This window comes from Streptomyces sp. NPDC020801 (assembly GCF_044334385.1).
GTDB lineage: Bacteria > Actinomycetota > Actinomycetes > Streptomycetales > Streptomycetaceae > Streptomyces.
On the sequence record NZ_JBIRST010000001.1, the window covers coordinates 529118 to 584674 of the forward strand.

Below are 55557 nucleotides of genomic sequence, written 5' to 3' on the forward strand. Positions count from 1 at the left end.
CCGAGCCGGTGACCTCCAGATGGTGGCGGATCCGCGCCGCGGTGGCCTCCTCGCTCAGCCGCCCGAGAACCTGCTGCGGGCCGCCCTCGCTCGCCCAGCTCGGCAGCAGGGCGGCCAGGGTGGTGCAGCCGGGCGTGTAGGGGTAGGTGTCGAGGGTGATGTCGGCGCCGGTCGCGAGCGCGTCGTCCAGCAGCGCCAGCAGTTCGGGGGCGCGGCCCTTGTTGGGGCCGAAGTTCATGGTGGCGTGCGCGAGATGCAGCGGACAGCCCGCCGCGCGGGTCAGGGCCACCATCTCCCCGTACGCCTCCAGCGCGCCCGCTCCGTAACTGCGGTGGTGCGGGCAGTAGTAGCCGCCGTGGGCCGCCACCACCCGGCACAGTTCGGTGAGTTCGGCGTCCGTGGCGTACATCCCGGGCGTGTAGGTGAGCCCGGATGACATGCCGACGGCGCCCTGTTCCAGGCCCTCGGCCACCAACTGCCGCATCCGGCCGAGCTCTTCGGCTGTGGCGGCGCGGTCCTCCCAGCCGACCGCGAGTGCCCGCACCGTGCCCTGCGGGATCAGATAGGCCGCGTTGACGGCGATGCCCTCGCCGTCGAAACCGTGGTCGAGCCGGTCCAGGTACTCGCCCACCGTCCGCCAGCTGAAGTCGATGTCCTCGCCGTACCCGTTCCAGCCGGTGATCGCCCGGCGCACCTCGGCGAGCGTACGGTCGTCGACCGGCGCGTACGAGAGCCCGTCCTGCCCGATCACCTCCAGTGTCACGCCCTGCGCGGCCTTGGCGCTGTGCTCGGGGTCGCGCAGCAGGGCCAGGTCGCTGTGGGCGTGCATGTCGATGAAGCCGGGGGAGAGGATGAGGCCCTCCGCGTCCAGCTCGCGCCTGGCCCGGGGGCGCTGGCAGCCGGCCGCCGCGGCCTCCTTGACGATCGAGACGATCCGGCCGCCCTTGACCGCCACGTCCGCGCGGTAGGAAGGGGCGCCGGTGCCGTCGGCCACGTCCGCGTCGCGGATGGCGAGATCGGCGAGATCGGCGAGCTCGACCGGATCCATTGAGGCGCCTCCTCCTGGACGTACGTGCGGATCTGAAAGCCCGTGCGGATCTAGAAGTACGTGCGGATGTAGTCGACGACGGTCCCGTCCGCCTCCGCCACCGGGATCAGCTGCCACTTGTCGAAGGAGGTGCACGGGTGGGAGAGACCGAGACCGACCCAGTCGCCCACCTCCACATCGGCCTCCGGCGTCGTGCGCAGCCAGGCGTGCTGGTCGGACAGGCCGGTGACCGAGACACCCGTCGCCGGGCGCTCGGTGCCGTCCCTGCGTACCACCTGGGCGACGGGCAGGTCGAGGTCGTGGGCCGCGTCACGCTTGCCCGCGTTGGCGAAGGCCTGCTCGGGGGAGGGGCGGGAGACGACCTGCGCCCAGAGCCGGAAGGCGGGCTCCAGGGTGCCCTCCGCGGGGGCGCGGTTGAACGGGGTGATCCTGCGGTAGTGCCCGTCGTCGTGCGAGACGTACGCGCCCGAGCGGAGCAACTTCAGTACGGGCAGGGAGAGTTCGGGGATCCCGGCGAACACGTCGGCCACCGCGTCGAACCAGGCGCTGCCGCCCGCGCTCACCACGATCTCCTCCAGGCCCGCCGCGGAGAAGCGGCCCGCCTTGTCGAAGTCGACGGCGAGCGCGACCAGCCGGCGCAGCCAGGCGTGCACCCGCTCCGGGTCGGCCTGCGGGACCTCGCCCTCGTACCCGGCGACCCCGACCAGCCGCAGGGCCGGCGCGGCGGCCACGGCGTCCGCGACCGCCGCGCACTCGGCCTCCGTGCGCACACCGGTCCTGGCACCCTCCCCGGCGGCCAGCTCGACGACGACGTCCACCGGGCGCGCGGTGCCCGCCAGCGCCGTGTCCATCAGCTCCACCCCGCGCACGGAGTCGACGTAGCAGATGAGCCGGAAGGACGGGTCGGCGGCGAGCTCGGAGGCGGCCCAGCGCAGGGCGGCCGGGTCGGTCAGCTCGTTGGCCAGGAAGATCCGCCGGACGCCGAAGGCCCGCGCCACGCGCACCTGGTGCGGCACGGCGAGCGTGATGCCCCACGCCCCGTACTCGATCTGCCGGTGGAAGAGCTGGGGCGCCATGGAGGTCTTGCCGTGCGGGGCGAAGGCCAGGCCGTGGCGGGCCGCGTACGTCTCCATCAGCTTCAGGTTGTGCTCCAGGCGCTCGGCGGACAGCGCGAGCACGGGCGTGGTGAAACCGCCGGTGAAGAGGTTGCGGCGCTGGGCGGCCAGCTCGCCGACGGTCAGGCCGTCCGCGTCCGGGGGAAGGCCCTTGAAGCGGTGGTCGACGCGTTCCTCGGCCAGCCGGGCGAGCGCTTCCGTGCGCATGGACCCTCCTTCTACGGCGTTGCAATATATGCAACGGTCATTGCGTGTGGCGCTTACTGGTGTCTAGCATCTCGCCGACATCGGGTCAACGGAGCCGTGACCCGAAGATCGACAGGAGTCATCATCCTCGACGCTACTTACGGGCCGGCCGGTTCCTCCGCCGTCGTGGACGTCGTCACGCTCGGCGAGTCCATGGTCACCTTCCTGCCCTCCCGCCCGGGCCGCCTCGCCGACGTCCCCTCCTTCGAGCGGGCCATCGGCGGCGCCGAGTCCAACGTCGCCTGCGTGCTCGCGGCCGCCGGGCACTGCGCGCGCTGGGTCAGCCGGGTCGGCGCGGACGGCTTCGGCGACCATCTGGTGGAGGCGATCGGGGCGTACGGCGTCGACGTGACGGCCGTGGAGCGGGACCCCGAGCGCCCGACCGGCATCTACTTCCGCACCGCCGGCGACCGGGCCACCGACGCGCACGAGGTGGCGTACTACCGGACGGGTTCGGCGGCCTCCGCGATGGCCGTGGACACCGTCGACCTGGCCGCCGTGCGCGCAGGCCGCGTCCTGCACCTGTCCGGGATCACCGCCGCCCTGTCCGGGGACTGCCTGCACCTGATGCGCGAGCTGACGGCGCCCCGTCCCGGCCGCCCGCTGGTCTCCTTCGACGTCAACCACCGGCCCGGGCTGTGGCGCCCGGGCGAGGCGGCGCGGGTGCTGCTGGAGCTGGCACGGGGCGCCGACCTCGTCCTCGTCGGCGAGGACGAGGCCCAGGAGGCGTGGGGCGTCACGGGCGGCCCGGACGCGATCAGGCAGCTGCTGCCGGAGCCGGCCGTACTGGTGGTCAAACAGGGCCCCCTCGGGGCCACCGCGTTCCACCCCGACGGTGCGGCCTTCGTCCCGTCCCCCGGCGTGGACGTCGTGGCACCGGTCGGCGCCGGCGACGCCTTCGCCGCCGGCTTCCTCTCCGCCACCCTGCGCGGGCTGCCCGTGCAGGGCCGCCTCCGGCACGGCCACCTCATGGCCGCCGCCGCCCTCACCGTCCCCGGCGACCTCGCCGCACCGCCCACCCGTCGCCCGGCCACCGCCCCCCACGGAGCGGCTTCGCCGCGCCCCTCCTGGTTCCACCACGCCGACCGCCTGGCCGCCCTCGACGAGCCGGCGTGGGGGAGACTGCGACTCGGCCCCGGCTGGACGCGCACCGCCCGGGGGGCCGAGGAGGAGGAACGTACGCCATGAGCCAGACCGTCGACCGCGCGCTGAGCATCCTGCCGCTGCTCGCCGAGGGCCCCGCCGACCTCGGACAGGTCGCCGACCGCCTGGGCGTCCACAAGTCCACCGCCCTGCGCCTGTTGCGCACCCTGAACGAACACGGCCTGGTCTACCGCCAGTCCGACCAGCGCTACCGCCTGGGCGCCCGGCTCTTCGCGCTCGCCCAGGAGGCGATGGAGAACCTCGACATCCGCGAGATCGCCCACCCCCACCTCGTACGCCTCAACGAGACGTGCGGACACACCGTGCACCTCGCCGTGTACGAGGAGGACGAGGTGCTCTACATCGACAAGGTGGACAGCCGCTACCCGGTGCGCATGTACTCGCGGATCGGCAAGCCGGTCGCCATCACCGTCGCGGCCGTGGCCAAGCTGCTGCTCGCCGACCTGCCCGAGGCCGAGCGGCGGGCCGTCGCCGACAAGCTCGACTACCCCATGTACACACCCCGTTCGACCCCCAACGCCCCGGCATTCCTGCGCGAGTTGGAGAAGGTGCGCGCACAGGGCTGGGCCACCGACCTCGGCGGCCACGAGGAGTCCATCAACTGCGTCGCCGCCCCCGTCCGCGGCGCCGACGGCCGGGTGGCCGCCGCGATGTCGGTCTCCGCGCCGAACGTCGTCGTCACCGCCGACGAACTCCTCACCCTGCTCCCGCTGGTGCGCCGTACCGCGGACGCCATCAGCGGCGAGTACTCCGGCAGGACCCCAGCCAAGGAAGTCACCTCATGACGGAAAAGACCGCCCTCACCCCCGGGACCCACACCACTGCACCCGCGAAGTTCTCGCACGGCGTCAGGAAGGGCAACATCCTCCAGGTCGCCGGTCAGGTCGGCTTCCTCCCGGCCGAGGAGGGCAGGCCCCCGACGCCGGCCGGCCCGACCCTGCGCGAACAGACCCTCCAGACCCTCGCCAACGTCAAGGCGATCCTGGAGGAGGGCGGCGCGAGCTGGGACGACGTGATGATGATCCGCGTCTACCTCACCGACACGGCCCACTGCGCCGAGATGAACGGCATCTACGACACCTACTTCGAGGAGCAGGGCCTCACCCGGCCGCCCGCCGCGCGCACCACGGTCTACGTCGGCCTGCCCGCGGGACTCCTCATCGAGATCGACGCGCTCGCCGTACTCGGCTGAGTTGCTGACGGACTCTCACCTCTCCCACCCCGCACCTCCTCACGGCACGGCGCCCACCACCCCTCGGGCGCCGTGCCGCGATCCCCCCTGCCCGAAAGCCGTATGCACCCACGCAGAGGACCCCCGAATGTCCCTCCCGCTCGCCGCCACCGCCCCGGCCGCGCCACCGCACACCGGAGGCCTGCTCCTCCTCGTCGACGGCACCACCGGCCTGCTCCTGGTGGCCGCCCTGGGTATCGCCCTCCTCCTCTTCCTGATCATCAAGGTGAGACTCCAGCCGTTCGTCGCGCTGCTCGCGGTCTCCATAGCCGTCGGTCTGCTCGCCGGCCTGCCGGTCACCGAACTCTTCGGCACGGTCCAGCGCTCGGACGCCGTCTCCACCATCGAGACCGGCATGGGCGGCATCCTCGGCCATGTCGCGATCATCATCGGCCTGGGCACCATGCTCGGCGCGGTCCTCGAGGTCAGTGGCGGCGCGGAGGTGCTGGCGTCCCGGCTGCTGGGGCTCCTCGGCGAACACCGAGCCCCCCTGGCCATGGGCCTGACCGGCCTGATCTTCGGCATCCCGGTCTTCTTCGACGTCGGCATCTTCGTCCTCGCACCGCTCGTCTACGCGGCCGCCAGGCTCTCCCAGGAACCTCCGGCGAGCTCCGGTTCAGGGGGGACCCCCACCGGCAAGTCGGTCCTGCTCTACTGCCTGCCGCTGCTGGCGGGCCTGTCCATGACCCACGCCTTCCTGCCCCCGCACCCCGGCCCGGTCGCCGCCGCCGGCCTGCTGCACGTACAACTCGGCTGGATCATCCTCATGGGCGTCGTCTGCGGCGTCCCGGCGGTGCTCGCCGCCTGGGTGTACTCCGCGTGGATCGGCAGGCGCATCTTCGTCGAGGTCCCGCAGGACATGGTGGAGGCGGCCGAGGAGGCGAAGCGGGCCGTACTGCAGGAGCAGCGGGCCTCGGGCGTGACACCGCGGGAGCGGCCGGTGCCGCTGGGCACGGTCCTGGGCATCATCGGCACCCCCCTGGTACTGATCCTCGCGGCCACCTTCTCCTCCATCGCCCTGGCCCCCTCCACGGGCCGCTCGGTGATCGAGTTCTTCGGCCACCCGTTCGTGGCCCTCACCATCGCGCTGCTGATGGCGTACTACCTGCTGGGCATCCGCCGAGGCTGGTCCCGCAAGTCCCTGGAGACCGTCTCCACGGCATCCCTCAAGCCGGTCGGCAACATCCTTCTGGTGGTCGGCGCGGGCGGTGTCTTCGGCGCGGTCCTCAAGGCGAGCGGGGTCGCCCAGGCGCTCTCCGACACCTTCAACGGCGTGGGCCTGCCGGTGATCGTCCTCTCCTACCTGATCTCGCTCGTGCTGCGCGTGGCCCAGGGCTCGGCGACGGTGGCGATCGTGACGACGGCGGGCATCGTGGCCCCGCTCCTGTCCGGGGGCCACCACTCCCAGGCCTTCGCAGCCCTGGTCATCACGGCCATCTCCGCCGGCTCCATCTTCGCCTCGCACGTCAACGACGGCGGCTTCTGGATGGTGGCCAAGTACTTCGGCATCAGCGAGCGGGACACCCTGCGCACCTGGACGGTGCTGGAAAGCGTGCTGTCGGTGGGGGGTTTCGCGGTGGCGCTGGCACTGAGCGTGTTCGTGTAGGCCGCTGATCGCGTGTAGGTCTCTGGTAACGATGCAGGGGCTGGCTGTGTACGGCACAGGATCGTCGACCATACTGCCCGCTGTGGAGCAGCGCATAGGATCGAGCAGCCAGCCCCTGAAGAGCGAGCCCGTCAAGGGCGCCGGATTCGACCCGGCCTTCATCCCCGGGCTCACCGCGCCCGCGTCGCCGGATCCGGAGGACGCGGGGCGGGAGGAGCCCGAGGGGACGGCACCGGCGCAGGACGCGGCACCGGAGGCGGCCGAGGAGCCTGCGGCCGAGGAGCCTGCGGCCGAGGAGCCTGCGGCCGAGGAGTCCGCCGCCGACGGTGAGGTGTCCCCCGACGGCCCGGCCTTCGAGGCCGCCGACCGCCGCGCCAGAATCGTCGCCGACCACAAGGGCGTACGCCTCTTCCTCGACGACCAGGAGTGCGAGTTCCGCTGGGACGAGATCGGCGCCGTCGAGACGGAAACCCCCCGTTTCGGCAAGCGTTTCACGATCACCGTCCACACCCCCGACCGCCGCTGGTACCCCATCGAGATCGAGGCCGACTCCAGGACCCGCTTCACCGAGTGGGAGACGGAGCTGGACGCGGTGCTGGACGCGTACTTCGAGGAGGACGCGGAAGAACCGGCCGAGGACGCTTCCTAGCGGCGGGGCTCACTTCGGGCGGCGGGCGGCCCCTACCGGAAGGGGGGGGGACGAACCGCGCGCCGCGCACGCCTACTTCGAGAAGCCGCTGAAGGGCGCGCAGACCAAAGGCCGGTGAACGCAAGCGCCCCACGTCGGAGTTGACCGATGCGGGGCGCTCTGCCGTACGGGTCAGGCCCGGGCGGCGTAGGCGACGAAGTCGTGCCACACGGCGGGGGAGAGGGCGAGCTGCGGGCCGCGTGTGTGCTTTGAGTCCCGGACGCGGACCGCATCCACGCTGCCCGACTCCCCGCAGGCGACGGCTACTTCGACACAGCTGTCACCTTCGGAGCCGCTGTAGCTGCTCTTGAACCAGGCCAGTTCGGACGTGCTCATAGCGCTCCTCGCGTTCGCCTCAGCAGGCTCAAGGAGTCCTCGGGGGTGAGAGCCTGCGAGCGCAGTTTCGCATACCGCTGGTGGAGCACACTGATCTCCTTCCGTCAGTGATGAGCCGACCGTTCTCCTGTCCCTCCGAGTACGCGGCTGCAAGAAGTGCAAAAGTGCATTCCTCGTTGCACACTACTGCGTCACGAGCAAGGTGCGTCAAGGCCTCCATGAGCCCCAATCTGGGTAGAACGCCATTACCTCGCCAGGGCGTTACTCGTTGCCGCAGCTATCTAGAGAACATGCGCATCCAATGTAGAATTTGCGTTTCTTCGGCATTCAGAATGAATATCTCACCTCCCCCCGATTCCAGAACAACACTCGCCATGACGACGGCGCGCTCGCGGTTCTCTTCCAGGAATGAGATCAGTGCCTCCGTTGCCGCTTCAAGCTCGGATCCGGGATTTGTTCGCTTCAGGCGCCGCCTATAAGTGTGCAACAGGCTATCCGGTGAAACCTCCCCCGCCTCCACCCGGGTGACGTTGACCATGCGCTCCAGGATGCTCCTGTCGCACACGCCCGATTCCACGGCTGCCGCCACAAGCCTGGTCAGTTCACCCGCGTCCATGGCCCTCCATTGATACTGACCTCAGCACCCCTCACGGTACCCCGTATCAGGACTTCGCCTTCGTCATAGGGGAACGACACCGCCGGAACCCTCGAATAACCTAGACCGTCACCGTTAGGTATTTTCAGGACGACTCCCGGGCCGTTTCCCCTGAAGCTCTCCTCCAATGCCATTTCTTCATAATACGTGGTCCATGAAGTGAAAATGCTGTCAGTGCGGCCCCCGACATGTAGTTGTGGATCAGAGTGGCCGCCTAGCGGCTCAGCAACGCCACGTTCTGCATCTTCATACATCTTCAGCCACTGCGCTGGGCTACGCTCGTCGGCGTACCCCACACCCCGGTAGAGGTAGGGTTCCTGCTCGGGATCCCAGCTTCCCCCATTCTCGTATGCGTAAGGTGAAAGTCCGAGAGGATCTGTCCAGGCCCACGGATTGTGAACGTAACTGGCTGGATTGGGCGCTGGAGCCAGTCCAAGTGGGTCGGGGGTAAGGTACCGCGCCGTTTCGGTGTCGTAGTGGCGGAAGTAGTTGTAGTGGAGGCCGGTTTCGGGGTCGTAGTACTGGCCTGGGAATCGGAGTGGGGTGTAGGCGGTGCTGTTCGCTGCCCATGCCGTCGTGCCCCACAGGGTGCTGCGGGTGCGCCAGGCTATGTCGCCTGACTCGTCGATGAGTTCGGTGGGGGTGCCGACCAGGTCGGTGACGATGGCGAAGAAGCGGGAGTCGATTTCGTCCTGGGGGGCGTTGGCCGCCGGTGCCGGGGTGATGCGTTCGGTCTGGGTGATGGGGCTCAGGCCCTGGTGGTCCCAGGTGAGGGTGACCGGGTGGGGGAGGTCGGGGGACGTGGTGGTCTGTTCGCACAGGGTGGTGCCGTCCCAGGTGAAGTCCACCCGTTCGACGACGGTCTGACCATCCGGGGCCGGGCGGAGTTTGGCCGTGCGGCGGCCCAGGGGGTCGTAGGTGTAGCGTCAGCGGGTGCCGTCCGGGGTGACCACCGAGGTCAGGCGGTCTTCGGCGTCCCATTCGTAGTGCCAGGTGTCGGGCTTGCGGGACAGGCGGGTCTTCTGGCGCAGGGTGATGCGGCCCAGGGGGTCGTGTTCGTAGCGGACGTTGCCGGCGCGGGTGATGCGGGTGCCGGTGTAGGTGCGTTCGCCGGTCGCCTCGTGGCCGGGGTGGTTCGCCGGCCAGCTCGCGTGGGTCTGGTTGCCGGCCTCGTCGTAGGCGTACCGCTCAGTCCAGTTGGCCGCGTGTACCGCCGTCACCCGGCCCGCCGGGTCCAGGTCGAAGTGGCGGGAGCCCGCGAGTTGGTCCTCGATGCCGATCAGGTTGCCGTCAGCACGGTACGTGTAGGCGCGGTGCTGCACCGTTCGGTCGTTCCGGCCGGTCACGGACTGGGTAGTCAGGCGGCCCAGTGCGTCGAAGGCGTGCCCAAGGGTGATGGTGTCGCCGATGCGGCGGGACAGCTCGCGGCCTGCCGGGTCGTAGGAGAAGTCGATCGTGCGGTCCGAGGCCGTCATCCCCGTGGGCCGGCCGACCGCGTCGTACGACCACGTCGTCGTCGCGCCCGTCGGCGTCGTCCGCCCCGTGCGGCGGCCCAGTTCGTCGTAGGTGTGGGTCAGCTCGCGGCCGTTGATGCTCTCGGCGCGGACGCGGCCATGGCGGTCCCGCAGGATCGTCAGCGTCGTCCCGTCCGGGCCCGTCGCCTGTGCCAGCTCGTCCGTCAGGTCGTAGGCGTACGTCGTGACCAGGCCGGCCGCATCCTTGCGCACCACCTGGCCCAGCTCATTGCGTTCGAACGTCACCGTCTGGCCGAGCGCGTTCGTACGGGACGCCAGGCGGCCCGCCAGGTCCTGGGCGTACGTCAGGATCCGGCCGTCGAAGTCCGTCTCCGCAAGCAGGCGCCCTGCGGGGTCGTACTCATAAGTCCACGTCAGTCCCTGTGGGTTGGTGACATTGGTCAGGCGCAGCTCGGTGTCGTGCTCGAATTCGTACCGCACGCCGTCCGGGCCCGTACGGGCCGTCAACAGGTCGAAATGGGTGTACTCGAAGCGGGAGACCTGGCCCATCGGGTCGGTGTGGCTGGTGCAGTTGCCCTCGCCGTCGTAGGTCCAGGACTCGGTCGTGCCGTCGGGTGCGGTGCGGCGGGTTAGGTGGCCTTCGACCGTCCACTCCAGGCGGGTAACGGCGCCCAGGGGGTTGGTGATCGCGGTCGGGCGGCCGAAGGCGTCCCGTTCGTACGTCGTCGTCGCGCCGAGCGGGTCGGTGACCGAGACCGGCAGTCCGGTGCGGTCGCGGCGGACCGTGGTCGTGTGCCCGAGCGGGTCGGTGACGGAGGTGGGGCGGCCGGCTTCGTCATAGGCGAAGCGGGTGGTCAGGCCCGCGGGGTCGGTGACCGAGGTTCTGTTGCCGCGCTCGTCGTACGTCTGGCGCCAGACCGTGCCGTCCGGGTTCACCACCTTCACCGGAAGGCCGATGTCGTTGTACTCGGCCTTCGCCTCGCGGCCGTCCGGGCGGGTCAGGCCGAGCAGGTTCCCGGCCTCGTCGTAGCGGAACGACGTCGTGTGGCCGAGGGGGTCGGTCTGCGAGAGCAGGCGGTTGTGGCGGTCGCGCCGGTAGTGGGTGACCGCCCCGACGGGGTCGGTCTCGGCGACCACCTGCCAGGCGTCGTTGATCAGGAAGCGGCGGCTGTGGCCCTGCGCGGTCGTCGTGGTGGTGACGCGCAGGCCTGTCTGCGGGTCCGTGCCGTCGTAGGTGATGCGCAGGCTCATGTGGCCCGCCGAGCCACCCTCCGCGACGCAGCGGTCCTGGTCGTCGTACTCGTACGTGTAGCTGCGGTCGTTGGTGTCCGTCCAGGACGTGACGCGGCCGGCCTCGTCGTAGGAGAAACGCAGCGGGAGGCCGGAGGAGTTGACTACTTCGGTGAGGTTGCCGTCCGTGTAGCCGTAGCGTTTGAGCTCCTGGCCCGTCGCCGCCAGGTGGAGGGCGGTGACCCGGCCGGCTTCCGTGCTGATCAGGACGCGTCGGCCGCTGCTGGAGTCGATGGCCAGCGGGGTGCCTTCGGAGTCGTACTCGAAGGTGATCCAGTTGCCGTTGCGGTCGTCGATCTGTTCCAGGACCGCGAGCTCCTCACCGCGGTCGCCGAAGTGCCAGACGTGGCCCGTCTGCCGGTCGGTGATCGTGTAGCCGCCGTCCTCGCGGTCCAGTGGCCGGGGCGGACCGTGGCTGGGGAGGGTGGGCACGCCCGGTGCCGGGTGCGGGTAGGCCAGGAGCAGGCCGTCCGCGGTGACGTGGACGACGCCCTCGGAGTCGATGTGCAGGCGCTGGTCGAGAGTCGAGGACCAGGAGGGGCCGAACCAGCGGCCGAGGCGGTAGCCGGACTCCACCCGCCGCTCGACGACCAGGGGCAGCGCGCCGGGGAGCACCACGTCCGTCTGCGGCAGGAACATCCTGCCGGTGGCCAGGTCGACGGGGTCGGTGTTCTTGCTGACCACCGAGTCCTCGGAGCGGCTGACCTTGTGCGCGTCGCTCTCCACGGTCTCGCGCGCGGCTCTCTTCGCCGCCGACTCCGCCCCGCCCTCCGCTGCTTCCTTCGCCGCGACCCGCACTCCGCCCCCGGCCAGACCCAGCCCCTTGGTGCCGATCAGTTCGGGGAGCAGGCGGCCGACGTCCTCGGCCGGGTCCTTCTTGAAGCCCTCCCAGGCCGACTTGAGCGCCCGGTCGGGATGGGAGGCAGTGGAGACCAGGCCCGACAGCGTCATGCTGATGTTCTGGAAGTACTGGGCCGGGTGGGTGAGGTTGTACGGGTCCACGGGATCCAGGCCGCGGACGAAGTCGAGCAGGCCCGCGGTGCCCTTGACCGCGCCGCCCAGGAGATGGGTGGACTCGGCGCTCAGGACCCCGAGGCCGTCGACAGCGTCGTTCTTCAGCCGGGCCAGGGGCGGTGGTTCGGCGGGGGCGTGGGCGAGGGCGGCACGGACCGAGTCCGCCGCGGTGCGGCCGGCGTCATTGTGCTGGCGGCGGGCCTCGGCGAGGATCTCGTGGGCACGCTTGACGTCGGCGGTGCCGGGGTCCTTGAAGGGTTCGGGACGGGATCCCGGGTCCTTGTTCTCCTTGATGGCCGCGTTGTAGGCGTCGACGCGTTTGTTGTACGCCGTCACGGCTTTGGCGGAGGAGTCCTTGCCCTTCTTGTAGAGCCGTATGGCCTCCTCTGCCTGGCACTGGGCCCACTTGACGGTGTCCGCGTACGTGTCCAGGGCCTTGCCCGCCTTGTCGCAGGCGTCCGCCGCGTGCAGCCACTTGGTGGGGTGCGTGGTGAACTTCCTTCGGAAGGCGTCGGCCGCCTCGCCCTTCCACTCGGAGGAGTCCAGCTTCCGCATCCCCTGGCCGACCTTGTCGAAGGCCTTGTGGAAGTCCGTGAGGTGCTTGGCGCCGGCCCGGATGGCGCTCTCGTTGCCGTGGACGAGTTCGTCGGCCTGGTCGGTCTCGCCGAGCTGCTGCTCGCCGGGGGTGGCGCCGAGCGCGGAGGCGGCGCTGTCGCCGAAGCCCTCCACCTTGTCGGCCCAGTCGTGGGCGCCGATGTGGTCCAGGCCGTCGCCGAGAAGGTCCGTGCCCTTGTCGATGCCCTCGCCGAGGAGCTTCTTGCCCGCGTTCCAGCCGTCCTCGATCTCGCCCAGGCCGGAGTTGAGGTAGTCGCCGATACCCATCAGCGGGTACCGCCACCCTGCTGTCCGGTTTCCGCCCGTTCCCCGGCGGAGGGACCGATGCCGGCGGCGTCGAGCATGGCCTTGTACTGTTCCTCGCTCATGCCGGTGGTGTGCGTCATGTTCAACGGGCTGGGGATGTCGCCGGTGAATGTTTGTGAGGTGAGGACGTCGCGGGTGGCGTCCTTCCAGCCATGCTTGCTGTTGTCCCAGGCCTGCTCGAAGGACTTCTCGCTGTAGTCGGCGTGAGCAAAGGAGTTGTTCTGCCCCAACTCGCTCCAGCTCATCTTCGTGATGTCGTCCTCGGACGCGTACGGGTTGCCCATCAGCGAGTTGGCACCCACCTTGAACATGCCCTGGACGTACTGGTCCGTCTCGTAGTACGTGCCCGCCGAGAGTCCCACGCCCTGCGCGAAGCCGTTGCCCTCCGCGACCAGAGCCCGCACGCCCCATTCCCAGCGCTCGCAGAAGGACTTGAAGGCCGCGGTCAGACCCTCGTGCCCCAACGCAAGCCCGTTCAGGGCGATGTTCTCGAAACCGCGCCCCGTCCCGGCGACGTAGTCGATGCCGATCTCCTTCAGCTCGCCCAGGGTCAGTGTGATCCCCTGCGCGATGAGGTCCAGGCCCTCGGCCCTGATGTCCTTGCCCCCGTCACCGCTCACCGCGGCCGCACCCCCTTCTCCTCCTGCGTGCCCACCGCTGCTCCGTCCGGCACGATCCCCGTCACCGGCGGGAACAGCGCCCCGTCGCCGCCGCTCCCCACGTCCAGCGCCACCCCGCAGGGCACGCCCGCGGCGGGCACGGCGGCGTCGAGCAGCCGCGCGCCGAGTACCCTCCGATACGGCCACTCCCGCGAACCTTCACCCCTCGCGAGCGCGAATCGGGCGAGCGCCGTCTCGTCGGAGAAGGCGTAGATCCAGCGGACACCGCCGTAATCCCCGACCAGGGGTGCCTCGTCCTCGTCGAGCGGCACGAGCACGGCCGTACGACGGAACTCGCCCAGCAGCGCGGCGAATTCACGGCGCCCGCGGGTGACTTCGTCACTTTCCGCGTCCGGGGACGACTCCAGGGCCGAGCGTGGAGTTGATGCCGCCTCAGGGGATGGCAGCGGAGCTGAACCAGCGTCGCGCATAGGACGCTCGTCTCCCCCCGCCGCCCTGGCCAGATCCGCGTAATCGGCGGGCCGGGACCTGCGTGCGGGTTCGCCCGAGTCGCCGCCGCCCCCGTGATCAGCCATGCCCGGAATCATCACATCATCACATTATGGAATGCAACGCGGACAGGCTGATCGGTACTTCACACGGCCGCCCTCAACGGCGGCCAGCGCAGGACGCCGGCCGCCCCCTCCGAGACGCAATCAGTGCGACGCCGCGTGGAAGACGCCGCACCGATGTCGGTTCGGGGAGCTGTCACGGCAAAGCGTGCACGTGCGCCCCCACCGCGTTCGACCAGGCGTTGCCCGACGACGCGTCCCAGTTCGTCGACCAGGTCATCGCGCCGCGCAGGTCCGGGTAGGTCCTGGAGGGCTTGAAGGTGCCGCAGTTGGCGGCCTTGGTCAGGCAGTCCAGGGCGTTGTCGACCACCGTGGGAGAGACGTAGCCGCTGCCCGCGCCGCTCGGGGAGGCCGGGAGGCCGAGGCCGACCTGGGACGGGGCGAGGCCGCCCTCCAGCTGGATGCAGGCCAGGGCCGTCAGGAAGTCCACCGAGCCCTGGCTGTAGACCTTGCCGTCGCAGCCCAGCATGGAACCGCTGTTGTAGTACTGGGTGTTGACGACCGTGAGGATGTCCTTGATGTTCAGGGCCGTCTGGAAGTAGCCGGCCGACGTGGACTGCATGTCGATGGTCTGCGGAGCCATCGTGATGATCAGGGACGAGCCCGCCTTCTGGGACAGGGTGCGCAGGGCCTGGCTCATGTAGGTCGCGTTGAGGCCGTTCTCCAGGTCGATGTCGACGCCGTCGAAGCCGTACGTCTGCATCAGTGAGTAGAGCGAGTTGGCGAAGTTCGCCGCCGAGGCCGAGTCGCTGACCGAGACCGTGCCGTTCTGGCCGCCGACCGAGACGACGACCTTCTTGCCCGCCGCCTGCTTGGCCTTGATGTCCGCCTTGAACTGGTCGGCCGTGTAGCCACCGAGGCCCGCCGAGTCGAGGTTGAAGGTCACCCCTCCCGGGGTGGCCGTGGCGTCCGCGAAGGCCACCGCGATGATGTCGTACGAGGCCGGGACGTCGGAGATCCTCTGCACCGTCGCGCCGTTGTTGAAGTTCTGCCAGTAGCCCGTCACCGCGTGCTTCGGCAGCCCGGTCCCGCCGCCCCCGCCGCCGGTTGCCGCCGTCGTGGCCGTGACCGCGGCCGACTTCGCCGACTCGCCCGCTGCGTTCGTCGCCGTGACCTGGAAGGAGTACGAGGTGGAGGCGGCGAGGCCGGTCACGGTCGCCGACGTGCCCGTCACCGCCGCCACCTTCGTACCGTCGCGGTAGACGTTGTAACCCGTCGCGCCCGGGACCGAGTTCCAGGACAGCGAGACGGAGGAAGACGTCGTCGCCGTCACCGACGGACCCGCCGGTGCCGAAGGGACCGTCGGGGCCGGGTCACCGCCGCCGCCTGCGTCCGGGCCGAAGACCGAGACGTCGTCCGCGAAGTACGCCGCCTGGCCGTACCAGCCGTGCAGGTACACCGTCACCGAGGTCGTCGAGGCGCCGGTGGTGAAGGTCGTCGACAGCTGCTTCCACGCCGCCGTGTCCGGCGTCCACGTGGACACGTCCGTGGTGCCCGTGCCGGTCGCGCCCAGGTAGGTGTATCCGCCCTGCACCCATGCGCTCAGCGTGTACGTCGAGTTGGGCGCGACCTCCACCGTCTGGGTGCACTGGGCGTTGTCCTGCCCGGCCGGCGTGGCCTTCAGCGCGGCCGAGCCGCCGTGCACGGGAGAGGAGACGGTCGTACCGCTGCCCGCCGAGCAGGTCCAGTTGCCCAGGCCCGACTCGAAGCCCGCGTTCCTCGCGTTGTTGACGTCGGCGGCCTGTGCCTGGCCGGCGCCGGCGAAGGAGAGGGCCAAGGAGAGGGTGAGGGTGAGGGCCGCGGTGGCGGCTTTCCAACCGATGCGCGGCGGCCGGGGCCGTCCGGGTCTGGGCATGCCTGGTACGCGGTCCACTGGGGCCTCCGGTGGGGGAGAGGGGAGGGAGAGGGGAGGGAGAGGGGAGGGCATGACTACGGTGGCCACCGTCTGGTCGTACAAGTTGGTCCAGACCATTTGCCTTGTCAAGAGGTCCAGACCAAATATGGTGCCACCGTCAACTTCCTTCTCCCGGCGACCCCTTGACCAGTGATCCCCTTTGTCTCGTACGCCCCTTTGTCTTGTACGCCTCCTGTCTCAAACGGCCCCTGCTGCCGGCCCTTCCCCGTCCCGCCAGCGGTCCAGCAGCATCCCCACCGCGCACCCCGCCAGCAGCACCCCCGTCGACATCCAGAACGCCAGGGACGCCGGCCCCGCCCTGTCCCAGCGCAGCGACAGCGTCAGCAGCTGGGCCGCCGCCGGCACCGCGCACGCCGCCACCGCGTGCCGCACCGGCACTTCCCGCCACGGCTCCGGATGCACCCGGGCCGCCGCCCACGTGGCGAGCACGACGCAGACGAGGTTCGGCAGGTGGACCAGTGCGAGCGCGGCGCCGAAGGAGCCGACACCCCCCGGGCCGGCCAGGGGCCCGTACAGCAGCGTCATCTGGAGGTACTCGGTGACGACGAGGACGACCACCCCCGCCGCCCAGGAACGGACCAGCGGCAGCAGCATCACTTGCCTCCCCATGCCTGAAACAGAAGCACCGCCGTGAAACCCAGCGCTGCCAGCCCGCAGCCCGCCGTCAGGGCCAGGGACTGAAGCACCGGCGCCCAGCTGCCCCGGCCCGCGATCGTCGCCGTGCCCCGCGGGTCATGGGGGTCGTAGGTGACGGTGACCGGCGTGCCCTCCGTCATCGACCAGCCGGCCAGGTCCTCGAACTCCACCCGGCCGCCGTCCGCCGTGCGGAAGGCGAAGCAATAGCGGGTGGCGTCCGACCGGTTGAACGGCTCCGTCACCACCCGGACGCACTCGCCGTCCGTGCGGACCCCCTGCCGCAGTACCCGCGCCAGCACCGTCAGCCGGATGGCGTAACGCACCGCCAGTGCGCCGAAGAGGGCCACCAGCAGGGCGAGTACGACGTAACCGGCACCGGGCACCACCATCGTCAGCCCACCCCCACCCCGGTCACTAGTGGACCTCCACCGAGTCGACGATCTTCTGCAGGTCCGCGGCCGGCAGTGCGCCCCGCGCCGTGTCGATCCGTACCGCGAAGGCCTTGGCGGAGGAGTCCAGGCCGGTCAGGATGACGCCCTTGACCGGGGTGCCCTTGGGCGGGCCACCCCCCTCCCCGGTCGAGGTGAAGGTGAAGTCCACGCGCTTGGCCCGGTCGGTGCCGGCCAGCTCCACGTCCTTCTCGCCCTGCACCTTCGCACCCATCCGGATGCCTGCCTCGGCGGCGATGGCGGCCTGTTCGGCCGAGTCGGCCCGGGTGAAGGCCAGTTGCACGGTGATCATCGAGACCGTACGGCCCGCCTCCTTCCGTACGGCGGCCGCCGCGTTGTACCTGCTGCGCTCGGCCGCGCCCTGCTCGACGTACCCGCCGACCCCCCGGGGGTACGACACGGAGACGCCCTTGGTCCTCAGCGTGCCCCAGCCGCCGGGCACCGAGGCGGAGCCAGCGCCGCCCGTCCCGCAGCCCGAGAGGGCCGCCGCGCCCGCGCCCGCGAGCAGGCCCGCGATCAGCAATCGTGTCCTCATCGGCGTTGCCCTGCCCTCCTGTCGGCGACGACCACTCCGACGACCGTTGCGACGGTTGCTGAGACGACCGCTGCGACGGCTGCTGCGGGGTCCGCAGCGAGTCCGCCGCGAGTCCGTTTGCGAAGTCCGCTGCGGCGATCAACACGGCGGTCACTTCGCACAGTAGCCGTAGGGGACGTAACTGCGGCTGCCGCCTTGCGGAGCGCCCAGGAACTGCGCGTCCGTCAGCGTCTCCGACTTCTTCTCGGTGCTGATCGACAGCCCGAGGCTGAGCCCGAGGTTCAGCTCGAAGCCGTACTCCGCGGCGTTCACCTGGCCGGTGTACGTCATCCTGCTGGACCTGCCCCTGTCGAACATCAACTGGCCGAAGGGATCGTCGTTCCCCGGCCGTCTCGTGGGCGCGTGGTCGTCGAACATGTACTGCAATGGCGTCACCAGCTGCTCGTTGCTGCTGTCCAGCCACTTCTCGGCCACGGCCCGGTCGGCGTCGCCCGCCGGACCCGGGTCGAAACTCAGGGAGTTGCTGACGATCCGGACGCCGGTGGTGTTGTCGGTGCCCTTCTCGCTCACTCCGCCACCGCGTTTGTCGGGGCCCGGCCTGCCGTTGTCACCGCCGATCCTGGCGCCGTCCTTCTGGCCGCCCTGCTCGACCGTGCGGGTCATGTCGATGCGGACCAGTTTGCCGGTGGTCTTGTCGTAGGTGACGGTGATGGTGCCGGTCTGGGTGGTGGAGGCGGAGTGGTCGCCGCTGAGCGGGCCGGCCTCGTAGCCGACCTTGGTGCCGTACTCGATGGACGAGGAGTACGTGTACGACTTGGTGTTCTTGTAGGCGTTGTCGGTCCAGGTGACCTCGGGGGAGTACTTGAAGTTGCCGCCGAGCGCGGCGCTCAGCTTCTTCTCGTCGCCTGCCGAGATCTTCAGGCCGGCTGCCGCGGAAGCCTCCAGGCCCACCTTGCCGTAGGTGATCTTCCGGTTGTCGCCCAATGCCCTCTTCACCCGGTTCTCCGTGTCCTCCTCGTCCTTGAGCGGGCCGGTGCCGAACAGGTAGAGGATGCTGTCGCCGACGCTCGCGTCCGCGCCGCCCGGCGACTCGCGCCGCATCTGGTACATCTGCAGCCTCTCGATGTCGGCGCGGAACCTCTGCGCCTCCTGAGGGCTCTCGAAGACCCAGGTGTCACCGCTGGTCACCTTGATCCCGGCCCCCAGCTCCACCTTGTCCGTGCCGAACCTCCCCACCTTCATCCCGGGCTTGAAGTCCTTCTTCGCGGCGATCGAGGCCGCGTCGGTGAAGGTGAGGTAGACGAGTTCGTCCTTGTCGTCGACCTTGCCGTCATGGTTTACGTCCGTGTGCGCCTTGAGGTGCTGCTCCTGGAAGCCGTACTCCTTGCCGACCTCCCAGAACAGGATCTTCGCCTTGGAGCCCGCCTTGTCGGTGACGGTCGAGACCTGGCACAGCGCCGGCTCGAAGTCGGCGTCGGTCAGCGGCCTGCCGCCCGCCCGGCCGTTCCCGGTGCCGCAGTCGCCGCCACCGGTGACCCGGCAGATCTCCGCGGAGATCTTCTCGTAGACCGTGTGGCCGATGCCGGTGGCGGAGATGCCGAGGACGAGGGCGACGGTGACCACGACCATGCCGAGGTACTCGGTGCCGGTCGCGCCCGAATCGTCGTACCCGTGCGTCCTGCGGGACGCGCTGCCGTGCGGACCGCGGTGCGGTACGCCGTACGTCCTGCCGGACGTTCTGCCGGACGTTCTGACGTGCGGTCCGACGTGCGGTCCGCCGGACGTTCCGGCGTAGGTTCCGGCGTACGGTCCTCCGGACGTTCCAGCGAATGGTGCGCAGGACGTTCTGTCGGACGCCCTGCGGTACCTCCTGCGGTACCTCCTGCGGTACTTCCTGCCGTCCGTTCCCTTGTGCGTCGATCTCCGGTGCGCCGTGTCGTGCGCTCTCCCACGGGCTCTGCCGTACGTCCGTATGCCGCCCCCGTCCGTCATACGGCACCCCTCCCAGCCCACCGGCAACACCTCTTCGTGGAGGCCGAGAGTAGGAACGGGCCCTCGGGAGGGCGTGGGCCCGCGGGCCCAAACGCGGGCCCAGAGTCAACGAGTTGTACCGGGCCCATGCTTTTGGGTCCGGGCAGGATGCTCGGCCTGCCCCGTTTTGACGTGACTTGTACAACGACAGTTGCCACCCAGCTACAGAATCGCTGTTCTCCGGTCACAGAGGCGTGGATACAGTGCTGAGGTAGTCACGCAGTGAAGTCAACTCGGTGTGCCGGAGGAACGACGGCAGGCCGCGAGGCGTGAAACGGGGAGCTGCGCGTGTCAACTGCCATTGCTGTGACCAGCGCCGACATGGCGCTGCCCGCGCAGGACGAGCGGACCGTGCCGGCCGTCGTCCTGCGTGACCTGGACCGACAGCCGCTCGAGCAGTCGCTGGACGCGGTCCAGGGGCTGATCGAGTACCACGGGCACGTGATCGTCGTGTGCTCGCACGCCGTGCCCAACGGGGTGGAGCGGCGGCTGCACACCGTCCGTTCCCTGCTGGAGAGCGACCGCATCGCCCTGTTCCGGCCCGGTCTGCCGCCGCTCGGACTCGCCGTCCTCGCCCGCCAGTTACGGCAGCTCGCCTCCTGTGACCTCAGCCCCGGCGTGCTCGCCTCGGCCGGCCGGCTGCTCACCCACTACATCCACTCCGGCGCCGTCCTCAACTCCGTCACCCGCCTCGACCGCGTCCCCGTCGGTCTCAAGGCGCACGCCAAGTCCTGGGTCCCGGGCAGTCAGTTCGGCGTCATCGCCCATCCCGAGCCCCAGCTGGTCCGGATCGGCCCCGAAGCCACGCTGGCGGGACCGGAGTTCGGTACCTGGATGCTGGTGGCCAAGGGCCAGCTCCAGTCCGACTGGGTCGGTGCGAGCCTCGCCCCCGCGTGGAACGTGCTCGGCCTGCGCGAGGCAGCGCTGCCGGCCGAGTCCGCGAGCTGGTGGGGGACCGGAAAGCTGGTCGAGTTCTGCACCTACCTGCCCGACCTGTCGGTCCTCTACCAACTGGTCACCTCGGTGCGTCAGGGCGTCTGCCACTGGTGCGGCGTCGACGTCATCGGCGACCGCTGTGTCTTCTGCTCCGCCACTCCGCCCGTTCACGAGAGTCATACCCCGACCGGGTAGCCCCCGGCCCCGGGTACGGGCCCCGGGTACGGGCCCCGGGTACGGGTCCGGGATCCGGGTACGGATCCGGGATCCGGGGCCGAGTCCCGGTTCCCGTACCACCGTTCAGACTGTTCGATCCGCACGGCCCCGCACGGCCCCGCACGGCCCCGCCCGACCCCGCACGATTCCCTTTGACTCCGCTCGACCGATATCCCCAACGAGGTTGTACGGTTCATGAACTCCCGTCAGCGCCGCGGCGTGATACTCCTGATTCTGTCCGTCATCTGCGCCCTCGGCGCGTTCGCGGGCGTGCTCTCCGTCATCAGCGACGTGAAGTCCAAGGTCGGCCCCGAGGTCACGGCCTATCGGCTGAGGACCGACGTGAAGCCCTACACGACGCTGAACACGAGTCAGTTCGAGAAGATCAAGATGCCCAGGCGGTGGCTGTCGTCCAACGCCGTCACCGACCTCGCCCAGATCCAGGGCAAGATCGCGGTCACCACCCTGCGCACCGGCTCCCTGCTGCAGAGCGACATGATCGTGAACCAGCCCGCCCTGCAGCCGGGGCAGCAGGAGGTCGCCATCATGATCGATGCGGCGACCGGCGTTGCCGGCAAGATCACGCCGGGCTCCACGGTCAACGTGTACGCCACCTTCGCCGGACAGCGGGAGGGTGATCCCGCCCAGTCCAAGATCATTGTAACCAATGCCAAGGTGCTCGACGTCGGCCGGATCACCGCGCTGGAGCCCGACGCCGGCAACAAGAACCAGCAACCCACGGACGCCGTCCCCATCACCTTCGCGCTGTCGACCATCGACGCCCAGCGCATCACCTACGCCGAGTCCTTCGCCCAGCGGGTCCGCCTCGCGCTGGTCGCACCCGGCAGCGACACCAGCGTCCCCGCCAAGGACCGGACCTACGAACTCGCGAACGACAAGTGAGAGGCCGCGCCCATGCCCACCAGGATCCTCCCGGCAGTCGGCGACGCGGACGCGGTCCGGTCCATCACCACCCTGCTCAGTCAGCTGCCCGACGCGGAGCCGGTGACCCCCGTCGCCGACTCGACCCAGCTGATCGACACCCTCGCGCGCCTGGCCGCCGAGTCCGTCGACGAGCTGCCCGAGGTCGTGGTGGTGCATGAGCGGATCGGCCCGGTCCCGGCCCTCGAGCTGATCCGTGAGGTGGCACTGCGCTTCCCGGCGGTCGGCGTCATCCTCATCACCTCCGACGCCGGCCCCGCCCTGTTCTCGGCCGCGATGGACTCCGGCGCGCGGGGCCTCGTCGCCCTGCCCCTGAGCTACGAGGAACTGGTCAGCCGTGTGCAGGCGGTGGCCCAGTGGTCGGTGGGCGTAAGACGTCATCTCGGCCACGGTGGGGACGTGTTCACCGGGGTCGGCGGGCGTGTGGTGACGGTGAGCGGGGCCAAGGGGGGAGTCGGCGCGACACTGACCGCCGTCCAGCTCGCCCTCGCCGCCCAGGCCTCGGGCCACAGCACGGCCCTGGTCGACATGGACCTCCAGACCGGTGACATCGCCTCCTACCTGGACGTCCAGTTCCGCCGCTCGGTCGTCGACCTCGCCGCCATCACCGACATCTCCCCGCGCGTCCTGGCCGACGCCGTCTTCCGCCACGACACCGGCATCGCGCTGCTGCTCGCCCCCGGCGAGGGCGAACGCGGCGAGGAGGTCACCGACCGCGCCGCCCGCCAGATCGTCAGCGCCCTGCGCTCCCGCTACGAGGTCGTCGTCCTGGACTGCGGCGCCCAGATGAGCGGGGCCGGCGCGGCAGCCGTGGAGATGGCCGACACGGCCCTGCTGCTCACCACCCCCGACGTGGTCGCGGTGCGCGCCGCCAAGCGGACCGTAAGGATGTGGGACCGGCTGCAGATCCGCAAGGCAGAGGAGACCACGATCGTCGTCAACCGCCACAGCCGCGGTACGGAGATCCAGCCGCCCCTCATCCAGAAGATCACCGGCACGGCGGTGGCGGGCACGGCGATCCCCGCCAACTTCAAGGAGCTCCAGGGTGCGGTGGACGCCGGCCGGATCCACGAGCTGGACAACAGGAGCATGGTCAAGCAGTCCCTGTGGGCGCTCGCGGGCGAACTGGGCATCGTCAAGGTGCCGGGGGGCGCGGCCCCGAGGGGTGGCGGCCGACTGCGGGGCGGCGACCGGGGATCGGTGAGTTTCCGGCGGCGCAGAGAGGCAGGGGGAGGGTGATGACGGTGATGAATGTGCGGGTGATCGCCTTCAGGCGACGGTCACGGCTCCGCTCGGACAGCGGGCAGGTCGCCATCGAGTTCCTCGGCATGGCACCGACGATCATCATCACGCTGGTACTGCTGTGGCAGTGCGTGCTGCTGGGATACACGTACACGCTCGCGGGGAATGCTGCGGACGAGGCGGTACGGGCGGGGACGGCGGCGGGGGACCAGCAGGGGGCGTGCGTGCAGGCGGGGCTGAAGGATCTGCCGAGCGCATGGCAGGGCGGCGCCGAGATCAGATGTCATGGGGGAGCCCCCGGCTACATCAAAGCCAGCGTCAGGCTGGAGGTGCCCGTCCTCTTCCCCGGCCTGATCGGCTTTCCGATCCCGGTGACGGGCCATGCGGGCGCCGTGGAGGAGGTGAAGGGCCGAGATGCCGTACGAGCGCAGCACCGGACGTGACCGCGGCCAAGTCGCCATCGAGTACCTGGGGTTCATTCCGATCCTGATGCTGGTCGCCATGGCGGCCATCCAGCTCGGGCTCGTCGCCTACACCGCCCAGCAGGCGGGCACGGCGGCCCGGGCCGGGGCGCGCGCGGCCTCGCTCGGGATGAGCGCCCAGCAGGGCTGCCAGGAGGCGGTCGCCGACTCGCTGACCCGCCGCACGATTTGCGGCGAGGCCCGGGGCGGCGACACGGTCACCGTCACCGCCACCATCAGCATCCCGTCCATCATCCCCATGTGGGACCCGATCGGTAGTGCCCGCAAGAGGGCCACCATGCCGCTCGACCACTGAACGAAGAACGGACCGAGGAGCCCAGGAGCCATGAGCCTCCGCGCACGCATCAACTCCCCCGAGGAGCAGGGCAGCCGGGGCGAGGACGGCCACCTCGTCGCCTCCTACCGGGCGAAGCTGCTGGAGGAGATCGATCTCGCGGAGATGAGTTCGCTGGCCGCCGCCGAGCGCAGGGCGCGGCTGGAGCGGGTGCTCGGGCACATCATCAGCCGGGAGGGCCCGGTCCTGTCGACCGTGGAGCGCTCGCAGCTGATCCGCCGGGTGGTCGACGAGGCCCTCGGCCTCGGCATCCTCGAACCGCTGCTCGAGGACGCCTCGATCACCGAAATCATGGTGAACGGCCCGGACGCGATCTTCGTCGAGCGCGGCGGCCGGGTCGAGCAGCTCCCGCTCCGTTTCGCCTCCAACGACCAGCTGATGCAGACCATCGAGCGGATCGTCTCGACCGTCAACCGCCGCGTGGACGAGTCGAACCCGATGGTCGACGCCCGCCTGCCCTCCGGCGAACGCGTCAACGTGATCATCCCGCCGCTGTCGCTCACCGGCCCGACCCTCACCATCCGCCGCTTCCCGCGCTCCTTCACGCTCCAGGAGCTGATCGGCTTCGGCTCGCTGGACGAGCACATGCTGTACCTGCTGGCCGGTCTGGTGCAGGCGAAGTTCAACGTCATCGTCTCGGGCGCCACCGGCACCGGAAAGACGACCCTGCTCAACGCCCTGTCCGGCCTGATCCCCGAGGGCGAGCGCATCATCACCATCGAGGACTCCGCCGAGCTCCAGCTCCAGCAGCCGCACGTGATCCGGCTGGAGGCCCGGCCGCCGAACGTGGAGGGCCGTGGCCAGGTCACCATCCGCGACCTGGTACGCAACTCACTGCGTATGCGCCCCGACCGCATCGTCGTCGGTGAGGTCCGCGGCGGTGAGTCGCTGGACATGCTCCAGGCGATGTCGACCGGTCACGACGGCTCGCTCGCCACCGTGCACGCCAACAGCGCCGAGGACGCGCTGATGCGCATGCAGACCCTCGCCTCCATGTCCGACGTCGAGATCCCGTTCGTGGCCCTGCACGACCAGATCAACAGCGCCGTCGACGTGATCGTCCAGCTCACCCGCTTCGCCGACGGCGCCCGCCGGGTCACCGAGATCGCGGTGCTCGACAGCCACGGCAGCGAGCCGTACCGGCTGGCGACGGTGGCCCGCTTCGCCGCCCGGCCGATGGCGGCCGACGGCAGGATCTACGGCGGCTTCGAGTACTACCCGCTGCCCCGCCGCACCGCGGAGCGCCTCTACATGGCGAACCAGCCCGTCCCGCAGGCGTTCGGCGTCGCCCAGTCCGCAGACCAGCTAGCCACCCGAGAAGCCAGGTAGGCAGGTAGGAACCGTCCCCATGGATCTGAGCACCCTCGTCACCTTCACCACCGGCGTCACCCTGCTGACCTGCGTCCTGGCCGTCATGGGCCTGCACGCCTACGCCATGGGCAAGGCCCAGCGGGCGGCGCTCGTCGACCGGCTCTCGCAGACCGGGCAGATCCCGGTCGGCCGCCGGCGCCGCTTCCGCAACCTCGACCGCCGTCTGCGCCGCACCCAGCCGGGCCGCAAGCTGGAGCTGAAGCTGGCCGCGACCGGACTGGACATCACCCCGGGCGAGTTCTTCGTCTACATGCTGGCCACGGTGGCCGCCCTGTGGCTCATCGGACAGGCGTCCCTGGCCCCCTTCTTCGGCCCGCTGGCCGGACTGCTCGGCATCTGGGCGGCGATGCAGTTCCTCAGCTGGCAGCGGCAGAAGCGCATCGAGAAGTTCATCAACCAGCTCCCCGAACTGGCCCGCATCCTGGCCAACGCCACCCAGGCCGGCCTCGCCCTGCGCACCGCGATCGGCATGGCGGCGGAGGAGCTCGAAGCACCCGCGGGAGAGGAACTGGGCAAGGTGGCCCACCAGTTGGCGCTCGGCGCCTCGATGGACGATGCGCTGGGCGAACTGACCGACCGGCTCCCGTCGCGCGAACTGGTGGTCCTGGTCACCACTCTGGTCCTCTCCAACCGGGCGGGCGGCCAGGTGGTGAGCGCCCTGCGCAACCTCACCGAGACCCTGGAGGAACGCAAGGAGACCCGCCGCGAGGTCCGCACCCAGCTGTCCCAGGTCAACATGACGTCGTACGCGGTCCCGGTGCTGGGCGTCGGCGCGCTGTTCCTGATGAACGGTGTGAAGGCGGGCGCACTGGACCGTATGACGGGCTCCCCGGTCGGCCAGGGCGCGGTGATCATCGCCTTCGCGCTGTACGCGGTCGGCTTCATCCTCATCCGCCGCCTGTCCCGCATCGACGTCTGAACGTCCGCGGAACGACCCACTCACGGAAGGAGGAAGACGGGATGGCACTGCTGCTCGCGCTCGTGATGGGCCTCGGCGTCTGGGGCGTCTTCGCCGGCATCCGCATGTACCGGGCGGACGCCCGGCTGCCCAGCGACCTCGTGCTGGCCCTGGAGGTGGGCTCGACGCGCACCGGCGCCGTGGACTCGGTCATCGACCGCCTCGGCATGCGCTACGCCCCCGCCGTGCTGCGTCTGATGGGCCCCAAGCTGGTCGCCAAGTACCGCCGCAAGATCGACCTGGCGGGCAACCCGGGCGGCCTGACCATCGACCGCTACGCGGCCAGGCGGGCGGTGTACGGCTTCCTGGGCGGCGTCGGCGGCCTGGTGTTCCTGCTACGCGGCCAGTACCTCGTGGCACTGCTGCTGCTTGCCTTCGGCGCCTTCTGGACCGAGGTCGGCATCTGGGCGGCGATCCGCAACCGCAAGGACGTGATCGAACGCACCCTGCCGGACTTCCTGGACGTGCTCGCGGTCGTGGTGAGCGCGGGGCTCGGCTTCCGCCAGGCCCTCGACCGCGTCGCCTCGAAGTACGAGGGCCCCTGGGCGGACGAACTGCGCATCACCCTGCGCCAGATGGACCTCGGCATGAGCCGCCGCCAGGCCTTCGCGGAGCTCAGGCGGCGCAATGACTCCGAGCAGGTGGCGATGTTCGTGACGGCCCTGCAGCAGGGCGAGGAACTGGGCGCGCCCATCGTCGACACCCTGGTCTCCCTGGCCAAGGACATGCGCCGTACCGACGCCCAGAACGCCCGCCGCAAGGCCGCCCGCGCGGTCCCCAAGGCCACCATGATGATCACCACCTTCATGGTCCCGGCCACGATGATCCTCCTCGGCGCGGGCCTGCTGCTGGGCTCCGGCGTGGACTTCAGCTCCGTCACGGGCAAGTAGGAGGGGGCGAGCCGGACATGGCGACGACGGGCAGAGCGACGACGGGCAAGTCGACGAGAGGCACGACGACAGGCAGGTCGACGACGGACAGGTCGACGACGGACAGGTCGACGACGGACAGGTCGACGACGGACAGGTCGACGACGGACAGGTCGACGACGGACAGGTCGACGACGGGCAGGACGACCACGGGCAGGACGACGACGGGCAGGACGACCGCGGACAGGTCGACGACGGGCAGGACCACTACAGGCGGGTCGACGACGGGCAGGACGACGACGGAGGAGCGCACGGGGCTGCTGCGCCGCCGCCCGAAGGCACCCGAGATCACGACACCCCCCGCGGGTACGGTGCTCCCGGCCCACGTACGCACGGGGGCGCCGGACATCCCGGTGACCTCGGTGACGCCGGCGCTGCCGCCGGGGTGGGAACCGGCTCGCACGCCCTCGGAGGAGGGTGTGCGCCTGCCGGGGTTACCCCAGCAGGCGCACGGAGCGACGCCCGCCGACGGCGAACGAACCCCACAGGGACCACCCGCACCCGGACACGAAGGCCGCAGCCGCACGCGTGACGCGGCGGGAGGGAACGAACACCCGGCCGAGGACCGGGTGCCAGCAGCGCCACCTGCGCCCGAGCGACTGCAGATCAGCGCCCTGCAGGCCATGTGCCGCTACGTCTTCGTCTTCCGCCTGGCGATGATCGCCCTCTCCGCCCCCGCCGCCCTCCTCAACGCCGCCCCCGGCCTGGCCACCCGCCTGGTCAGTGCCGCCGTCGTCGTCACCTTCATGGGGTCCTACGTCCTCTTCAGGGACTGGGAACGCTTCGGCCCCCTCCTTCTGCGCCACCCCACCCTCCTGGCCCTGGACACCCTCTTCGGCGCCCTCCTGCTGATCGCGGCGGGCCCGGACAGCACGCTGGCCTACGTCTGCGTCTGCACGCCCCTCCTCGCAGGCCTCGTCTACGGCTGGCGCGGCGCAGGGATCTTCGCCTCCCTCCAGTCGCTGATCCTCTTCGTCGTCTACGCCGCCTCCAAGGAGCTCTCGGCGAACCTGGCCCAGTCCGCCCTGTTCCCCGGCCTGTGCGTCATCGCGGGGGCGGCCGGCGTGACCCTGCGCAACCTGCTCCTCCGCTTCGGCGACGCGACCCAGGCCCTGACGACGGTCCAGGCCCGCCTCGCGGTCACGGAGGCGGTGGGTGCCGAGCGCGCGCGCCTGGCAAGGGAGATGCACGACTCGGTGGCGAAGACCCTGCACGGCGTGGCGCTGGCGGCCGATGGCCTGGCAGGCTCGGCGGGGGCGGACCGCATGGACCCGGGCCTGGTCAAACAACAGGCGGAACTGGTCGCCCGCTCGGCCCGCAGAGCCGCCGCCGAGGCGCGGGAACTCCTGGCGGACCTGCGCCGCGAGAACGACCCGGCCCACGGCACGGACGTACTCGTGGAACTGGCCGCCCGCACCCGGGACTTCAGCACCCGCACGGGCCTGCCGGCCGCCTACCGCCCGACCGGCGAGCCCGGCGTCCCGCCGGTCCCACCCGCGGTGGCCCGCCAGCTCCTGACGATCGCCTCGGAAGCGATGGAGAACGCCCACCGTCACGCGGGGCCGACCAGGGTCGACGTACGAGCGGGCGTCCACGGCGACCTGCTGCGCATCAGCGTGTACGACGACGGCCGCGGCCTGCCCCCCGGCACGACGCTGGAACAGCTCCGCCGAGCGGGCCACTTCGGCCTGGTGGGCATGGTCGAGCGCGCAGCCTCGGTCGGCGCCCGCATCCGCATCGGCCGCGGCTCCCACCCGAAGGGCACGGAGGTCCGCCTGGAACTCCCGCTGGGGGCGCTGCCGACACCGACAGCATGACGTTCGTTCTCCTGATCCCACCCCACGACCCGAGAGGAGGCCGCCGATGCCGGACCAGCCGACCTCGTACCCCGGCCCCCAGCAGCCCCCACCCCCGAACCCCTTCGGGAGCTTCCCGCAACCGGCCCCGCCCGCGCCCCTGCGCGTGGTCGTGGCGGACGACAACCCGGTGGTCCGCGCCGGCCTGACGGCCCTGCTCTCCGGCCGCGCGGACATCACGGTGGTCGCGGAGGCGGCGGACGGCCGCGCGGCCTGGGAGGCGGCCCAGCAGCACCGCCCGGACGTCGTACTGCTCGACGTCCGCATGCCCGGCGTGGACGGCATCTCGGCACTGCCGTACCTGGTACAGATCGCCCCGGTCGTGATGCTCACCTACAGCCGCGAGTCCGAGATCGTCCAGGAGGCCCTGCGCCGGGGCGCGGGCGGCTACCTGGTGCACGGTGAGTTCACGGCGGATCAGCTGGTCGCGGCGATAAGGGACATCAGGGCGGGGCGGCCCCACTTCACTCCCACGGCGGCGGGCGCGTTGCTGGCACAGTTGCGGCAGGACCGGCAGACTGCGCCGGGCGGGCCACTGCCGGAGGGGCTGGGGGATGCGACTGCACATGGCGGGAGCCTCCCAACGGCCCCTCCAACGGTTGTTTCTGCGGAAAACCTTTCGCAACTGCAACCGAATGTGGGACAGTCGTCGTCTGGATGGACAGGTGGCCGCCCGGCCGCCGTCGACAGGTCGAGGTTCCAACTCAGCGCAAGGGAGGCGGAGATCATGGACCTCATCGCGTCCGGCATGACCAACCAGCAGATCGCCGCCACCTGCTTCATCAGCGAGAAGACCGTCAAGAACCACATCAACCGCATCTTCGCCAAGCTCCACAGCACCAGCCGCTCCGAGGCCGCCGCGAAGTGGCTGGGTACGGCCCCGGACTCGTCACGAGGGCTGAGGTGACCTGGGATGACGACGGTGCGGAGGAGCAACGGCCGGGTCTTTCTTTGGGCCCGGGATTGGGTCCTGGGACCCTCTGGCCGACGGGGTGTTCCGGCCTACCTTTCCGGTGTCGCAAGCGGCACCAAGACTCGACCCGGAGGGGAACACCATGAGCGACCTGATGTTGAAGACCGCGGTAGCGACCAAGGTCCGCGTGAACGGCTGGAAGAACACCACGGTGGAGGCGATGCAGCGCCGCGCCGGCGACAGGGGGCAGACCGCGGTCGAGTACCTGGGGATCATCGCGGTGGTCGTGGCGATCGTGCTGGCGATTACGGGTACGAGCATTGGCTCGACGATTCTGAACAAGATTACGGCGCTCGTCGGCAAGGTCGGGAATTGACACGACCGCGACGCTACGGCGACGCAGGGCAGGCCTTCCCCATCTACATCACTGTGGTGGGGGGCCTGCTCTTTCTTGCGCTCGCGTACTTCGCGGTCGGCCAGGCCGCGGTGAATCGAAACGGTGCCCAGACGGCAGCTGACGCGGCGGCACTCGCGGCGGCCCAGGACACCAGGGACCAGCTTGCGGGCGAGTGGACGAAGAACGTGCTCGACCCGACCAAGTGGCAGGACATCCTCGAGGGCAACGGTCAGGCGCTCCAGCCCTCGTGCCGGCGGGCGTATGAGCTTGCCAACCAGAACGATGCCCACATCCTGGGCTCCGATGGTTGCATACCGAACCTCCTGGGCTACACGGTCCGAGTCGAGACCAACAAGCCCATGGGGGATTCCGTCGTTCCTATCACGAGCACGAAGCACTCCAAGGCTTCCGCCACTGCCGTGATCCAGCCGCTCTGCAAGTTCAAGCCGCTGGCTGCAAATGCCGGGACTGATGTGCTGCCCCGCCTGAAGTGCAAGAACAGGTACTGGGACCTGGACCCGAAGCATCTCACCGATCTCCCGAAGCCACAGGACCTTTTCGACGTCCACCTGGCCGACCGATAAGCGAACGACGAGTGATGAAGGAAGCAGAGTGATGAGCATTCGGTTCACTGCCAAGGCCCATAGGAGGGTGATCGCGTTGACCGTTGCGGCGGGTCTGGCCCTCGGCGTGGCCGGCTGCGGCGGCGGTGGCGGCGACGACAAGAAACCGGATGCCTCAGCGTCCGCGTCGAAGGACAGTGGATCCAAACCGAGTGCTCAGGAGGGGAAGTCGCAGACGCCGCTGGCCGAACTCAAGGGCGCGAACGGACTTCTGCTGCAGATCAGCTCCGCCCAGCGGGATTCGGGTGGGTTCGTTACCGTGAACGGGCAGTTCAAGAACGACGGGTCTCAGTCGCAGGTCATCCCGGCCGAACTGCGTGGTGACGAAACCGAGATTCTCAAGCACGGTACGTCCCTCGGTGGTGCCACCCTCGTGGACTCGCAGGCCAAGAAGCGCTACTACGTGCTGCGTGACACCGACGGGCGGCCACTGACGACAACCGGGCTCACGACGATCGAGGCGGGTCAAACCATTCCGGTCTTCATGCAGTTCCCCTCCCCGCCGTCGAGCACCACCGACGTCACCCTCCAACTCCCCACCTTCTCCAGCGGCAACATCAAGATCTCCGGGTGAGGCGGCCCACCATGACCCACACCCGAACCCACCCCCGCCTCGCCCTCACCCTCGCCGCCGCCACCGTCATGGTCGCCGCGAACCTCTACGGCGCCGTGGCGGCCCACGCCGACGGCGGTCCCAGCGAACCGCCCGGCACAGAGCCCTCCGCCTCCGCGCCGGTGAAGATCGACCCGAACGACCCCGATCTCAAGCTCCCCGAGGGCGCCACCCTTGCCGCGCCCAAGGTGCTGGACATCAAGTCGGTGGTCGAGGACCAGGGCGGTGAGGAGCGCCGTGAGGACACCAACACGGACGTGACCTTCGCCCTCCAGGCCGAGGTACTGTTCGCCAAGGACAGCGCGAAGCTGAGCGACCAGGCGAAGTCACGTATCGACGCGATCGCGCAGGAGATCAAGAAGCAGAAGGCGGCCCAGGTCCGCGTATTCGGCTTCACCGACAACCTGGGCACGCACGAACACGGCGTGGTCCTGTCCAAGCAGCGGGCGAACGCCGTCCAGGACGTCCTCTCCCAGGAGCTCAACGACCCGAACATCACCTTCGACGTACGCGGCTACGCCGAGCAGTACCCCATCGCGGACAACTCCACGGAGGACGGCCGCAAGAAGAACCGCCGGGTCGAGGTCACGTTCCCGCGCACACAGAGCTGACCCCTACAGCAGGTGATCGGCCCTCCCCGCCTTGATCTCCCGGATGAGGTTGCGGAGGGCCTCACGGTTGTCGGTCAGGGGGTGGTCCTCCTGACCGGCGACGGCAATGTAGGCGTTGCCTTCGGCGTCGGTGCCTATGCGGAAGCAGTTGGCGCCTTCCCCACAAAAGGGGTCTTCCCAGGTGATGGCAGGCATGTCGATGGCTCCTACAGTTCGGTGGCAAGGGTGCGGATGAAGTCGCGTGACGCAGTGCGAGCGAGTGCCACGGATTCCGCTGCGGCCAGTACGGCCCGGTACTTGCTGAGCTGAGCCTCCGAGTCGATGAACTCCGGCCCGTGGGTGCTGTCGAGTTCCACGGTGTCGAGTTGGGGCACGGGCGCCTCGACGTACACGACCGACTGACCGGCTCCGGGAAAGCCACCCGCTTTGAAAGGGATGACCCGTAGCGTCACGGCGTCGCGCTCGGACATCCGCAGCAGGTGCTCCAGTTGGCGCCGGGCCACCTTGGAGCCGCCGAACTCCATACGGAGGGCGGCTTCGTGAATGATGACATCGAGCTCGGGCGGCGCAGGCCGGTCAAGTACCTGCTGCCGGTCCATTCGCTGTGAGACGCGGACCTCGACCTCTTCTGGTGGCAGCGCGGGGATCACGGCCTCGAAGACCGCGCGCGCGTGTTCCTTGGTCTGCAGGAGGCCGGGCAGATGTACGCTCACCGCGATCCGTACTCGTTCTGCGTGCCACTCCATCTCGGCGATGTCCAGCAATGCCTCGGGCAGTTGGCCGCGGTACGACTCCCACCAACCCTTGTCGCGATCAGCGGCCATGGCTGCCAGCGCGTGGACGAGGTCCTGGTCAGCACAGCCGTAGTTGTCCGCCAGGGTGCGTACACGCTCCGGGCTGATGCCTGATCGGCCGGACTCCATGTTGGGCACGTTCGTGCGTGGAACACCCAGCAGTCCGGCGGCGTACTCCGTCGTCATCCCGGCGGCGACACGCATCTTGCGCAGTTCGAGGCCCAGGCGCCGCTGGCGCGCCGTCGGTGCGCTTCTGGGCGCCATGCTCCCCTCCTACCCAATTGCCTGACGGCGGTCAGTCTGCCCTCGCGGTCGATGACTGGTCCACTCGATGGAGTCGAATTCGGGAAGTTGGTAGTACGTGTACTCCGCGATGCTCTACTTTCTGTGACAGGTCGACTACGACCCTCCGCCCCGGACGGGAAGTGCATCACCCATGCCAAGCCAGGCTCGGGTGACAAGCCACCGTGCGCGCAGGCAGAGACAACCACCCCACTGGCCGACGGAGTTGCCATGCCCACCCCCACGACCTCGACCTGCCTGCCCTCCAGCCCGAACACCACCGACCTCCTGCCACCCGCACCACCCACCCCCGAATCCCTCGCCTACAGCCTCACCCTCCCCGCCGGCCCGCGGACCCCGGCGATCGTCCGCGCGACCATCCGCACCGTCCTTCTAGCCCACGATCTCGGTGACATGGCCGACCCCGCGGTCCAGGTGGCGAGTGAACTCTCCGCCTGCGCCTGCCGTTTCACCCCTGCACCGGAGGTGTACGTCTGCCTCCGCTACCGCGAGGAGGCCCTGCGGGTGGTCCTCTACGACGCGCACCCTCGCCACACGAACCCCCGTCTGGCCGCCGCCTGCGACGCCCGCCGCCGCTCGGCCCTGCGCCTGCCCGCCTGTGTGGTCCGGGCCTGTGGCGGCGACTGGGGCTTCGGGGACGCCCGCCAGCCGGGCGGGGGCACGAGGACGTGGGCGGTACTGCCGAGGGAGGGCACCCGGGCGTACCTGGCCGCCGGATGCGCGGATGGGTGACGGCAGCGCAGACGGCGCCGGGTGAGCGTCGGGGGATGACCGCCGACGAGGTCGGCCGGGGCCATCGAAGTGGGCGGGACGCGGCGGGGTTTGGGTGCCGGTTTGGGTCCACGGGCCCATCCTGGACAGGCGTTCGCTTCCTAACCTCCCCTTAGTTGTGCACCAACGTGGGGGGAGCGGGCATGGCCTCGGTCGGGGGAGTGCCGGAGTTCGAGGGGGCGTGGCCGTCCGGGCGCGGGGGGCGGCGGGAGTTGCCACGGTCGCTGTCGGCGGCGTTGGTGCTCGTGCACGCGCTGTTCGTCGCCACGGTGCTCGGCGGGGTCGGGCTGTTGCTGACCGCCTCGTCGTACGACGCCCTCGACGGTGGTGTGATCGCGCTGGTCGCCTACTCGGCCGCGCCCGGCGTCCTCGGGTGGTGGCTGGCCCGCCGGACGTGGGAGGGCGGGGTCTGGGTCCGGCGCGCGCTGATCGGCGTGCAGGTGTGGCTGATCCTCGGCGGGCTCGCCAACCTCACCGCGGGGTCCGCCCGCGGTGGCGTCCAGCTCTTCCTGCCGATCCTCATCGTCTACTTCCTGCTCCAGTCCGAGAGCCGTGAGTGGTACGAACTCCCGGAGCTGGACCGGGCCGAGCGCCGTCCGTTCTCGTTCGCCCGGATGATCCGGTGGCGGCGGGGGGACGAGGGGCAGACCGCGGTCGAGTACGCGGGCCTGGTCGCCATCGTCGTCGCCATCGTGACCGCGCTGGTGGTCAGCGGTCTCGGTACGCAGATATTCGGCGGTATAGAGGCCCAGGTCTGCAAGGTCGTCGGCATGGGCTGCCCGGCCCCGTCGGGCGGCACCGGCAACGGCGGCACCGACACCAATGCCACCGGCACCGGCACCGACGCCGGCAAGAACACCGGTCCCGGCAACGGCAACACGACCACCGACAGCGGCAGGAACGGCAACGGCAGCAACAAGGGCGGCAAGAACGGCAACGAGAACAGCAACGGCGACGGCAACGGCGGCAAGAAGGACGACAACGGGGGCGGCAAGAAGAAGGACGACGGCTGCTTCTCCGGCGTAGGCGCCTTCTTCGGCTGTGCGGGCAACCAGGTCAAGCAGGTCGGCGAGGGTCTCTTCGTCGACGGTGTCTGGGGTGACGTCACCGGCATCTACGGCATGGTCCGCCACCCCCTCGACACCATCAAGGGCATCGGGGACTACGGCAAGCAGCTCGGGCAGGACTGGTGGGACAACTCCAAGGGCGCCCGCGACAAGTGGTCCAAGGGCGACTACTTCGGGGCCGTCTGGGACTGGGGCGGTGCCTCGCTGAAGACGGGCGGAACGGTCCTCTACGACCTGTTCATCGGTGACGACGTCGCCAATGACTGGAAGAAGGGCGACAAGACCCGCGCCGTCACCCACGTCATATGGAACGTCGGCTCCCTCTTCATCCCGGGCTACGACGGCGCCAAGGTCGTGGAGAAGGTCGGCGAGCTGGGCAAACTCGGCAAGCTCGCGAAACTGGGCAAGCTCGCGGAGAAGGCGGGCAAGGCGGCCGAGGACGCCAGGAAGGCGGCCAAGGCGGGGGACGTCGAGGGCGCCGAGAAGGCCGCCAAACAGGCCGACGCGGCGGCCGACGAGGCCGAGAAGAAGGCCCGGCAGTCCGGCTGCACCATCTCCGCCCCGGCGCGCAGGGTCCCGTACGGCGGCGGCCCGAGCGGCGGCACCACCCCCGGCCCCCTCACCGGCTCCGCCGGCACCGGCACCACCGTCCTGGCCGCCGGTGCCTCCTCCCCCTACGTCGTCCTCGCCGAAGACGGCTGCGACGAGAAGGCCAAGAAGGAGGCCGAGGAGGCCCGCAAGCAGGCGGACGAGGCGGACCACGCGGCCGCCGGTGCGGATGTCCAGCAGGCTGCGGACGAGGCCAAGAAGACCATCGCGGAAGCCAAGGACAAGCAGAAGACGCCCAAGGGCGACAGGTTCCAGCTCGACGAGAAGAAGATCGACGACCTGGTGGCCAAAGCCAAGGACCACCCGGACCTGAGCAAGGGTGAGATCGGCAAGGAAGAACTCGCTCAGTCCCTCAAGGACCTTACGGACATGCTCAAGAACAAGGGCATCGACAGTCAGAGCCGTGGCGCGCTGGGCGGTCCCGTGCTCAGGGCCGGTGACCGGTATCAGCTGGCCGAGGCCATGGCGGAGGTCAGGGCGGCGAGGCGAGCCGTGGACGAAGCCGCCGAGGGCACCAAGGTCTATGCCGGGGTCGGCGCGAAGAAGGGCCGCAAGACAGTGGACCTGGGCGACGGAACCACCGCCGATCTCAGCGCCATCGATGACGCCGATGTCGTCTACAAGGGGAAGGACGGCAACATTCACGTCGTGGAGGTCAAGAACACCGGGCAGGCCGCCACGCAGGCTTCCATGCGTGCCCAGGCCCAGCGGCTGGCCGAATGGCAGAAGGCGAACCCCGGCCGGAGGGCGCGCTACGAGATCGAGACGCAGCAGGGCTGGGACAAGGTCTTCGACGGCTTCCAGAAGGACAAGAAGACCGGCGAGTTTCCTCCCGGCACGCCTGCGGAGACCCTGGCCGACAACGGCCTCGATCTCCGCGTCGCCGGACAGGACATCTCGCCACGGCAGCTCAAGGCGATGAATGACGCGTGGAGCAGGAAGACCGAGGCCGAGAAGCAGGCGGCCCGGAACTCGGGCAAGATGAAGGATCCGAAGACCGCCATGGAGTACCTGGGTGTTTCCTGACGCGGAGAGGGCGAGCGCACGACGACGGGAAGGGAGCGGCCGGCCTGTGACCCCGCACCGTCTGCTGCCCGCGGGCATGAGCCAACTTCCCCTGCCCTGGTCCGACCTGACCCGGGAACGGTCGCAGAGACTCGGGGCGCTGGAGCACACGGAAGCGAACGAGCGGGCCGCCGTCGACGCGCTTGATGCCGCCCTGTCCGCCCCGCACACGCCGGCGAAGGGCCTCTGGAACGACGAGTCCTGGGAACTCTTCGACCGGGTCCGCCGGGACACCGCGCATCGGCTCGCTCGGACCATGCCGACATTCGGCGAGTTCACTCGCGAGGGTGTCGCAGCCGTGATCGAGGAGTGGGCGCGGACGGCGGAGCCGGCGGTTCCGGGCTGGTGGGTCCAGGAGCAGATGGATCCGATCGCAGGGACCCTGGCCCGCTGCGCGCTCTCCGACTGGGCCGATGACGTACTGCGGTGGCTGCGTCAGGAGCCATATGACACGGCAGGTGTCGCGGCCGTGGCCGAGCGTTGCATCGACAGCGGGCTCGCACCTCGCGAGGCGGTGGATCTGCTGCACGCCCTCGGCGCACCCGACGGTGAGCGGGCGCTGCTCAGGGCCGTACGCAGCACCAGGGTGAGTGAGTACAACCGCTCCTGGGCGCGGGAGGCGCTCGTGGGGCTGCGCCGCCCCGGCTACGAGGCCCGGGCGCAGCAACCGGCACGGGGAGAGGCACCCCTGTTGCCCCCTGCCGTACGAGACCTTCCCTACAGCTGGGGCACGGGCTTCCAATGGCCGGCCGATCTGCCTGAGACCGAGGAGAACGTGGCGCGTGCGCGGGCGCTTCTCCAGGCCCTCGCGCCGGCCGGGCGGTTGCCCGAACCGGTCCCCGACCCCGTATGGAGCGGGGACGAGGACGAGGAGTCGCCCAGCTGGCTCGAGGTCCGCAAGGTCATGTGGGAGCTGATGCCCTACGCGTGCCACGTCACCAGGGAGCGGATGACCGAGGCGATGCTGGAGTGTGCGCTGCTCGGCATCCCCGGCGTACCGCAGGAACCGGACGGCGAGGAGGCGGCACGGTTCGTCCGGCGGTGGGTGACGTGGATCGGCGGCTGGATCGCCGGCGAGGTCTTCACCTGGCTCGGCATGTACGTCGACGACGACGCTCTCGTCACCCCGTGGGCGATGGAGCTGGCCGAGCGGTACGCACGGTGTGGCCTCGCCGCGGAGCGGGCCGTGAGCATGCTCCGCTGGCACGACACGGTGACGCCCAGCCGCGAGGCTCTCACCCGTATCGCGGCCGACGAGACACTTCCCCCGCACGTGCGCGAACAGGCCGCACTACTGTGACCGCCCGTATCGGTGAGCCCTTCGGGCCGGCCCGGGTGTTCGGGCGGCCGCCCCACCGCTACCCCGCCTCCACTCCCGCCGCGACCTCCACCCGCACCCCCGCCCGCAGTCCCCACTCCGCCATCGCGCCCGCCTCCGCTTCCAGGACGTGGCGGGAGCGGAGGCGGGGCAGGCCCAGGCGGCCCGGTTGCATGGTGACGACGGTGAGGACGCGCAGGTCGCGGTCGAGGTAGGCGACGTCGATGGGGATGCGCATGCGGAAGGTGTGCACGCTGTTGGCCGGGGAGAGCAGAATCGCGCCGTCGACCGCGTCACGGCCGAGCAGGCCCTTGGTGCGGGCGCGGTAGGAGGTCGCCAGTTCGAGGGGGACCGTCACCGGGGCCGGCCCGCTCGCTCCGTCTCCGTGCCGCCCCTGTCCCTGTGCCGGTTCCTGTTCCTGTTCCTGTTCCTGTCCCTGTGTCGGTTCCTGCTCCTGCCCCTGCGCCTGCCCCTGTTCGTGTCCCTGCCCATGCACCGTCAGCCGTCCCCGCCCGTCGCGCCAACGCCGTGCCATGCCCGAGCCCCCTCGCCGTGTGCGGTCTGCCGCGAACCGACCGTATCCGTGCGGCAGTGGGCCCCGCATGGGTCCACGGGCCCATGCCGACCGAGGCGCAGACGGCTTAGGGTCCCCGCGTGCGCGTACTTCTGATCGTCGTGGCTGCTGTGTGGGGCGCGGGCGCCGGGCTGCTGCTGCCGCGCGCCGCCCACCGGTTCTCCGTCGAGGCGGAGCAGCCGTGGCGCTGGGACTGTCCGGGTGGGCATCCCATCACGGGGGCGTTCGGGGGGTGGGTCGGCCCGGCCCGCTGCACCGCTGACCCGGACTGCGGACCGTACGGGCCGGGCGTCCCGGTCGTCGCGACGGTGACCGCCCTCGTCTGCGCCGCCCTCGCCGCCGCCACCGGGCCCCGCCCGGAGGCCCTGGTCTGGCTGCTCGCCGCGCCGTTCGGTGTGCTGCTCGCCCTCGTCGACCACCGGGTGCACCGGCTCCCTGACGTGCTGACGCTGCCGCTCGCCGCCGCCACCGCCGCGCTGCTCGGCCTCGCCGCCCTGCTGCCCGCCGCCGCGGGTTCCTGGGCCACCGCCCTGCTCGGCGCACTCGCCCTCGGGGCGGCGTACTTCGTCCTCTTCCTCGTCAACCCCTCCGGCATGGGCTTCGGCGACGTCAAGCTGGCCCTGGGGCTGGGGGCGGCCCTGGGCTGGTACGGCTGGCCGGTCCTGGTCGTGGGCGGCTTCGCGGGGCTGCTCTACGGCGCCGGGTACGGGCTGGGGCTCGTGCTGCTGCGCCGGGCCGGGCGCAAGTCGGCCATACCGCTGGGGCCGTTCATGCTCGGCGGGGCGTTCACGGGGCTGCTGCTGGGCGCGTTCGCGGTGGCGTGAGTGAGGGGTGCGGTGAGTGGGGAGGACACCCGCATGACCGGACTCGGTGCTGTCTTCCGTCCCCAACTGCCCCCCGAGCGGCTGCGGTCGATCGCCCGTCTCGCCGACGACACCGGGCTCGAGGAGCTGTGGCTGTGGGAGGACTGCTTCCTGGAGGGCGGGATCTCCACGGCGGCGGCCGCGCTCGCCTGGACCGAACGGGTGCGCGTCGGTGTGGGTCTGCTGCCCGTGCCCCTGCGCAACGTCGCCATCACCGCGATGGAGGCAGCCGCCCTGCACCGGATGTTCCCGGGGCGCGCGACCGTCGCTGTCGGGCACGGCGTGCAGGACTGGATGGGCCAGGTCGGCGCGCGGGCCGAGTCCCCGCTGACCCTGCTGCGTGAGCATCTCACCGCCCTGCGCGGCCTGTTGCGCGGAGCGCGGATCACGACCGAAGGCCGCTACGTCCGCCTGGACGACGTGGCCCTGGACTGGCCGCCGCAGACCGCCGTCCCGGTCCTCGCCGGTGCCACCGGCCCCCGCACCCTCCGCGTGTCCGGCGAGGCGGCGGACGGCACGATCCTGACCGCGGCCACCTCACCGGAGGGCGTACGCCGGGCCCGCCGGCTCATCGACGAGGGACGGCAGTCGGCGGGCCGTACGGACGACCACCGGATCGTCGTCTACCTGCTGACCGCCACCGGCCCCGGCGCCGAGACCCGGCTGCGCGCCGAGCTGACCGCCGAGGGCCTGTCCGCCGTTCCGGACCTCGGCGTGGCCGGCGACGGGTCCGCCGTCGCCAAGGCCGCCCAGGATCTCGCCGACGCGGGCGCCGACGCGGTGATCCTCCAGCCCACGGCCGACGAGCCCGACCCCGAGGGATTCATCCGCTTCACGGCCCAGGAGGTACGGCCCCTGCTGCCGTGACCGTGATCCCTCCGAAAATTCAGGAGCGGACGGTGACCGTTGCCTGGGACGATCACCTCATGGCGGACCAGCACCATGAGCAGCGCTCCTTCGAGGACCTCGTCGCCGAAGGCGCCGCCGTGCCCACCGAGGGGTGGGACTTCTCCTGGTTCGAGGGGCGGGCCAGTGAGGCCCGGCCCTCGTGGGGGTACGCCGTGTCGCTGGCCGCGCGGCTGGCCGGCGCGCGGGCCGTGCTGGACGTGCAGACCGGGGGAGGGGAGGTCCTCGACTTCGCCCTCGGCCGGGCCGCGCTCGCTCGCGTGCCCGCGCCTGCCGTCCCCGCCGGTGTGCCCGCGCCTGCCGTCCCCGCTCGCGTGTCCGCGCCCGCGGTCCTCGTCGCCACCGAGGGCTGGCCGCCGAACGTCGCCAGGGCCACCGAACTGCTCAGCCCGCACGGCGTCGTGGTCGTCGCCTCCCCTCAGGACGCGCCGCTGCCGTTCGCCGCCGGTGCCTTCGACCTCGTCGTCAGCCGGCACCCCGTACGCCCGCACTGGGCCGAGATCGCCCGCGTCCTCGAGCCCGGTGGTACGTACTTCGCCCAGCACGTCGGGCCCGGCAGCGCCTACGAACTGGTCGAGTACTTCCTCGGGCCGCAGCCCGGGGCGTCGCGCAACGCCCGTCACCCGGACGGGGAGCGGGCGGGCGCCGAGGCGGCCGGGCTGGAGATCGTGGACCTGCGTGCCGAACGGCTCCGTATGGAGTTCCACGACATCGCGGCCGTCGTCCACTTCCTGCGCAAGGTGATCTGGATGGTTCCCGGTTTCACGGTCGAGGCCCACGAGCCGCGGCTCCGTGCGCTGCACCAACGGATCGAGGCCGAGGGCCCGTTCGTGGCCCACAGCACCCGTCATCTCTTCGAGGCTCGCAAGCCGAAGCGATGACAGGGGTGGATGGCCTTGAATCGGCGTTCGAACCGGCCTCCGTCCGCTTCCGTCCGCCCCAGTCCGTCTCCCTCCACCCGCGCTCGCCGCCCGCTCGCGGCCCACCTCGGTGCTCCCGGTTTCCACATCGTTATCGGTCGCCCCTCGCGTCACCCGTTCGCCTCGAGTAAGTTCAGACCAACGAAATTCGCGTGAGCAAAGCTGCGCGGGCGGCATCGCGCAGTGGAGGGGGCTGCGCGGCGCCGGGCCCCTGGTGGCGGCAGGTGCGGGAGCCTCACGCGGGCGCCGGGCGGCACCGGTTTCGTCAAGCGGGCGTTCGCGGGTGGGTCGCCCCTGGGAGGGATGGCGGCGCAACTCGCCGAGGGGCCCCCGGATGGGTCAAAGCCTCAGGATCTGGCTGTATCCCGCCCGTTCCTCCTGGGAATCCGTCGTGAACCGGCCATGATTGGGCCCGGAATGACGGCTTCCAACCCTCTCCCCGCGTCGCCGGGTGATTCCGGAGAGTAGTTGTGGCGCGCCGATGCACACAGCACCACTTACGAAGGGTTATGGTGGAAACCCCCCCTCGGGCCGGTCCGTCTCCCCCCCACGGACCGGCCCGTTTCTTGTAGGAGCGGCGGGGGACGCGTCTGATACACCAAGGCGCGCGTGACGACCCGTTGGGGGACCCTGGGTACGTCGGGGGTAGGCTTCGCCCCCGGGGACCGCCATACGGACCAGGCCGCCGCACGGACAGGGAACGCCCCCGGCCGCGCCTGTCCGATCCATACGGAGGGGCTGACGAACACGTGAACCTGCGCGACAAGCTGCGCGGCCTGCTGGTCGGGCTGTACGCACGCCGGGTGGAAGGCCACCTGGACCACGCTCAGGTGCCCAAGCACATCGGTGTCATCATGGACGGCAACCGGCGCTGGGCGAAGGCCGCGGGTTCCACCACCGCCCAGGGCCACCGGGCCGGCGCGGACAAGATCGAGGAGTTCCTCGGCTGGTGCAGCGAGACGGAAGTCGAGGTCGTCACCCTCTGGCTGCTGTCGACGGACAACTTCGACCGCCCACAGGAGGAGCTCGGCCCGCTCCTCGGCATCATCGAGGACGTCGTGCGTTCCCTGGCCGCCGACGGCCGCTGGCGTGTGCACCACGTCGGCACGATGGACCTGCTCCCGCCCGCCATGCAGGCCACCCTCAAGGAGGCCGAGGAGACCACCGCCCACGTCGAGGGAATAGTGGTCAACGTCGCCATCGGCTACGGCGGCCGCCAGGAGATCGCCGACGCCGTGCGCTCCATGCTCCTCGACGCCCAGGACAAGGGCACCTCCCTGGAGGACCTGGCCGAGGCCGTCGACGTCGAGATGATCGGCCGCCACCTCTACACCAAGGCCCAGCCCGACCCCGACCTCGTGATCCGCACCAGCGGGGAGCAGCGGCTGTCCGGATTCATGCTCTGGCAGACCGCGCACTCCGAGTACTACTTCTGCGAGGTCTTCTGGCCGGCCTTCCGCAAGGTCGACTTCCTGCGCGCCCTGCGCGACTACGCGGCCCGTCACCGCCGCTACGGCGGCTGACGGGCCCCCACCGGGCACCGGCGACGTACCTTCCTTCACGAGGAGTTCATCCGTGTGCCATTCCATGCATTTGCATGGCGGCGCATTTTCGAGGGCATAAGCCAGACAGGTCGACTCCCGAACCACGGGTGTCGGATCTCAGCGGACGGCTCGGGGCCGTCCGCCCGGGAGGCCCTTTGCACCAGCCCGACCGTGCGGTCCCAGCACGGACGAAGACGCGGAGGGCCGGTTCACGGCCCGCCGTGTGCGGGGCCGTCGACCGGCCTCACTGGTTCCCGCCCGCCCGCCGTCGCTGGATCCCGCCCTCCCGGCCCTGTCTCCATCTCGTCGCTCCCCGACCTCATCCGAGGGGGTACGTCCTTCCGTGGTGACCAGCACAAAGCGCCACAAGCCAGACCGGCGCACCTATGTTCTCGACACCAGCGTCCTGCTGGCGGACCCGAACGCCCTGACCCGCTTCGACGAGCACGAGGTCGTGCTCCCCGTCGTCGTGGTCACGGAACTGGAGGCCAAGCGGCACCATCCCGAACTCGGCTACTTCGCCCGGCAGGCCCTGCGCCTCCTGGACGACTACCGGGTCCGGCACGGCCGCCTCGACGCCCCCATCCCGATCGGGGACCTCGGCGGAACGATCCGCGTCGAGCTCAACCACTCGGACCCCAGCGTGCTGCCCACCGGCTACCGCCTGGGGGACAACGACTCCCGAATCCTCGCGGTCGCCCGCAATCTGCAGGCCGAGGGTTTCGACGTCACCGTCGTCTCGAAGGACCTGCCGCTCAGGATCAAGGCGTCGTCGGTGGGCCTCCTCGCCGAGGAGTACCGGGCGGAACTCGCCATCACGGACTCCTCCGGCTGGACCGGAATGTCCGAACTGACCCTGCCGGGCGAACAGGTGGACATCCTCTTCGAGGAAGGGCACGTCTACGTCCCCGAGGCCGCCGAGCTGCCCGTGCACACCGGCCTGACCATCCAGTCGGAGCGCGGCAGGGCACTGGGGCGCGTCACGCCCGAGGGCAACGTCCGCCTGGTGCGTGGCGACCGGGAGGCGTTCGGCATCAAGGGGCGCAGCGCGGAGCAGCGCATCGCCCTGGACCTGCTGCTCGACCCGGACGTCGGCATCATGTCGATGGGCGGCCGGGCCGGCACCGGCAAGTCCGCGCTCGCGCTGTGCGCGGGCCTGGAGGCGGTCCTGGAGCGCCGTCAGCACCAGAAGGTGATGGTCTTCCGCCCGCTGTACGCGGTCGGCGGGCAGGAGCTCGGCTATCTGCCCGGCAGCGAGGCGGAGAAGATGAGCCCCTGGGCGCAGGCCGTCTTCGACACCCTGTCGGCGGTCACGTCCCGCGAGGTCATCGAGGAGGTCACCGCGCGCGGGATGCTGGAGGTGCTCCCGCTCACCCACATCCGCGGCCGGTCGCTGCACGACGCGTTCGTGATCGTGGACGAGGCGCAGTCGCTGGAACGGAATGTGCTGCTGACCGTTCTGTCCCGGATCGGCGCCAATTCCCGGGTCGTTCTGACGCATGATGTGGCGCAAAGGGACAATCTGCGGGTGGGTCGCTATGACGGTGTCGTCGCCGTGGTGGAGAAGCTGAAGGGTCATCCGCTCTTCGCCCATGTGACGCTGACCCGGTCCGAGAGGTCCCAGATCGCTGCCCTTGTGACCGAAATGCTGGAGGACGGGCACATCTGATCCGATCCGCCCGCTGATCCGCCCATCCGGGTGCGGTCGCAGGGAAGTTGGAAGTCGGCGCCGTCCGGCAAAGGCCGAAAGCCTAGCCGGGCGGCGCCTTCGCGTGTGGAGGTTTCAGGAAATCCCGAGGGTCGAACGAGGTGTGAGCTTTCACACGTATCCCGGAATTGCCTTGCGGCGTTTGGTTACGGCAGAGTCTCACTCCTGTCAGGCCCCGCATACGACACACCTGTACCCCCAGCGGTGCAGAACCACGTGAGCACCACCTCAACTCCATAGCGTCGTCGTATGCCGCCCGAGCACCACGCGGCACTCCCGTGAAGGGAGTTGCCCACCGGGCCCGCGCCTCCCGTGACCCCGCAGTTGGGAGGCCAGTGCCAGGGGCACGATTGCGTCCGCCAGGGTCACCGAAGCGGGCGATGCTGGAAGGAAACCGTGTGAGCCGGATCTCGGTCCGGGGATTCGCAGTGGCCTCGGCCACCGCGGTCACCGCTGTCGGAAGCGTCGTCGGTGTTGCCTCGGGCAGTACCGCGCAGAACAACGACGCCGAGGCGACGGCAGCCGACGCGACGCTTCTCGCGGACATACCCGCGGGCCAGCAGGCCCAGGTGCAGACCGCCTCCCTCGCGCAGCAGGCCGACGCCCAGGCGATCGCCGCGGACGCGAGCGCCAAGAAGGACGCCGAGGCGGCGGCGCGCAAGGCGGCCGCCGAGACTGCGATCGCCAAGAAGGCCGCCGCGGAGCAGGCGGCCAAGGAGGCCAAGCAGCGTGCCGAGGCGAAGACGGCGGCCAGCCGCAGCGCCACCCGGAGCGCCTCCGACTTCCCCGTCCAGAGCTCGTACACCGTGGCTCAGGTGCAGGCCATCGCGCGGCAGATCGTGCCGAGCGGGCAGTTCCAGTGCTTCAGCAACATCGTGACCCGCGAGTCCACCTGGAACTACCAGGCGGTCAACGCCTCCTCCGGTGCGTTCGGCCTCGTCCAGGCCCTGCCCGCGGGCAAGATGGCCTCCGCGGGCGCCGACTGGCGGACCAACCCGGCCACCCAGATCAAGTGGGGCCTCAGCTACATGAACGAGCGCTACGGCAGTCCCTGCGACGCCTGGTCGTACTGGCAGGCGAACGGCAACTACTGACGGCCCGCCGCCGCTCTCAACCTCGCGCAGCCCCTCCCCGTCCTAGGGGGAGGGGCTGTTGCCATGTAGCGTCTGACGGAACGACTCCGGGAGGGAGTGGTGAGGAAGGACGGGGGAAGAGGACGAATCATGTCGCGAGTGCCAGGGTGGCTCGGCCGGCTCGGCGCCGGACTGACCGAGATGGGTGAACGGCTGGACGAGCGCCGTGCCGAGGTGGAGCAGGAGGACGCCGACTCCGGGCCGGAGCCGGCGTCGGAACCACCGGTCGCGGACGCCGTGCCGCTTCCCGGCCACGTGACCGTCGTCCCGGCCCGCCCCGACCCCGCTCAGGCCGTGCCCTGGGGCGTGCGGGTGGCGGCGGAGACCGGCTGGCGGGTGCTGGTGCTGGCCGGCACGGTGTGGGTGCTGATGCGGGTCATCAGCGCCGTCCAGCTGGTGGTGCTCGCGTTCGTGGCCGCGCTGCTCATCACGGCGCTGATGCAGCCGACCGTGGCCCGGCTGCGGCGCTACGGGCTGCCGCGCGGGCCGGCCACCGCGCTCACCGCGATCCTCGGCTTCGTCATCATGGGGCTGATCGGGTGGTTCGTCACCTGGCAGGTCATGGAGAACATCGACACGCTCTCCAGCCAGATCCAGGACGGCATCGACGAGCTGCGCAAGTGGCTGCTGCACAGCCCCTTCCACGTCACCGACAAGCAGATCAACCAGATCGCCAAGAACCTGCGGGACGCCATCGGCGCGAACACCGACCAGATCACGTCGGCGGGCCTGGAGGGCGTGACGGTGGTGGTGGAGGCGCTGACCGGCATTCTGCTCACCGTCTTCTCCACCCTCTTCCTGCTCTACGACGGCCGGCGGATCTGGGAGTGGACGCTGAATCTGGTGCCGGCGGCGGCACGCCCGGGGGTCGCCGGGGCCGGTCCGCGCGCGTGGCGCACGCTGACGGCGTATGTGCGGGGCACGGTGATCGTGGCGCTGATCGACGCGATCTTCATCGGCCTGGGGATCTACTTCCTGAACGTGCCGATGGCCGTGCCGCTGGCGGTGTTCATCTTCCTGTTCGCGTTCATCCCGCTGGTGGGCGCGGTGGTCTCGGGCGCGCTGGCGGTGGTCGTCGCGCTGGTCACCCAGGGCGTGTTCACGGCGGTGATGGTGCTGGCGGTGGTGCTGGCCGTGCAGCAGATCGAGGGGCATGTGCTGCAGCCGTTCATCCTGGGGCGCGCGGTCCGCGTCCACCCCCTGGCGGTGGTCCTCTCGGTCGCCGCGGGCGGGATGATCGCCGGCATCGGCGGTGCCGTCGTCGCGGTCCCGCTGGTCGCGGTGACCAACACGGTGGTGGGCTATCTGCGCAAGTACGCACAGGAACAGACCCTGCGCCAGTCCGCCCGGCCGCAGGGCGCGACCGCGCCGGCCGCCCGGCCGCAGGAGGCGACCGCGCTGTCCGACGCCGTGCCGCCGCAGGCGGAGGAACGGATGCAGCCCCGCTCACCGGAGGGGTGAACGGGGCTGGGGGAGAGGGTGCCGGCCGCGTTACCCGGCCAGCACCGCCTCCGCGTCCAGGGTCGTCGCCACGGCCTGCACGACCGCGGCGATCTTGAAGGCCTCCTGGACGACCTCGCGGCCGACGCCGGCCTTGCGCAGCACCTGCTCGTGGGAGTCGAGGCACATGCCGCAGCCGTTGATGGCGGAGACGGCGAAGGACCACAGTTCGAAGTCGGCCTTGTCGACACCGGGGTTGCCGATGACGTTCATCCGCAGACCGGCGCGCAGGTTGCCGTACTCGTGGTCGGAGAGCAGGTGGCGGGTGCGGTAGAAGACGTTGTTCATCGCCATCACCGCGGCGGCCGCCTTCGCCGCCGTGTAGGCCTCCGCCGAGAGGTTCTGCCTCGCCTCCGGCTCCAGCTCACGCAGGACGATCGGCGAGCGCGCGGCGATCGCGGTCGCCAGCACCGTGCCCCACAGCTGCTGCGCCGGCAGGTCGCTGTTGCCGATGACCGAGCCCAGGTTGAGCCTCAGGTCCTTGGCGTAGTCCGGTATCGACGACTTCAGGGAGTCCAGGGACATCTCGTCACTCACCGGCCAGCAGCTCGACCGGGTCGAGCGTCTCGTCGCCCTTGCTCCAGTTGCAGGGGCAGAGCTCGTCCGTCTGCAGGGCGTCCAGGACCCGCAGGACCTCCTTGGGGTTACGGCCGACGGAGCCCGCCGTCACCATGGAGAACTGGATCTCGTTGTTCTGGTCCACGATGAAGACCGCGCGCTTGGCGAAGCCCTCCTCGTCCTCGATGCCCAGCTCGCGCATCAGCTCGTGCCTGGAGTCGGCCATCATCGGGAACGGCAGGTCGCGCAGGTCGTCGTGGTCCTTGCGCCAGGCGTGGTGGACGAACTCCGAGTCACCGGAGAAACCGAGGACCTGGGCGTCGCGGTCGGCGAACTCGTCGTTCAGCTTGCCGAAGGCGGCAATCTCGGTCGGGCACACGAAGGTGAAGTCCTTGGGCCAGGCGAAGACCACCTTCCACTTGCCCTCGTAGGTCTTGTGGTCGATCTTCTCGAACTCCCTGCCCTTCTCCAGCGAGACGCAGGCGGTCAGTTCGAACTCGGGGAACTTGTCACCGACAGTGAGCACACGCTCTCCTTGCAGCGAGGGAACACCGATTTTGTCGGTGTGTCCCTTGGGTTGGACCTTGCCGATGTTGGCACAGGGTGCATTGATTGCGGAAATAGCTACACTCGGTCGCGTTGATCGGAGGTAGTTATCAGTGACCGTTGGTAATGCCGGAAAGAGGAGGCAGCAGCCCAGTCTGTCCCAGCTGCGCGCCTTCGCCGCCGTGGCCGAGCACCTGCACTTCCGTGACGCCGCCGCCGCGATCGGCATGAGTCAGCCGGCCCTCTCCGGCGCCGTGTCCGCCCTGGAGGAGACACTCGGTGTCACCCTCCTGGAGCGTACGACGCGCAAGGTGCTGCTCTCGCCCGCCGGAGAGCGCCTCGCCGCCCGGGCCAAGGCGGTGCTCGCCGAGGTCGGCGCCCTGCTGGAGGAGGCCGAGGCGCTCCGCGCGCCCTTCACCGGCGTACTGCGGCTCGGGGTCATCCCCACCGTCGCGCCCTATCTGCTACCCACGGTGCTGCGGCTCGTCCACGACCGCTACCCCGACCTCGATCTTCAGGTGCATGAGGAGCAGACGGCCAGTCTGCTGGAGGGGCTCGCCGGCGGGCGGCTCGATCTGCTGCTGCTCGCCGTGCCGCTGGGAGTGCCCGGAGTGGTCGAACTGCCGTTGTTCGACGAGGACTTCGTGCTCGTCACCCCCCTGGACCACTGGCTCGGCGGGCGTGAGGGCATTCCCCGCGAGGCACTGAGGGAGCTCAACCTGCTGCTCCTGGACGAGGGCCACTGCCTGCGCGACCAGGCCCTCGACATCTGCCGCGAGGCCGGGCCGGGATTGAAGGCAGTGGGGCGAAGCCCCTCCGCCGGGGGTGGTGGTGGGCGACGGGAGGGTGTTCCGGTGACCACCACGGCCGCGGGACTGTCCACCCTCGTCCAACTGGTCGCCGGCGGGCTCGGCTGCACGCTGCTGCCGCGCACCGCCCTCGAGGTCGAGACCTCCCGCAGCAGCCGGCTCCTCACCGGCTGCTTCGCCGACCCCGCCCCCTCCCGCCGGATCGCCCTGGCCATGCGTGCCGGCGCAGCCCGCGGCGCCGAGTACCAGGAACTCGCCGCCGCCCTGCGCGCCGACCTCCGGCCGCTGCCCGTCCGGGTGCTCGACGGCGACGCCCGCTGAGCCGCCCGCATCCGGTTCCGCAATCGGTCAAATGAGCGCCGAACAAATCTTTTTGTCGTGCTCGGCGGCTCAATTTCCGTCAGGTGGAGGCAGGTCGGAAGAGCGGGACCGGCGCACGGTCACCGCCTGATACACATACCCCCTCAGTGCGACATGTCAGGCGTATGTGCGACGGGCCAAGGGGAGTGATGGCGGATTTCGCGGATACCGGGGATGCCGTCGATTCCCTCGGGCGGGCGGGGTACGCCGGGCTTTCGCAGGCTCTTGGCACCTGCGGGCGTGAGGGGTTCACCGGGGAACTGCGGGTGTCCGGCCGGCCCGGTGGCGCCTTCCACCTGCGCGACGGACTCGTCGTCGCGGCCGAGACCCCGGGCGCGCCGGGCGCCATGGCCCTGCTGCTGCGCTCCGGGCGGATCGACGGCGAGCAGTGGACCGGGCTGGTGCGGGAGTCGGGCGGCGCCCGCTGGCCGGCGGCCGCGCTGGTCGCGCACGGGCACGCCGGCCCTGCCGAGCTGCGGGTCGTGTGCGTGATGGCGCTGCACGACGCGGCCTTCGCGATCGCCGCCGGTCAGGTCGACGGCTGTGAACGCGTCCCCGGTGGCGAGCCCGTCGCCCCGGTCGAGGTCGGCGAGGCGCCCACCCGGATGCTCCAGGACGCGGCCCGCAAGCTCGCCGCCGTCGCCGCCCTGCCCCACCCGGTGCGCCCGGACCGCGAACGGCCCCTGCCCGTGCCTCGGCCCGGCGCCCGGCTCACCGAGCTCCAGCAGGAGCTGATGGACCACGCCGACGGCCGCCGCACCGTTCGCGACCTGGCCTTCCGCACCGGTCGCGGGGTCTACACGGCGACGGTCGAAGTGGCGCGGATGCTCGGCGAAGGACTACTGCGGTGCCCCGCCGAGCCCGCCGCGATACCGGTCCGGATGCCGCCCGAGGCGCCCGCCCTCGTCGCACGGGAGCCGCCCGTGCCGCCCGAGCCGGCTCCGCCCCCACCGGCCCCACCGCCGCCCGAGCCGATCCCCACCCCGGGGTCCCTGCCCCGCCGCACCCCCGGCGCCAGCGGCATCACCGAAGTGCTCACCCCGCAAAAGCACGGGGCGAGTTGGAAAGGGTTCTTCCGCCTGCGGAACGGAACCGCGAAATGGAGTTGAGTACATGGACCAGGAAGCCCTGGCGATGGAAATGCGCGACCTGCGCGAGCAGGTGACCGGAATCACCGACACGGCACTGGCGGCTGCCGACGGACTGCTCATCGCCGCCGACACCGCCGACTCGATCGACCCGGAGTCGCTCGCCGCCCTCGCGGCGGCCGGCCTGGGGCTCGCCCGGCGCACCGCGCAGGCCACCGCGCGCGGCGCGCTGCGGCAGACGGTGACGTACGGCAGCCACGGCTGTGCCGCCTTCTACGCCGTCGGCGACACCGCCCTGATGGTCGTGCTCGGCGACGAGGGGATCGACGTCGACCGCCTGCACCGTGCGACGCAGCCCGCCCTGCGGCGCATCGACTCGATCCTGACCGAGAAGGCCTCCGAGGGAGTGTGAAGGGATGGCGACGAAGCGAATGACCCCCGGTTTCTCCGATCAGGTGATGGGCCTGGTCAAATCTCTGCGTACCGACGCCCCAGACTGTGTGGCCTCCGGCGTGGTCGACATGTCCACCGGCATGCTGTTGTCCTACGAGACCGTGGACAACCACCCGCCCGAGGTCCTGGACCTGCTGGCGGGCGCGACCCTCGACCTGTTCCAGGGCCGTACGGTGGTGATGATCGAGGACGTCTTCAAGGAGCGCCGCGGGATCACCGGTGACAACCACTTCTTCCAGGAGATCCTGGTCAACAGCGACAACCTGACCCACCTGTTCGTGCGGATGATGGAGCAGCAGGACGTCGTCGCCGTGGTCGTGTGCCGCAAGTCCGTCAACGTCGGCATGCTCTTCGCCCAGGTCCGGCGGGTGGTGAAGGAATACCGCCTCTGAGGCGCGCACGCGCGGGACAGGCCCCTCCCGTGCCGGGGAGGGTCCTGTCCCGCGCGTGGGTGTGCGCTACTCGGTGCGCAGCCCGTCCGGGCGCATCAGCCGCAGCAGCGGCGGCAGGCTCAGCAGCGTCACCGCCAGGACCACCGCGGCGCCGATGCCGGTCATCGTCAGCACGCTCGCCCAGTCCACGCCCACGGTGGTGTCCGTCATCTTCAGCAGCACCGCGCCCAGCGTCAGCCCCACGACCGAGGCGAGCAGCAGGCCCAGCGCGATCGGGATCGCCGTCTGCCACAGCACCGACAGGCTCAGCGTGCGCCGCCGGGTGCCGAAGGCGACCAGCGATGACAGCAGCTTCCTGCGCTCGCGCAGCTGCTCCAGCTGCGACACCAGCAGACTCGCGCCGATCAGCGCCAGCACGCAGGTCGCGCCGACGAACAGGCCGGTGCGGATGGAGGTGAACTTCTTCGACTGCTCGCTGGACGCCCACACCGAGGCGTCCGTCATCGCGTCGACCGCCGCCGCCGTGTTGCGCACGTACTCGTGCACGTCCGGCACCGACTCGTCCAGCGACAGGTAGACCGTGCCGGCGACCGCCGGGGCGGCCTTCGCGGGCACCGCGGCCGGCGTCATCAGGAAGCCGCCGCGCCTGACGCCGGTCGGGTCCTTCACCGAGCGGGCGGTCTTCAGGGTGGCCGGGACGGTCCACCTGACCTCCACGCCCTGGCTGGTGCCGTAGGTGGTGTTGAAGTAGAGCCTGCGGCCGGGCCTGGCCAGCTTCGCGGTGCCGGTGTCGCTGTCGGCACCGCTGACCGCGAAGACGTCCCCGTTGTGACAGGAGGACAGGGCCGCCACCTGGCGCAGGGCCGCGCAGTCGCCGATCGTCACCTGCTCGGCGGCGTTGGGCCCCTGGTTGCTGCTCCAGGTCCCGTCGCCGAGCTCGGCCTGGGACAGCGCGGTGACCTTCCGTACGCCCTTGGTGGCGGTGAACTCCTGCGCGGCCGGGGCGAGCGCCACCCCGCGCGGCACGGTGACCTCCATCTGGGCCCGGGAGAGGTCGTTGCGGGAGTACTTGGTGTAGTCGCCCTGGACCCCGGCGAACAGCATCTGCAGGGCGATCGCGCCGGCCACCGCCACCGCGATGCCGTTCACCATGCGGGCCGCCGTGCCGCTGCTCAACTGCAGCCGCCGTACTGCCAGTTGCCAGGCCACCCCGCCCGGGCCGAGCCGGGCGACGACCGTCTCCACGATCCACGGCAGCAGCGCGGTCACCCCGACGAGCAGCAGCATCACACCGCCGATGACCAGGTACTGGTTGAAGTTCCCGCCGGTACGGCCCTGGCCGATCATCGGGTAGAGCATCGCCAGGCCGGCCAGTGGCAGCAGCAGCCGCCACCACAGCCTGCGCCGCGCGGGCTTGGCCGCACGGACCACGCCCAGCGGCTCGATGACCACGCCGCGCAACGTGAACAGCGTGACCAGCACCGCCGCCGCGGGGACCGCGACCGCGACCAGCACGGCGAGCGCGGGCGAGGGGTTGAGGTAGCTGGGGAACACGCTGATGCCGAGGATCTCCACGGAGCCCGCGACCTCGCGGCCGATCAGGAAGAAGACCGTGCCGAAGACCAGCCCGAGCAGTGCGCCCGCGAGCGCCTCACCGGCCGCGATCCGGCGGGTCATCCGGCTGTCGGAGCCGACCAGCCGGAGCGCGGCGAGCCTGCGGTCGCGCCGTTCACCGCCGAAGCGCACGGCGGCGGCGATGAACACGGCGACCGGCATGAGCAGCACCACGAAGACCACCAGCACCAGCAGGATCAGCACCGGGTCGTTCTTCTCGGACGACGTCTGCCCACTGCCGAAGGAGCTGATCCGGGCGACCTGCCAGCCGTTGATGCGTGGCGCCAGGTTCTTGGCGCCCGCGTAGTAGGCGAGTTCGCGCGAGCCGACGAGCCCGCTCTCGCCGATCGTGCCGGCCACACGGTAGGGCAGCCGCTCGCGCAGCAGCTTTCCGGAGCCCGAGTCGAGCAGCTCCTTCAGCGCGGGGGAGACGACCATGTCGCCCGGCGCCGGGTACTTCGCCAGACCGGGCGCCAGCGGGGCCCGCGGCCCCTCGGGCTCCACCAGCCGGCCGCGGACGTCCTTGTCGCGGAACGTGGAGTCGATGTCCGCGATCACCAGGGTGTCGTCGGCCTTCGCCCGGGGCTTCTGGTCGTAGGTGTAGTCCAGGCGCGCCGCGTCCCGGTGGTGCCGTACCGCGAGCGCGTTCGGTATCGCGGTCGTCAGCAGCAGCAGCGCCACGCCCAGCCCGACGCCGACCGCCGTCAGCAGCACCCGGATCCAGCCCTCGCGCCCGCCGGTGAGCGCGAACTTGGCCCCCATGCCCAGATCTCTGGCCCACCGCCAAGGCCTCGGCTCCGCTCGAGCAGGGAGGTGCCCCCATCGCCCGTTCATACGATCCGCTCCATGTCCCGGGACTTGCCGTCCCGTACGACGATCTCGCGGTCGGAGTAGGCGGCCACCCGCGCCTCGTGCGTGACCAGCACGACGGCGGCGTTGGCGGACCGGGCGGCCTCCGTGAGCAGCTCCATCACGCGCTCGCCGTTGAGGGAGTCGAGCGCGCCGGTCGGCTCGTCGGCGAACAGCACACGCGGGCCGGTGACCAGCGCCCGCGCGACCGCGACCCGCTGCCCCTGACCGCCGGACACCTCGCCCGGCCGCTTCTTGCGCAGGTCGTCGACCTCGAGCCGCTCCATCCACCCCAGCGCGGCCCGCTCGGCCTCCTTGCGGGAGGTGCCGTTCAGCCGCAGCGGCAGGGCCACGTTCTCCACGCAGGTGAGTTCGGGCACCAGCTGGCCGAACTGGAAGACGAAGCCGAACTCCGAGCGCCTGAGGGCGCTGCGCTGGGCGTCCGTCATCGTCGACAGCTCGCGCCCGGCGTAGTTGATCGACCCCGAGTCGGGGGTGACGATGCCGGCGAGGCAGTGCAGCAGCGTGGACTTTCCGGAGCCGGAGGGGCCCATCACGGCGACGATCTCGCCGGGGTGGATGGAGAACTCGGCACCGTCCAGCGCGGTGGTCGGGCCGTAGGCCTTGCGCAGGTCCTCGGCGGCCAGCAGGGAGCCGGGGGGAGGAGTCATCGGGTCACCGCCTCACGGAGCTTGTCGAGGCGCGCGGCGGTGAGCTCCAGCCAGCGCAGGTCGGCCTCGAGATGGAAGAGTGCGTGGTCGCAGATCAGCTGGTCCGCGAGGTCGCCCCTGCGCTTGCGGTCGGTCAGGATCCGCATGCTGCGCAGGTGTTCGGCGCGCTGGGTGTCGAGGATGTCGCCGGCGTCGCGGTGGGTCAGCAGCGCGAGGACGACCTTGGTGTAGAGGGTCGACTGCAGATACGGCTCGGGCTTCTCCGGCGTGGCCAGCCACCGCTCCACGTCGGTGATGCCGGACTCCGTGATCGCGTACCGCTTCCGCTCCGGGCCGCCGCCCGTCTCGATCCCGTCGACCTCGACGAGCCCGTTCTTCAGCAGCCGCGACATCGTCGAGTAGACCTGGCCGTAGTGCAGCGGCCGGTCGTGACCGAACTTCTCGTCGAAGGCCCGCTTCAGGTCGTAGCCGTGGCGGGGCCCGGACTCCAGGAGCCCTAGGAGGGTGTGACCGATGGACATGTCAAGCACTCTACACATGGTGTATACGCCCTATGTATACGCCGAGTGTCTAGATCATGGCGGGGTGTACGGCCGTGCAGGTGGGCGGTGATTGTCACGGTTCTGTCACAGAGGTGGCGCCCCGGGGCCGGGCTAGTGCGGCCTGGGCGGATTCCCCGGCGGCCGGCCCCGGCGCGGCAGCGGACCGGCCTCGCCGGGCAGCCGGCCCGCCTCCGCGAGCGCGCGGCGCAGCAGGAACTCGATCTGGGCGTTGGCCGAGCGCAGCTCGTCCGACGCCCAGCGCGCGAGCGCGTCGTACACCGACGGGTCCAGCCGCAGCAGCACCTGCTTGCGCTGCTGCGGCCGGCGCCGGGGGGCTGCCTCCTCGGGGCCCTCTGCGGAAGCCGTCACTGGTAGAGCGTTCCGGTGTTGAGTACGGGCTGCGGCGCCCGGTCCCCGCACAGCACCACCATCAGATTCGACACCATCGCCGCCTTGCGCTCCTCGTCCAGCTCCACGATGTCCCGCTCGGCGATCCGGGCGAGCGCCGCCTCGACCATGCCCACCGCGCCGTCCACTATCTCCCGCCGGGCCGCGACGACCGCGCCGGCCTGCTGCCGCTGGAGCATCGCG

The 55557-nt window shown here is 70.5% G+C and carries 55 protein-coding genes and 2 pseudogenes (2 of these 57 only partly in view); 33 read left to right on the top strand and 24 right to left on the bottom strand.

From position 1 onward, the window contains the following. Together ACH4UM_RS02530 and ACH4UM_RS02535 are read right to left on the bottom strand one after the other, a co-directional pair. On the bottom strand, positions 1–1048 hold the 5' portion of the coding sequence (locus tag ACH4UM_RS02530; protein WP_398172692.1) for an amidohydrolase family protein. It extends 602 nt beyond the left edge of the window; only the first 1048 of its 1650 coding nucleotides appear in the window; its start codon is at positions 1046–1048; its stop codon lies off the left edge, out of view. A gap of 50 nt (positions 1049–1098) precedes the next feature. Further along, a complete protein-coding gene (locus ACH4UM_RS02535; RefSeq protein ID WP_398172694.1) occupies positions 1099–2370 on the bottom strand; it encodes an amino acid deaminase in 1272 nt (423 codons plus the stop codon). A gap of 123 nt (positions 2371–2493) precedes the next feature. On the opposite strand from ACH4UM_RS02535, the gene ACH4UM_RS02540 reads away from it, so the two are divergent. The 5 genes from ACH4UM_RS02540 to ACH4UM_RS02560 all read left to right on the top strand — a co-directional run bounded on the left by ACH4UM_RS02540 (position 2494) and on the right by ACH4UM_RS02560 (position 7059). Beyond that, a complete protein-coding gene (locus tag ACH4UM_RS02540) occupies positions 2494–3597 on the top strand; it encodes a sugar kinase (RefSeq protein ID WP_398173582.1) in 1104 nt (367 codons plus the stop codon). Next, a complete protein-coding gene (locus tag ACH4UM_RS02545) occupies positions 3594–4358 on the top strand; it encodes an IclR family transcriptional regulator (protein ID WP_398172696.1) in 765 nt (254 codons plus the stop codon). The genes ACH4UM_RS02540 and ACH4UM_RS02545 overlap by 4 nt, the downstream gene beginning before the upstream one ends. Further along, positions 4355–4765: a RidA family protein gene (locus ACH4UM_RS02550; protein WP_398172698.1), complete on the top strand. Its 411-nt coding sequence runs from the start codon at positions 4355–4357 to the stop codon at positions 4763–4765. Before ACH4UM_RS02545 ends, ACH4UM_RS02550 begins: the two co-directional genes overlap by 4 nt. Before the next feature lie 127 nt (positions 4766–4892). After that, positions 4893–6410: a GntP family permease gene (locus ACH4UM_RS02555; protein ID WP_398172700.1), complete on the top strand. Its 1518-nt coding sequence runs from the start codon at positions 4893–4895 to the stop codon at positions 6408–6410. A gap of 82 nt (positions 6411–6492) precedes the next feature. Further along, positions 6493–7059, top strand: coding sequence for a hypothetical protein (locus ACH4UM_RS02560; RefSeq protein ID WP_398172702.1), 567 nt, complete (start codon positions 6493–6495; stop codon positions 7057–7059). A gap of 171 nt (positions 7060–7230) precedes the next feature. On the opposite strand, the gene ACH4UM_RS02565 is transcribed toward ACH4UM_RS02560, so the two are convergent. The 11 genes and pseudogenes from ACH4UM_RS02565 to ACH4UM_RS02615 all read right to left on the bottom strand — a co-directional run bounded on the left by ACH4UM_RS02565 (position 7231) and on the right by ACH4UM_RS02615 (position 19184). Beyond that, positions 7231–7434, bottom strand: a complete 204-nt coding sequence (locus ACH4UM_RS02565) for a DUF397 domain-containing protein (protein ID WP_398172704.1) — start codon at positions 7432–7434, stop codon at positions 7231–7233. Continuing rightward, positions 7431–7579 (bottom strand): annotated as a pseudogene (locus ACH4UM_RS02570) (Scr1 family TA system antitoxin-like transcriptional regulator); the annotation flags it as partial. The gene ACH4UM_RS02565 and the pseudogene ACH4UM_RS02570, both read right to left, overlap by 4 nt. A gap of 132 nt (positions 7580–7711) precedes the next feature. After that, positions 7712–8050, bottom strand: coding sequence for a hypothetical protein (locus ACH4UM_RS02575; protein WP_398172706.1), 339 nt, complete (start codon positions 8048–8050; stop codon positions 7712–7714). Then, positions 8032–12750: pseudogene (locus ACH4UM_RS02580) on the bottom strand (putative T7SS-secreted protein). Before ACH4UM_RS02580 ends, ACH4UM_RS02575 begins: the two are co-directional and overlap by 19 nt. Further along, complete coding sequence (locus ACH4UM_RS02585; RefSeq protein ID WP_398172708.1) at positions 12750–13409, bottom strand: hypothetical protein; 660 nt, start codon at positions 13407–13409, stop codon at positions 12750–12752. The pseudogene ACH4UM_RS02580 and the gene ACH4UM_RS02585 overlap by 1 nt, the downstream one beginning before the upstream one ends. Further along, entirely contained in the window at positions 13406–13984 is a 579-nt protein-coding gene (locus tag ACH4UM_RS02590; RefSeq protein WP_398172710.1) for a hypothetical protein, read from the bottom strand. The genes ACH4UM_RS02585 and ACH4UM_RS02590 overlap by 4 nt, the downstream gene beginning before the upstream one ends. Before the next feature lie 172 nt (positions 13985–14156). Next, positions 14157–15875, bottom strand: coding sequence for a chitinase (locus ACH4UM_RS02595; RefSeq protein ID WP_398172712.1), 1719 nt, complete (start codon positions 15873–15875; stop codon positions 14157–14159). Between the two features lie 237 nt (positions 15876–16112). Beyond that, positions 16113–16529, bottom strand: a complete 417-nt coding sequence (locus ACH4UM_RS02600; RefSeq protein ID WP_398172714.1) for a hypothetical protein — start codon at positions 16527–16529, stop codon at positions 16113–16115. Next, complete coding sequence (locus ACH4UM_RS02605; RefSeq protein WP_398172716.1) at positions 16529–16960, bottom strand: DUF3592 domain-containing protein; 432 nt, start codon at positions 16958–16960, stop codon at positions 16529–16531. Before ACH4UM_RS02605 ends, ACH4UM_RS02600 begins: the two co-directional genes overlap by 1 nt. Positions 16961–16985: 25 nt before the next feature. Then, positions 16986–17555 carry a hypothetical protein gene (locus ACH4UM_RS02610; protein ID WP_398172718.1) on the bottom strand — a complete coding sequence of 190 codons (570 nt, stop codon included), beginning with the start codon at positions 17553–17555 and terminating at the stop codon, positions 16986–16988. 150 nt (positions 17556–17705) lie between these two features. Further along, complete coding sequence (locus tag ACH4UM_RS02615) at positions 17706–19184, bottom strand: hypothetical protein (protein ID WP_398172720.1); 1479 nt, start codon at positions 19182–19184, stop codon at positions 17706–17708. 723 nt (positions 19185–19907) lie between these two features. On the opposite strand from ACH4UM_RS02615, the gene ACH4UM_RS02620 reads away from it, so the two are divergent. From ACH4UM_RS02620 to ACH4UM_RS02655, 8 genes are all read left to right on the top strand, one after another. Beyond that, the gene (locus ACH4UM_RS02620) at positions 19908–20717 is read left to right on the top strand and encodes a hypothetical protein (RefSeq protein ID WP_398173584.1); all 810 of its coding nucleotides are present in this window, start codon (positions 19908–19910) and stop codon (positions 20715–20717) included. Positions 20718–20933: 216 nt separating this feature from the next. After that, entirely contained in the window at positions 20934–21641 is a 708-nt protein-coding gene (cpaB, locus tag ACH4UM_RS02625; protein WP_398172722.1) for a Flp pilus assembly protein CpaB, read from the top strand. A gap of 12 nt (positions 21642–21653) precedes the next feature. Continuing rightward, positions 21654–22919 (top strand): CpaE family protein, encoded by a 1266-nt coding sequence (locus ACH4UM_RS02630; RefSeq protein ID WP_398172724.1) that lies wholly within the window; start codon positions 21654–21656, stop codon positions 22917–22919. 8 nt (positions 22920–22927) lie between these two features. Then, positions 22928–23365 (top strand): TadE/TadG family type IV pilus assembly protein, encoded by a 438-nt coding sequence (locus ACH4UM_RS02635; protein ID WP_398173586.1) that lies wholly within the window; start codon positions 22928–22930, stop codon positions 23363–23365. Next, positions 23337–23699: a TadE/TadG family type IV pilus assembly protein gene (locus tag ACH4UM_RS02640; RefSeq protein ID WP_398172726.1), complete on the top strand. Its 363-nt coding sequence runs from the start codon at positions 23337–23339 to the stop codon at positions 23697–23699. The genes ACH4UM_RS02635 and ACH4UM_RS02640 overlap by 29 nt, the downstream gene beginning before the upstream one ends. A 30-nt stretch (positions 23700–23729) precedes the next feature. Next, entirely contained in the window at positions 23730–25067 is a 1338-nt protein-coding gene (locus ACH4UM_RS02645; protein WP_398172728.1) for a CpaF family protein, read from the top strand. A 19-nt stretch (positions 25068–25086) separates the two neighbouring features. Beyond that, positions 25087–26028, top strand: a complete 942-nt coding sequence (locus tag ACH4UM_RS02650; RefSeq protein WP_398172730.1) for a type II secretion system F family protein — start codon at positions 25087–25089, stop codon at positions 26026–26028. A gap of 41 nt (positions 26029–26069) precedes the next feature. Next, positions 26070–26957 (top strand): DUF5936 domain-containing protein, encoded by an 888-nt coding sequence (locus tag ACH4UM_RS02655; protein WP_398172732.1) that lies wholly within the window; start codon positions 26070–26072, stop codon positions 26955–26957. Here the strand turns inward: ACH4UM_RS02655 and ACH4UM_RS02660 are convergent. Next, positions 26944–27399, bottom strand: coding sequence for a hypothetical protein (locus ACH4UM_RS02660; RefSeq protein WP_398173622.1), 456 nt, complete (start codon positions 27397–27399; stop codon positions 26944–26946). The two genes, ACH4UM_RS02655 and ACH4UM_RS02660, sit on opposite strands and share 14 nt — an antisense overlap. Between ACH4UM_RS02660 and ACH4UM_RS02665 the strand changes: the two genes are divergently transcribed. The 6 genes from ACH4UM_RS02665 (at position 27284) to ACH4UM_RS02690 (ending at position 32009) form a co-directional block, all read left to right on the top strand. Beyond that, positions 27284–28813, top strand: coding sequence for a sensor histidine kinase (locus tag ACH4UM_RS02665; RefSeq protein WP_398173588.1), 1530 nt, complete (start codon positions 27284–27286; stop codon positions 28811–28813). The two genes, ACH4UM_RS02660 and ACH4UM_RS02665, sit on opposite strands and share 116 nt — an antisense overlap. A gap of 46 nt (positions 28814–28859) precedes the next feature. Next, entirely contained in the window at positions 28860–29759 is a 900-nt protein-coding gene (locus ACH4UM_RS02670) for a response regulator (protein WP_398172734.1), read from the top strand. 148 nt (positions 29760–29907) lie between these two features. Next, the gene (locus tag ACH4UM_RS02675; RefSeq protein ID WP_398172736.1) at positions 29908–30141 is read left to right on the top strand and encodes a Flp family type IVb pilin; all 234 of its coding nucleotides are present in this window, start codon (positions 29908–29910) and stop codon (positions 30139–30141) included. Continuing rightward, positions 30138–30746, top strand: coding sequence for a pilus assembly protein TadG-related protein (locus ACH4UM_RS02680; RefSeq protein ID WP_398172738.1), 609 nt, complete (start codon positions 30138–30140; stop codon positions 30744–30746). Before ACH4UM_RS02675 ends, ACH4UM_RS02680 begins: the two co-directional genes overlap by 4 nt. A gap of 31 nt (positions 30747–30777) precedes the next feature. After that, positions 30778–31359, top strand: a complete 582-nt coding sequence (locus ACH4UM_RS02685) for a hypothetical protein (protein WP_398172740.1) — start codon at positions 30778–30780, stop codon at positions 31357–31359. Positions 31360–31370: 11 nt separating this feature from the next. Continuing rightward, positions 31371–32009 (top strand): OmpA family protein, encoded by a 639-nt coding sequence (locus ACH4UM_RS02690; RefSeq protein WP_398172742.1) that lies wholly within the window; start codon positions 31371–31373, stop codon positions 32007–32009. Positions 32010–32012: 3 nt separating this feature from the next. Here the strand turns inward: ACH4UM_RS02690 and ACH4UM_RS02695 are convergent, their stop codons facing one another. Together ACH4UM_RS02695 and ACH4UM_RS02700 are read right to left on the bottom strand one after the other, a co-directional pair. After that, positions 32013–32204, bottom strand: a complete 192-nt coding sequence (locus tag ACH4UM_RS02695) for a hypothetical protein (protein ID WP_398172744.1) — start codon at positions 32202–32204, stop codon at positions 32013–32015. Positions 32205–32215: 11 nt separating this feature from the next. Beyond that, positions 32216–33067: a helix-turn-helix domain-containing protein gene (locus ACH4UM_RS02700; RefSeq protein WP_398172746.1), complete on the bottom strand. Its 852-nt coding sequence runs from the start codon at positions 33065–33067 to the stop codon at positions 32216–32218. A 249-nt stretch (positions 33068–33316) separates the two neighbouring features. Here ACH4UM_RS02700 and ACH4UM_RS02705 point away from each other — a divergent pair, with 249 nt between their 5' ends. The 3 genes from ACH4UM_RS02705 (at position 33317) to ACH4UM_RS02715 (ending at position 37918) form a co-directional block, all read left to right on the top strand. Continuing rightward, entirely contained in the window at positions 33317–33838 is a 522-nt protein-coding gene (locus tag ACH4UM_RS02705; RefSeq protein ID WP_398172748.1) for an ATP-binding protein, read from the top strand. Positions 33839–34020: 182 nt separating this feature from the next. Continuing rightward, on the top strand, positions 34021–36579 hold the full coding sequence (locus ACH4UM_RS02710; protein WP_398172750.1) for a hypothetical protein: 2559 nt from the start codon (positions 34021–34023) through the stop codon (positions 36577–36579). 46 nt (positions 36580–36625) lie between these two features. Next, positions 36626–37918, top strand: a complete 1293-nt coding sequence (locus tag ACH4UM_RS02715; protein ID WP_398172752.1) for a hypothetical protein — start codon at positions 36626–36628, stop codon at positions 37916–37918. A 58-nt stretch (positions 37919–37976) separates the two neighbouring features. Here the strand turns inward: ACH4UM_RS02715 and ACH4UM_RS02720 are convergent, their stop codons facing one another. After that, on the bottom strand, positions 37977–38471 hold the full coding sequence (locus ACH4UM_RS02720) for a DUF192 domain-containing protein (RefSeq protein WP_398172754.1): 495 nt from the start codon (positions 38469–38471) through the stop codon (positions 37977–37979). Positions 38472–38590: 119 nt separating this feature from the next. Here ACH4UM_RS02720 and ACH4UM_RS02725 point away from each other — a divergent pair, with 119 nt between their 5' ends. The 7 genes from ACH4UM_RS02725 (at position 38591) to ACH4UM_RS02755 (ending at position 47045) form a co-directional block, all read left to right on the top strand. Next, positions 38591–39334, top strand: a complete 744-nt coding sequence (locus ACH4UM_RS02725) for a prepilin peptidase (RefSeq protein ID WP_398172756.1) — start codon at positions 38591–38593, stop codon at positions 39332–39334. A 33-nt stretch (positions 39335–39367) separates the two neighbouring features. Then, the gene (locus tag ACH4UM_RS02730; RefSeq protein WP_398172758.1) at positions 39368–40240 is read left to right on the top strand and encodes an LLM class flavin-dependent oxidoreductase; all 873 of its coding nucleotides are present in this window, start codon (positions 39368–39370) and stop codon (positions 40238–40240) included. 59 nt (positions 40241–40299) lie between these two features. Then, a complete protein-coding gene (locus ACH4UM_RS02735; RefSeq protein ID WP_398173590.1) occupies positions 40300–41160 on the top strand; it encodes a methyltransferase domain-containing protein in 861 nt (286 codons plus the stop codon). Between the two features lie 788 nt (positions 41161–41948). Beyond that, entirely contained in the window at positions 41949–42722 is a 774-nt protein-coding gene (locus ACH4UM_RS02740) for an isoprenyl transferase (RefSeq protein WP_398172760.1), read from the top strand. A 364-nt stretch (positions 42723–43086) separates the two neighbouring features. Next, positions 43087–44412, top strand: coding sequence for a PhoH family protein (locus ACH4UM_RS02745; protein WP_398172762.1), 1326 nt, complete (start codon positions 43087–43089; stop codon positions 44410–44412). A 437-nt stretch (positions 44413–44849) separates the two neighbouring features. Beyond that, positions 44850–45545, top strand: a complete 696-nt coding sequence (locus tag ACH4UM_RS02750) for a transglycosylase SLT domain-containing protein (protein ID WP_398172764.1) — start codon at positions 44850–44852, stop codon at positions 45543–45545. Positions 45546–45674: 129 nt separating this feature from the next. Continuing rightward, on the top strand, positions 45675–47045 hold the full coding sequence (locus tag ACH4UM_RS02755) for an AI-2E family transporter (RefSeq protein WP_398172766.1): 1371 nt from the start codon (positions 45675–45677) through the stop codon (positions 47043–47045). A gap of 30 nt (positions 47046–47075) precedes the next feature. Here ACH4UM_RS02755 and ACH4UM_RS02760 read toward each other — a convergent pair whose 3' ends face one another. Both ACH4UM_RS02760 and ACH4UM_RS02765 read right to left on the bottom strand, forming a co-directional pair. After that, positions 47076–47609 carry an alkyl hydroperoxide reductase gene (locus ACH4UM_RS02760; protein ID WP_398173592.1) on the bottom strand — a complete coding sequence of 178 codons (534 nt, stop codon included), beginning with the start codon at positions 47607–47609 and terminating at the stop codon, positions 47076–47078. A 4-nt stretch (positions 47610–47613) separates the two neighbouring features. Next, positions 47614–48168, bottom strand: a complete 555-nt coding sequence (locus tag ACH4UM_RS02765) for a peroxiredoxin (protein ID WP_398172768.1) — start codon at positions 48166–48168, stop codon at positions 47614–47616. Positions 48169–48301: 133 nt separating this feature from the next. Between ACH4UM_RS02765 and ACH4UM_RS02770 the strand changes: the two genes are divergently transcribed. The 4 genes from ACH4UM_RS02770 (at position 48302) to ACH4UM_RS02785 (ending at position 51290) form a co-directional block, all read left to right on the top strand. Then, positions 48302–49318 carry a LysR substrate-binding domain-containing protein gene (locus ACH4UM_RS02770; protein ID WP_398172770.1) on the top strand — a complete coding sequence of 339 codons (1017 nt, stop codon included), beginning with the start codon at positions 48302–48304 and terminating at the stop codon, positions 49316–49318. 188 nt (positions 49319–49506) lie between these two features. Then, positions 49507–50466 carry a MarR family transcriptional regulator gene (locus ACH4UM_RS02775; protein WP_398172772.1) on the top strand — a complete coding sequence of 320 codons (960 nt, stop codon included), beginning with the start codon at positions 49507–49509 and terminating at the stop codon, positions 50464–50466. A gap of 4 nt (positions 50467–50470) precedes the next feature. After that, on the top strand, positions 50471–50857 hold the full coding sequence (locus ACH4UM_RS02780) for a roadblock/LC7 domain-containing protein (RefSeq protein ID WP_398172774.1): 387 nt from the start codon (positions 50471–50473) through the stop codon (positions 50855–50857). A 4-nt stretch (positions 50858–50861) separates the two neighbouring features. Beyond that, positions 50862–51290, top strand: a complete 429-nt coding sequence (locus tag ACH4UM_RS02785; protein WP_398172776.1) for a hypothetical protein — start codon at positions 50862–50864, stop codon at positions 51288–51290. A gap of 66 nt (positions 51291–51356) precedes the next feature. Here the strand turns inward: ACH4UM_RS02785 and ACH4UM_RS02790 are convergent, their stop codons facing one another. From ACH4UM_RS02790 to ACH4UM_RS02810, 5 genes are all read right to left on the bottom strand, one after another. Then, on the bottom strand, positions 51357–53666 hold the full coding sequence (locus tag ACH4UM_RS02790; protein ID WP_398172778.1) for an ABC transporter permease: 2310 nt from the start codon (positions 53664–53666) through the stop codon (positions 51357–51359). Positions 53667–53734: 68 nt separating this feature from the next. Further along, positions 53735–54424, bottom strand: a complete 690-nt coding sequence (locus ACH4UM_RS02795) for an ABC transporter ATP-binding protein (RefSeq protein WP_398172780.1) — start codon at positions 54422–54424, stop codon at positions 53735–53737. After that, positions 54421–54945, bottom strand: a complete 525-nt coding sequence (locus ACH4UM_RS02800; RefSeq protein WP_398172782.1) for a PadR family transcriptional regulator — start codon at positions 54943–54945, stop codon at positions 54421–54423. The genes ACH4UM_RS02795 and ACH4UM_RS02800 overlap by 4 nt, the downstream gene beginning before the upstream one ends. Positions 54946–55077: 132 nt before the next feature. Then, positions 55078–55335: a hypothetical protein gene (locus ACH4UM_RS02805; protein WP_398172784.1), complete on the bottom strand. Its 258-nt coding sequence runs from the start codon at positions 55333–55335 to the stop codon at positions 55078–55080. After that, a protein-coding gene (locus ACH4UM_RS02810; RefSeq protein WP_398172786.1) for an SPFH domain-containing protein crosses the window boundary here: on the bottom strand, positions 55332–55557 show its end. It continues 737 nt past the right edge of the window; only the last 226 of its 963 coding nucleotides appear in the window; its start codon lies beyond the right edge, outside the window; the stop codon is at positions 55332–55334. The genes ACH4UM_RS02805 and ACH4UM_RS02810 overlap by 4 nt, the downstream gene beginning before the upstream one ends.

Excerpts from the sequence above, each read along its gene's own strand:
- ACH4UM_RS02545 (WP_398172696.1), top strand. The coding sequence starts at position 3,594 with ATGAGCCAGACCGTCGACCGCGCGCTGAGCATCCTGCCGCTGCTCGCC.
- ACH4UM_RS02760 (WP_398173592.1), bottom strand. The coding sequence starts at position 47,609 with ATGTCCCTGGACTCCCTGAAGTCGTCGATACCGGACTACGCCAAGGAC.
- ACH4UM_RS02735 (WP_398173590.1), top strand. The coding sequence starts at position 40,300 with ATGGCGGACCAGCACCATGAGCAGCGCTCCTTCGAGGACCTCGTCGCC.
- ACH4UM_RS02670 (WP_398172734.1), top strand. The coding sequence starts at position 28,860 with ATGCCGGACCAGCCGACCTCGTACCCCGGCCCCCAGCAGCCCCCACCC.
- ACH4UM_RS02640 (WP_398172726.1), top strand. The coding sequence starts at position 23,337 with ATGCCGTACGAGCGCAGCACCGGACGTGACCGCGGCCAAGTCGCCATC.
- ACH4UM_RS02555 (WP_398172700.1), top strand. The coding sequence starts at position 4,893 with ATGTCCCTCCCGCTCGCCGCCACCGCCCCGGCCGCGCCACCGCACACC.
- ACH4UM_RS02785 (WP_398172776.1), top strand. The coding sequence starts at position 50,862 with ATGGCGACGAAGCGAATGACCCCCGGTTTCTCCGATCAGGTGATGGGC.
- ACH4UM_RS02650 (WP_398172730.1), top strand. The coding sequence starts at position 25,087 with ATGGATCTGAGCACCCTCGTCACCTTCACCACCGGCGTCACCCTGCTG.
- ACH4UM_RS02800 (WP_398172782.1), bottom strand. The coding sequence starts at position 54,945 with ATGTCCATCGGTCACACCCTCCTAGGGCTCCTGGAGTCCGGGCCCCGC.
- ACH4UM_RS02535 (WP_398172694.1), bottom strand. The coding sequence starts at position 2,370 with ATGCGCACGGAAGCGCTCGCCCGGCTGGCCGAGGAACGCGTCGACCAC.
- ACH4UM_RS02695 (WP_398172744.1), bottom strand. The coding sequence starts at position 32,204 with ATGCCTGCCATCACCTGGGAAGACCCCTTTTGTGGGGAAGGCGCCAAC.
- ACH4UM_RS02550 (WP_398172698.1), top strand. The coding sequence starts at position 4,355 with ATGACGGAAAAGACCGCCCTCACCCCCGGGACCCACACCACTGCACCC.
- ACH4UM_RS02600 (WP_398172714.1), bottom strand. The coding sequence starts at position 16,529 with ATGCTGCTGCCGCTGGTCCGTTCCTGGGCGGCGGGGGTGGTCGTCCTC.
- ACH4UM_RS02690 (WP_398172742.1), top strand. The coding sequence starts at position 31,371 with ATGACCCACACCCGAACCCACCCCCGCCTCGCCCTCACCCTCGCCGCC.
- ACH4UM_RS02655 (WP_398172732.1), top strand. The coding sequence starts at position 26,070 with ATGGCACTGCTGCTCGCGCTCGTGATGGGCCTCGGCGTCTGGGGCGTC.
- ACH4UM_RS02590 (WP_398172710.1), bottom strand. The coding sequence starts at position 13,984 with ATGGCTGATCACGGGGGCGGCGGCGACTCGGGCGAACCCGCACGCAGG.
- ACH4UM_RS02720 (WP_398172754.1), bottom strand. The coding sequence starts at position 38,471 with ATGGCACGGCGTTGGCGCGACGGGCGGGGACGGCTGACGGTGCATGGG.
- cpaB (WP_398172722.1), top strand. The coding sequence starts at position 20,934 with ATGAACTCCCGTCAGCGCCGCGGCGTGATACTCCTGATTCTGTCCGTC.
- ACH4UM_RS02630 (WP_398172724.1), top strand. The coding sequence starts at position 21,654 with ATGCCCACCAGGATCCTCCCGGCAGTCGGCGACGCGGACGCGGTCCGG.
- ACH4UM_RS02755 (WP_398172766.1), top strand. The coding sequence starts at position 45,675 with ATGTCGCGAGTGCCAGGGTGGCTCGGCCGGCTCGGCGCCGGACTGACC.
- ACH4UM_RS02685 (WP_398172740.1), top strand. The coding sequence starts at position 30,778 with ATGAGCATTCGGTTCACTGCCAAGGCCCATAGGAGGGTGATCGCGTTG.
- ACH4UM_RS02620 (WP_398173584.1), top strand. The coding sequence starts at position 19,908 with ATGGCGCTGCCCGCGCAGGACGAGCGGACCGTGCCGGCCGTCGTCCTG.
- ACH4UM_RS02615 (WP_398172720.1), bottom strand. The coding sequence starts at position 19,184 with ATGGTCGTGGTCACCGTCGCCCTCGTCCTCGGCATCTCCGCCACCGGC.
- ACH4UM_RS02790 (WP_398172778.1), bottom strand. The coding sequence starts at position 53,666 with ATGGGGGCCAAGTTCGCGCTCACCGGCGGGCGCGAGGGCTGGATCCGG.
- ACH4UM_RS02635 (WP_398173586.1), top strand. The coding sequence starts at position 22,928 with ATGAATGTGCGGGTGATCGCCTTCAGGCGACGGTCACGGCTCCGCTCG.
- ACH4UM_RS02780 (WP_398172774.1), top strand. The coding sequence starts at position 50,471 with ATGGACCAGGAAGCCCTGGCGATGGAAATGCGCGACCTGCGCGAGCAG.
- ACH4UM_RS02605 (WP_398172716.1), bottom strand. The coding sequence starts at position 16,960 with ATGGTGGTGCCCGGTGCCGGTTACGTCGTACTCGCCCTGCTGGTGGCC.
- ACH4UM_RS02595 (WP_398172712.1), bottom strand. The coding sequence starts at position 15,875 with ATGCCCAGACCCGGACGGCCCCGGCCGCCGCGCATCGGTTGGAAAGCC.
- ACH4UM_RS02795 (WP_398172780.1), bottom strand. The coding sequence starts at position 54,424 with ATGACTCCTCCCCCCGGCTCCCTGCTGGCCGCCGAGGACCTGCGCAAG.
- ACH4UM_RS02730 (WP_398172758.1), top strand. The coding sequence starts at position 39,368 with ATGACCGGACTCGGTGCTGTCTTCCGTCCCCAACTGCCCCCCGAGCGG.
- ACH4UM_RS02610 (WP_398172718.1), bottom strand. The coding sequence starts at position 17,555 with ATGAGGACACGATTGCTGATCGCGGGCCTGCTCGCGGGCGCGGGCGCG.
- ACH4UM_RS02675 (WP_398172736.1), top strand. The coding sequence starts at position 29,908 with ATGAGCGACCTGATGTTGAAGACCGCGGTAGCGACCAAGGTCCGCGTG.
- ACH4UM_RS02575 (WP_398172706.1), bottom strand. The coding sequence starts at position 8,050 with ATGGACGCGGGTGAACTGACCAGGCTTGTGGCGGCAGCCGTGGAATCG.
- ACH4UM_RS02565 (WP_398172704.1), bottom strand. The coding sequence starts at position 7,434 with ATGAGCACGTCCGAACTGGCCTGGTTCAAGAGCAGCTACAGCGGCTCC.
- ACH4UM_RS02710 (WP_398172750.1), top strand. The coding sequence starts at position 34,021 with ATGGCCTCGGTCGGGGGAGTGCCGGAGTTCGAGGGGGCGTGGCCGTCC.
- ACH4UM_RS02700 (WP_398172746.1), bottom strand. The coding sequence starts at position 33,067 with ATGGCGCCCAGAAGCGCACCGACGGCGCGCCAGCGGCGCCTGGGCCTC.
- ACH4UM_RS02775 (WP_398172772.1), top strand. The coding sequence starts at position 49,507 with ATGGCGGATTTCGCGGATACCGGGGATGCCGTCGATTCCCTCGGGCGG.
- ACH4UM_RS02645 (WP_398172728.1), top strand. The coding sequence starts at position 23,730 with ATGAGCCTCCGCGCACGCATCAACTCCCCCGAGGAGCAGGGCAGCCGG.
- ACH4UM_RS02705 (WP_398172748.1), top strand. The coding sequence starts at position 33,317 with ATGCCCACCCCCACGACCTCGACCTGCCTGCCCTCCAGCCCGAACACC.